The organism is Mycolicibacterium sp. P4_G11 (genome assembly GCF_056555145.1).
Genome location: NZ_JBFUJW010000001.1, coordinates 226,834 through 284,504, shown reverse-complemented (window position 1 = coordinate 284,504; position 57,671 = coordinate 226,834). Strand labels below are relative to the sequence as shown.

The following is a 57,671-nucleotide window of genomic DNA, read 5'->3' as shown; positions in this document are numbered from 1 at the left end:
CGAGTAGTTCATGCGGGCGATGCCACCCTCGTACATCAGGTCGACGATGAGCTTGAGCTCGTGCAGCACCTCGAAGTAGGCCATCTCCGGGGCGTAGCCGGCCTCGACCATGACCTCGAAACCGGCCTTGACCAGTTCCTCGGTGCCACCACAGAGAACGGCCTGCTCACCGAACAGGTCGGTCTCGGTCTCTTCCTTGAAGTCGGTCTTGATGACGCCGGCGCGGGTGCCACCGATGCCCTTGGCGTAGGACAGCGCGAGCGCCTGGCCCTCACCCTTGGGGTCCTGGTGGACGGCGATCAGCGCGGGCACACCCTTGCCGTCGACGAACTGGCGACGCACCAGGTGGCCGGGGCCCTTGGGGGCGACCATGCCGATGGTGACGTTGGCCGGGGGCTTGATCAGGCCGAAGTGGATGTTGAGGCCGTGGCCGAAGAACAGCGCGTCGCCGTCCTTGAGGTTGGGCTCGATGTCGTTGGTGAAGATCTCGGCCTGCGCGGTGTCCGGCGCCAGCAGCATGATGACGTCGGCCCAGGCGGCGACGTTGGCCGGGGTGTCGACCTCGAGGCCCTGCTCGGTGACCTTCTCGCGGGACTTCGAGCCTTCCTTCAGGCCGACCTTGACCTGCACACCCGAGTCGCGCAGCGAAAGCGAATGCGCGTGCCCCTGGCTGCCGTAGCCGATGACGGCGACCTTGCGACCCTGGATGATCGACAGGTCCGCATCGTCGTCGTAGAACATCTCAACTGCCACTTGCTCTTCCTTACCCTTGTATCTGTTGTTGAAGCTCTGTTATTCGAAGTTTTGCTCGGGGTCAGCGGTTACTTGGCCGCGCCGATGCCGCGCGGGCCGCGCGCCAACGAAACCACACCGGACTGCACCAGCTCGCGAATACCATACGGCTCCAGCACTCGCAGCAGTGCTTCGAGCTTCTCCTGGGTGCCGGTGGCCTCGACGGTCAGCGACTCGGTCGACACGTCGACGACCTTCGCCCGGAACAGGTTGACCGCCTCGATCACCTGACCACGGGTGCTGGCGTCGGCCCGCACCTTGATCAGCGCCAGCTCGCGGGAGACGGAGTTGTCCGGCTCCTGCTCGACGATCTTGATGACGTTGATCAGCTTGTTGAGCTGCTTGGTGATCTGCTCCAGCGGCAGCTGCTCCTCGACGCAGACCACGATGGTCATGCGGGACATGTTCTTCTGCTCGGTGGCACCAACCGCCAGCGACTGGATGTTGAAGCCACGCCGCGAGAACAGCGCCGCCACGCGGGCGAGCACACCGGGAGTGTCCTCGACGAGAACCGAGAGAGTGTGAGTAGTAGCCACTAGACCTGATCCTCGTTGTCGAACAGCGGACGGATATCGCGCGCCGCCATGATCTCGTCATTGCTGGTGCCGGCGGCGACCATCGGCCACACCTGGGCGTCGGCGCCGACGATGAAGTCGATGACGACGGGACGGTCGTTGATCTCGCGGGCCTGCCGGATGACGTCCTCGACGTCTTCGGCGCGCTCGCAGCGCAGGCCGACGCAACCGAGCGCCTCGGCCAGCATCACGAAGTCCGGGATGCGGTGCGAGTGCGTGGACAGGTTGGTCTGGCTGTAGCGCTCTTCGTAGAACAGCGTCTGCCACTGCCGCACCATGCCGAGGTTGCCGTTGTTGATCAGCGCAACCTTGATCGGCGCCCCTTCGAGGGCGCAGGTGGCCAGCTCCTGGTTGGTCATCTGGAAGCAGCCGTCACCGTCGATGGCCCACACCTCGGCCTCCGGGCGGGCGAACTTGGCGCCCATCGCGGCCGGGATGGAGAAGCCCATGGTGCCCAGACCGCCCGAGTTCAGCCAGGTCTTCGGGTTCTCGTACTTGATGAACTGCGCGGCCCACATCTGGTGCTGACCGACGCCCGCCACGTACAGCGCGTCCGGCCCGGCGATCTGGCCCAGCTTCTCGATGACGTACTCCGGCGAGAGGCTGCCGTCGCTCTGCGGGCCGTAGCTCAGCGGGAAGGTCTCCTTGATGCCACTCAGGTAGGTCCACCAGTCGGCCAGGTCCAGCGTGTCGGCGGACACGCCGTCGCGGCGCAGCGCCGCGAGCAGGTCGACGATGACGTTCTTGATGTCACCGACTATCGGCACGTCGGCGTTCCGGTTCTTGCCGATCTCGGCCGGGTCGATGTCCGCGTGGATCACCTTGGCCTCGGGCGCGAACGACGACAGCTGACCGGTGACCCGGTCGTCGAAGCGGGTGCCGAGAGCGATCAGCAGGTCGCTCTTCTGCAGCGCCGCCACGGCCGACACCGTGCCGTGCATGCCCGGCATGCCCATGTGCTGCGGGTGGCTGTCGGGGAACGCGCCACGTGCCATCAGGGTGGTGACGACGGGGATGCCGGTCAGTTCGGCGAGCTCCAGCAGCTCCGCGGACGCCTCGCCGCGGATGACGCCACCGCCGACGTACAGCACGGGCTTGTGCGAGGCGCCGATCAGCTTGGCGGCCTCGCGCACCTGGCGGCTGTGCGGCTTGGTGTTCGGCTTGTAGCCGGGCAGGTCGATGACCGGCGGCCAGCTGAACGTGCACTGCGCCTGCAGCACGTCCTTCGGGATGTCGACGAGGACGGCACCGGGCCGGCCGGAGGACGCGATGTGGAACGCCTCGGCGATCACCTTGGCGATGTCGTCACCGTTGCGGACCAGGAAGTTGTGCTTCGTGATCGGCATGGTGATGCCAGAGATGTCGGCTTCCTGGAACGCGTCGGTGCCGATCAGCCCGCGGCCGACCTGACCGGTGATGGCGACGACCGGGATGGAGTCCATCTGGGCGTCGGCCAGCGGCGTGACCAGGTTGGTGGCGCCGGGGCCCGAGGTGGCCATCATCACGCCGACCTTGCCGGTCGCATGCGCGTAGCCCGACGCGGCGTGGCCAGCGCCCTGCTCGTGCCGGACCAGCACGTGGCGGACCTTCTTCGAGTCGAACAGCGGGTCGTAGACCGGCAGCACGGCACCGCCGGGGATGCCGAAGATGGTGTCGACGTCGAGTTCCTCGAGCGATCGGACGACAGCCTGGGCACCGGTCATCTGCTGCGGGGCAACGATTTTCGAATGACCGTTGACCGCGCCGCTGGGGCCGTCGGGCTGTTGCGTCGACTCTGGCGGTCGCGTGGTGGGTGCGCTCACTCTTGTCCTCTTGATCGTGTTGCGGTTTTGGCGTTCTCGGGCAAACAAAAAACCCCCGTCAGCGTGGGTGGCTGTACGAGGGTTGCGCGTCGATGCTTGTAGTCGGCTTAGTCAGCCTGGTCACGCACCAACGCGCCCAGTTACTACAAGCAATCCCGAGTTCTGCATAAGCAAGGACGGTAGTCCCCACGGCGCGCGCAGGTCAAATCAGTTCAGTAGCCGGATACACCTGGCAACCCGCCGACCCACCGCCTGGGAAGATGGATGGCGTGAGCCGCCGAACCTCTTCGACCGCAGCCCGACCCGTCGTGATCAAGATCCCGGGGGTCGCCCATCTGGCGGTGGGGTTCTTCGCCGTCGGGCTGCTGGCCCTGGTGTTCGCCGGGCCGGCCTGGTGCGCGGCGCTGCTCGTCATCCCGATCCTGTTGTCGGCGATGGTGATTCGCTACCGCACGGTGGCCGACAAGTTGGGCGTCACCGCGCGGTCGCTGCTCGGCAGCCGAACGGTGACGTGGCAGGACATCAAGGGCCTGCGCTTCGACGGCTCCAAGTGGGCCAAGGCCGAATTGACCGACGGCACCGACTTGCGGCTGCCGGGTGTGACGTTCGCGTCACTGCCGGTGCTGACCGCGGCCAGCGGCGGCGTCGTGCCCAACCCGTACAACGAGTGAGCCGGCCCCGCTCAGTGCAGCGGGTTTGATCCGTTCAGCAGCATCCACACGCCGACGCCCACGCCGACACCGATCAGCAGGCACAGGAACGACCCGATGAAGGGGCGGCGGGCCCAGCCGCGTCCGGCGTCGAAGCCGTAGAGGCCCGGCCCGGTCAGGGTCAGCGCCGCGGCCAGCACGATCATGGTCACCAGGTACTCGTGCCCTTCGGGCAGGAAGTACGGGAAGTAGCCGTGCACGGGTTGTGCGGCCACCTCCACTGCCAGGGCGTTGACGAGGTAACCCAGGGCGACCGCGGCGGCGACCGGAGTGAACAGCCCCAGCACCAGCAGGACACCGGCCCCGATCTGCGCCCCGGTGGCGAGATAGGTCAGTATCCCGGCGTGCTGGAAGCCGGCGGCGGCCAGCGCGTGTTCGTAGCCGTTCAGCCCCTGACCGCCCCACCAGCCGAACGCCTTCTGCAGCCCGTGGACCACCAGCCAGGCACCCAGGCCGACGCGCAAGACCAAGAGCCCCAGGTCCTGGGTGCCGCGGCGCTTGGCCACCCGCACCCGGGCATCGGTCTCGGGATCGGGTTCGATCTCGGCAGGCTCGGCAGGCTGCTGCGAGCCCCGTTCGCGGGGCTGCACGTACGGCAGCGGCTCGGGTTCGTGCATGAGATCGAACGCCATCGAGGACGGCGACGAGGACGATGCGGATGTCACCTCCGTGACATCGTCGGGCGATGCGGTGTCGAACCGCGGAATGGCCGTGGTTGCCGCGGTCTCGCCGCTATCGCCGCGGTAGGTCGTGATGGGCAGGTCGTCTTCGGGATCGACCAGGCGTGCCGACGCGGGCGTGGCGGCCGACTCGTCGGGCCGTTGCCATGCACGCGACTCATGGGAAGTACTGGTCATAGTTGCCAGGGTAAGTGCAATTGCGCTGCTGACCGTGGATTTAAACGGTGGTTTGACCCGGTTGTTCACCGGATTTGCCCGGCCCGGCGCGCAGCCCCGACGTGGCGAGCACCGTCGAACAGTCCGTAACCTGGCGGGCATGACATTGCGGCGGTCGACGCGGACTGCGCTGACGAGGCCCGAACGCCGGCCTGAGCGTGTTGGTGCTGCACCCGCTCGACGGGTTCTGGCGTTGTGCGCCATCGCTTTGCTGGCACTGCAGGGCTGTGCCCGTTTCGATTCGGCCGCATCTGAGCCGTTCACCATCGAGCCCGAGCTCGGTGGGGCGCCGAGCTCGACGCCGCCGCCTCCGCCGCCGTTGCCACCGAACCCGTTCCCGAAGGCGTGCCCGGCACCGGCGGTGATGCAAGGCTGCCTGGAGAGCACCAGCGGCCTGATCATGGGCGGCGACAGCAAGTCGGCAATCGTCGCCGAACGCGTCACCGGCGCGGTCAAGAACATCGCCACGAACGCGGAACCCAAGGTCAAGATGGTGATCCCGGTCGACGCATCCGGCGACGGCGGCCTCATGGACATCGTGCTTTCGCCGAGCTACCAACAGGACCGGCTGATGTACGCGTACATCACCACGCCCACCGACAACCGGGTGGTCCGGATCGCCGACGGCGACGTCCCCAAGCCGATCCTGACTGGGATCCCCAAGGGCCCCACGGGCAACACCGGGGCGCTGATCTTCAGCAGTCCGACCACCCTCGTGGTGCTCACCGGAGACGCCGGCAACCCCGCCGCCGCGGCCGATCCGGCTTCGCTGGCGGGCAAGCTGCTGCGCATCGAGCAGCCGACAACCGTGGGACAGGCACCGCCGACCACCGCGCTGTCGGGCATGGGCTCCGGCGGCGGGCTGTGCATCGACGGGGCCAGCGGCTCGTTGTACGTCACCGACCGCACCCCCACCGGCGACCGGCTGCAGCGGATCACCAAGGACTCCAAGGTGTCCACGGTGTGGAGCTGGCCCGATCGTCCCGGTGTCGCCGGCTGCGTGGCGGTCGACAACACCGTCATGGTCAATCTGGTCAACACCAAGAAGACGGTGGCGGTCCGGCTGGCCAAGGAAACCGGCGCGGTCACGGGTGACCCCGAGGCCCTCCGCACGGACACCCACGGACACGTCTTCGCGCTGGAGCTCTCCCCCGACGGCAACATCTGGGGCGCCACGGTGAACAAGACGGCCGGCGACGTGGAGAAGTTCGACGACGTCGTGTTCCCGCTGTTCCCGCAGGGCGGATTCCCGCGTAGCACCGACGACAAGACGTAATTGACGCCCGACATGAGGGTCGCTCGATGATGCGCGCGTGCCCGGCCGACTTCGCTCGGCTGGCCGGCTACCTGGGCTTCTCCTGCGATGACGATTCCTGGGTCAAGCTGCGGAACCCCCTGGCCCTCACCCACTGGAGCATGCCGGTCGTCGAGCTGCTGATGCTGATCGGTGCGGGGCTGGCGCTGGCCTACGCGCTGCGGCGGGTCCGCCGCGACCCCACCGGGATCGCCATCTGGCTGGCATCGGTCGCCTACGCCCTGGTGACCGAACTACCCCGGCATCCACCGGACCTGTTCGCCGGCACCCGGCTCGGGGTCATGTTGGTGCACAACGTGTTCAGCGTCGACTTCGTCGACGGACGGCTGCCGCTGTACATCGTGGCGCTGTACCCGGCGACCATCACGCTGGCCTATGACATCGTCCGCGCCACCGGCGTGTTCGAACGGCGTGGCGCGCTGATCGGCGCCATCTGCGTCGGATTCGTGCACGGCTGCGTCTACGGCATCTTCGACCATCTCGGGCCGCAGCTGCGCTGGTGGGTCTGGAACACCGCGAACCCGCTGAACCACCCGACGCTCGGCTGCGTGCCGGTGAGCAGTTGGGTCAGCCTGGCAGTGGTCGGGCCCGCGTCGATCGCGTTCCTGGTGCACGTGCTGATCGGGCGCCGGGTGGAGGCGGGCACACAGCCGGCCCGGCTGTCACTGGCCTGGCGCATACCGGTCATCAGCGTGCTGGCACCGGTCATCATGGGGCTGCTCAGCCTGCCGACGTTGCTCTCCGCGCGGCACAGCGCAATGCAGTACGCGGTGCTCGGCGTCGAGGTCGCGGTGTTCACCTTCGTGGCGATCCCGATCCTGGTGCAGGACTGGCGGATCACGCGCCGCGTCGGAACACAGCACCCCAGTCAGTACGTCCGGGTGTTCGGGGTGCTGTACCTGCTCACCTTCACGGTGCTCTGGCTGGCCGCACTGCCGGACTTCGCCGGTGCCATCGACGGCGTCACCGGTGCCGGTACGCCGACCGGCAATCTGCCCTGCGCCGCGGTGTGTTTCGTGATCGCGGGCTACTGCGTCGCGGGCGTGTCGTCACTGCGTCCGACGACGGCGCCCGCGCCGCAGCAGCAGGTGCTGCACTAACTGCAGGCCGCGATGACGAGTTCGCGCACGCGCGCCGCGTCAGCCTGACCCTTGGTCGCCTTCATCACCGCGCCGACGATCGCGCCGGCGGCCTGAACCTTGCCGCCGCGGATCTTGTCGGCGATGTCGGGCTGGGCGGCCAGGGCCTCGTCGATCGCGGCCTGGATGAGCGAATCGTCGCGCACCACAACAAGACCGCGGTCGTTCATGACCTGCTCGGGCTCGCCCTCACCGGCCAGCACGCCCTCGACGACCTGCCGGGCCAGCTTGTTGGACAGCTTGCCGTCGTCGACCAGCTTGACCACCGCGGCGACCTGGGCCGGGGTGATGGCCAACTCGTCGAGGGTCACTTCACTCTCGTTGGCCTTCTGCGTCAGGAAGTTGCCCCACCAGGCGCGGGCCGCCTCGCTGGACGCGCCGTGCTCGACGGTCGCCGCCACCAGCTCGATCGCGCCGGCGTTGACGAGGTCACGCATCACCTCGTCGGAAATGCCCCAGTCGTCCTGAATCCGCTTGCGCACCAACCACGGAAGCTCGGGGATGGTGCCGCGCAGCCGCTCCACCAACTCATCCGACGGGGCGATCGGCTCCAGGTCCGGCTCCGGGAAGTAGCGGTAGTCCTCGGCGGTTTCCTTGCTCCGGCCGGACGTGGTGTGGCCGTCCTCGTGGAAGTGCCGGGTCTCCTGCGTGATGGTGCCGCCGGCCTGCAGCACAGCAGCCTGCCGGCGCATCTCGTAGCGGACCGCCACCTCGACGCTCTTGAGCGAGTTGACGTTCTTGGTCTCGGTGCGGGTGCCGAACTCCGCGGCACCCTTGAGCTTGAGCGAGACGTTGGAGTCACAGCGCATCGAACCCTGGTCCATGCGCACGTCGGAAACGCCCAAGCCGCGCAACAGATCCCGCAGCGCCGTCACGTAGGCACGGGCGATCTCCGGAGCACGTTCACCGGCGCCCTCGATGGGCTTGCTGACGATCTCCACCAGCGGCACACCGGCCCGGTTGAAGTCGGCCAGCGAGGTGGTGGCGCCGGAGATCCGGCCGGTGTCGCTGCCCAGGTGGGTCAGCTTGCCGGTGTCCTCCTCCATGTGGGCACGCTCGATATCGACGCGCCAGATGCTGCCGTCCTCCAGCGGAACGTCGAGGTAGCCGTTCACGGCGATGGGCTCGTCGTATTGGCTGATCTGGTAGTTCTTCGGCTGATCCGGGTAGAAGTAGTTCTTCCGCGCGAACCGGCCCCACGGCGTGATGTCGCAGTTCAGTGCCAACCCGATCCGGATCGCGGACTCGACCGCGGACTCGTTGACCACCGGCAGCGCTCCGGGCAGGCCCAGGCACACCGGGCACACCAGCGTGTTCGGCTCGGCACCGAACCGGTTCGCACAGCCACAGAACATCTTGGTCTCGGTGGACAGTTCGACATGGACTTCCATGCCCATGACGGGCTCGTACGTCGCGAGGACGTCGTCGTAGTCGAGAAGGTCTGCGTCAGCCATGCCTTGATCGTAGTGTCGGCCTCATGAGCACCGGTCAACCGCTGCCCCCACCGCCGACGAATCGGAAGTTCGCCGCGCTCGTGGTCGGCGCGATAGTGGCGGCGGCCATCGTGATCACCGGTGGTGTCGTCGCAATCCGTCGGGTCCTGGACCCCGGTATCACCAACCTCGAGACTTCGATGGCGGTCGGGCGGCGCGACTTTCCCGATTGGCCGACGGCCACGCTCGACGGACCCAAGCAGAACGCTGCCACCCGGACCACAACCGACGACGTGTCACCGCAATTCTGTGTGCCCTTGGCCGGCGCACCGAGCAGACAGTCGGTTCAGGTGCAGCTGAAGAAGGACACCCACCATGCCCTGGCAGTGTGGCTGAGACTGCCGTACGAGTGGCCGAACTACCGCGAGGCCGCCCGCACCTGCACGCGATACACGCTGAACGACCTGCTCGTGATCGACGTCCACCATCAGGCGAATCCCAAGGGCCTGCCCGCCTGGCCGGTGACCGTCCGCGAGACCGTTTCCGACCGCATCGGCCTGGTGACACCGTTCTTGAGCGTCAAGGTGCTCGGGCAGTATCGCGGGGTGTCGGTCACCGCCATCTGCCTCATGACGACCACCGACCAGCCGCAGACCTGCGACCAGCCGCTGGTCTCGTTGTTCAACGCGCAGGTGCACAAGCTCGCCGCGGTGTGACCCTCGTTCACCGGCCATTTCCCCGGCCCGGTTAACCTCCGCGGATGCTCGCACGCATCGGCGCCCTGCTGACCACCTTCGCCCTGACTGCGGTGCCCATCGCCTCGGCCGCTCCCGACACTTTCGACCTGCAGGCGCACCGCGGCGGACGGGGCGAGACCACAGAGGAATCGCTGCGCGCGTTCACCAAGGCCATCGAGCTCGGTGTCACCACGTTGGAGCTCGACATCGTCCTTTCCAAGGACGGTGCGCCCATGGTGTGGCACGACCCGACCATCCAGCCCGACAAATGCACCGACACCGGCCCCGCCGTCCCCGGTGACCCGCAGTACCCGTACGTCGGCAAGCTCGTGCACGACCTCACCCGTGCCCAGCTGCGCACCCTGAACTGCGGCAAGCTGCTCAGCGGATTCCCGGCCGCCGAAGTGGTGACCGGAAACAAGATCGCCACGCTCGACGAGGTCTTCGCGCTCGCCGACGCTCATCACGCCGGCGTGCGGTACAACATCGAGACCAAGATCGAAGCCGACAAGCCCGAAACATCAGCGGCACCACAACAATTCGTCGACGTCATCCTCGGCACCGTCCGGGCCGCGGGCAAGCTCGACAAGGTCGAGATCCAGAGTTTCGACTGGCGCACGCTGCCCCTGGTCCGCCAGCAGGAACCCGGCATCCCACTGGTGGCGCTGTGGGATGAGACGACGTGGGTGCCGAACTCGGCGTGGACGGCAGACGTGAATCCGGCGGTGATCGGTGACCCGATCGCCGGGGCGGCGTCGGTCGGGGCGAACATCCTGTCCCCCGGCTACTCGGTCCCCTACGGGCTGACACCGAAGGACCCGGGGTTCGCGCTGATCGCCGACCGGGCATTCATCGACCGCGCACATGCCCTTGGCCTCAAGGTGATTCCGTGGACGATCAACGACGCCGACACCATGCGCGCGCAGATCGCCGCCGGCGCCGACGGCATCATCACCGACTACCCGGCCCGGCTCCGCGCGGTGGAGTCCGCACTCGGGATGCCGCTACCGGCGGCCTACCGCTAGCCGAAGAATTCGGCGGCGTCGTCGTACCGGGTCTGCGGCACCAGCTTGAGCTGACGCACCGCATCCGCGAGCGGCACCCGGCCGATCTCCTGGCCCCGCAACGACACCATCATCCCGTACTCACCCGAGTGCGCGGCGTCGGCGGCGTTGACGCCGAACCGAGTGGCCAGCACCCGGTCGTGGGCCGTCGGGGTACCGCCGCGCTGCACGTGGCCCAGCACGGTGGTCCGGACTTCCTTCCGGATCCGCTTCTCGATCTCGATGGCCAGCTGCTGCGCGACACCCGTGAACTTCACATGCCCGAACTCGTCAATTCCGCCGTCGCGCAACTGCATTGAGCCCTCTGACGGCCGCGCCCCTTCGGCGACCACGCAGATGAAGTGCGAATCACCGCGCACGAAGCGCTGTCTCACCAGCCGGCACACCTCTTCGATATCGAACGGCTGCTCGGGAATCAGCGTCATGTGCGCACCGGAGGCCATCCCCGCGCCCAGCGCGATCCAGCCCGCGTGCCGGCCCATCACCTCCACCAGCATCACCCGCTGATGCGACTCGGCGGTGCTGTGCAGCCGGTCGATGGCCTCGGTGGCGATCATCAGCGCGGTGTCGTGGCCGAAAGTGACGTCGGTGCAATCGATGTCGTTGTCGATGGTCTTGGGCACACCCACGACGGGGACGTTTTCCTCGGCCAGCCAGTGCGCTGCCGTCAAGGTGCCCTCGCCGCCGATCGGGATCAGCACATCGATGCCGTTGTCCTCGAGCGTCTGCTTGATCTGATCGAGCCCGGCCCGGAGTTTGTCGGGGTTGACGCGCGCGGTGCCCAGGATGGTGCCGCCCTTGGCCAGCAGCCTGTCGTTGCGATCGTCATTCTTGAGCTGCTCGCGACGATTCTCGAGCAGGCCGCGCCAGCCGTCCCGGAACCCGACGACCGTCGAGCCGTACCGGACATCACAGGTACGGACCACCGCCCGGATCACCGCGTTCAAGCCAGGACAGTCACCACCACCGGTCAGCACGCCTATCCGCATGCCCCCATACTGCCCGCTCGCGGGTTTTGGTTCGCGTCGAATGTGCAGTCAGCTCGCCGGATCGCAGATCCGGCGAGCTGTGTGCATGCTCGTGGCTAGACGGCGGTGGGCAGTGCGCCGCGGGCGGCTTCGTAGGCCGCACCGACGCGGTACAGCCGGTCGTCGGCCAGGGCCGGCGCCATGATCTGCAGACCCACCGGCAGGTTGTCGTCCGGCGACAGGCCCGACGGCACCGACATGCCGCAGTGCCCGGCCAGGTTCAGCGGCAACGTGCACAGGTCGAACAGGTACATCGCCAGCGGATCGTCGACCTTCTCCCCCAGCCCGAACGCGGTGGTCGGGGTGGTCGGGGTGACCAGTACGTCGACCTTCTCGTACGCCTGGTCCAGATCACGGGCAATCAGGGTGCGCACCCGCTGGGCCTGGTTGTAGTAGGCGTCGTAGTAGCCCGAGGACAGGGCGTAGGTGCCGATCATGATGCGGCGCTTGACTTCCGGACCGAAGCCGGCGGCGCGGGTCAGCGCCATCACCTCTTCGGCGCTGTGGGTGCCGTCGTCGCCGACCCGCAGGCCGTAGCGCATCGCGTCGAAGCGCGCGAGGTTCGAGGACACCTCGGACGGCAGGATCAGGTAATAGGCCGCCAGCGAGTAGTCGAAGTGCGGGCAGTCGACCTCGGTGATCTCGGCGCCGAGGTCGGTCAGCTGGTCCACCGCGGTGTTGAACGACGACAGCACGCCGGGCTGGTAGCCCTCGCCGCTGTGCAGCTGCTTGACCACACCGATCCGGACGCCCTTCAGGTCACCGGCGGCACCGGCCCTGGCTGCCCCGACCACGTCGGGCACCGGAGCGTCGACCGAGGTGGAATCGCGCGGGTCGTGGCCCGCGATCACCTGGTGCAGCAGCGCGGTGTCGAGCACCGTGCGGGCACACGGTCCGCCCTGGTCCAGCGACGACGCACAGGCGATCAGGCCGTACCGCGAGACCGTGCCGTACGTGGGCTTGACGCCGACGGTCGACGTCAGCGCGGCCGGCTGACGGATCGAGCCACCGGTGTCGGTGCCGATGGCCAGCGGCGCCTGGAATGCCGCCAGCGCCGCGGCACTACCGCCGCCGGAACCGCCCGGCACGCGGTTGACGTCCCAGGGGTTGCGGGTCGGGCCGTAGGCCGAGTTCTCGGTGGACGACCCCATGGCGAATTCGTCCATGTTGGTCTTGCCGAGGATCGGGATGCCGGCCGCGCGCAGCCTGGCGGTGACGGTCGCGTCGTACGGCGACCGCCAGCCCTCCAGAATCTTCGAGCCGGCCGTGGTCGGCGCGTCGGTGGTGGTGAAAACGTCCTTGAGCGCCAACGGAACTCCGGCGAGTGGCGAGGCCAGCGGCTCGCCCGCCGCCACCTGCTTGTCGACCGCGGCGGCCGCGGCCAGCGCTTCCTCGGCGCCCACGTGCAGGAAGGCGTGATAGGTCTCGTCGGTGGCGGCGATCTGGTCCAGGTGAGCCCGGGTGACCTCGGTGGCCGACACGTCGCCGGCGGCGATCTTCTCGCCGAGCGTGGCCGCGTCAAAACGGATCAGGTCGCTCACTCTGCTTCTCCCAAAATGCGCGGCACGGCGAACCGGCCGTCCTCGGCCCGCGGGGCCTCCGCCAGCGCCTGGTCCTGCGAGAGGCTCGCTGCCTCGACGTCGGGCCGGGTGATGTTGACTTCTTTGAGGGGATTGCCGGTCGCCTCGATACCCGTGACGTCGACGGCCTGAATCTTGCCGACGTGCGCCAGGATGGCATCGAGCTGGCCTGCGAAACTGTCCAGCTCACCATCGGTCAGGGCGAGCCGGGCCAGATTCGCCAGATGGGCGACATCGTCCCGGGAAATCTTCGACACGTCTGAACACCCTAGTGGGGGCCGGACGACGATCAAGCGGCGAGGCACGAGCCGCGTTGAGGAGTGCGGCAAATCGTCCCGAGCCGTGACACGCACCGCACCCGCACGTCCTGCCGTCGCCATGACGCTGTGCCACAGTTGTGGCGTGTCCTCCTATCTGATGCGGGTCCAGCTCGAAGACCGCCCCGGTAGCCTCGGCTCGCTGGCGGTGGCTCTCGGCACGGTGGGCGCCGACATCCTGTCGCTCGACGTCGTCGAACGCGGCCCGGGCTACGCCGTCGACGACCTGGTGGTCGAGCTGCCGCTCGGGTCCATGCCCGACACCCTGATCACCGCGGCAGAGGCCCTCAAGGGCGTGTACGTGGACAGCATCCGGCCCCACACCGGGCTGCTCGAGGCCCATCGCGAACTGGAACTGATCGACCACGTGGCCGCCGCCAAGGGCAAGGCCGCCCGCCTCCAGGTGCTGGCCGACGAGGCACCGCGCGTGCTGCGCGTCGGATGGTGCGTCGTGGTGACCGGCGGCGCCGAACCTCGCCGCATCGCCGGCAGCCCGGGTGCGCCCGAGACGCTCGCCGACTCGGCACCGTGGTTGCCGCTGGAACACGCCGCCGCCCTCGACGCCACGGGCGACTGGGTGCCGCAGTTCTGGCGGGACATCGACACCACTCTGGCCGCGGCGCCGCTGGGTGACCCGTACACCGCGATCATGCTCGGCCGCCCGGGCGGACCGGCCTTCCGCCCGTCGGAGGTCGCGCGGCTCGGATATCTCGCGGGCATCGTCGCGACCATCGTGCGCTAGGTATCCCCGGCCACACGACCTGCGCGAATACAGCTGCGCTCCAGCTCAAACTGCTAGCGTGAGCCCACATCTCGCTGGAGGGCACACGTGAGCACATTTCTGATCGTCATCGGCGTGCTGCTGATGATCGCGGCGATCATCGTCGTGGTGCTCGCTTTCACCCGGGCGAAGAAGCCGGGAACCTCCGGCGCCCGCCAGGACCCGCTGAAGTCCGGCGAGATGCCGGTGTTCGGGCCGAAACAGTTGGGGCCCGGCGCGATCGTCAGCTACGGCGGCGTCGACTACGTGGTGCGCGGCTCGGTGACCTATCGCGAAGGCCCGTTCATCTGGTGGGAGCATCTGCTGGAAGGCGGTCAGGGAGAACCGATCTGGTTCAGCGTCGAAGAGGACGAGGGACGGCTGGAACTCGCGTTCTGGACCAAGCGACCCGACCTGGCTCTGCAGCCCATCGGCCCTCTGACCATCGAGGGCGTGCAGTACGACGAGGTCGAGACCGGCGACGCGCACTACACCTCCGAGGGCACCACCGGCCTGCCCGCACAAGGCCAGATGAACTACGTCGACTACGCCAGCGCCGGCCGTGCCGCCCTGCTCAGTTTTGAGCAGTGGTCGCCGAATTCTCCGTGGGAGGTGTCGACCGGCAAGGTCATGTCGCCCGGTGAGCTCACGGTGTACCCCGCTCCGCCCGCGGGTTCGTAGCCGCCATGACCCGGGGCAAGATGCTGATCCTCGCCGGGGTGCTCGCCGTCGCGTCGGTGATCTGTCTGGCGATCGGGATCAGCACCGCGCGCACCATCAACTCCTACGTCAAAGACCACTATCAGAACGTCGGCTACAACACCTACCGGTGCAACGGGTCGCCGAGCGCCGTTGCCGACGACCTTGCCCGGGCGCACCCGCCACAGGCGCGAGGGACAGATCGCGGCAACTACTACCTGCGCTACAACGACTCCATCGTGATCGTCGGTGCGGGCTCGGGACAGTCCTGCTCCATCCGGATGGAGAGCCTCAACTCGGGGTACAACCACGGCAGCTACGTCTTTCTGGGTCCGGGTTTCAGCCCGGGTTCACCGTCGCACAGTTCCGGCGGCAGCTCGGGCGGGCCGGGCGGTGTCAAATGACCAAACCAATTCCGAGGAGACTCCGATGAACCTGGCCGCCATCGACTTCGGCACCGTCCATACCGACGCACTCATCCAGAACGTGGTCAGCTCAGTGCTGTACTTCGTGGTCGGCGTGCTGGTGCTGGCCGCCGGCTTCGTCATGGTCGACGTGCTGACGCCCGGCAATCTGCGCCGCCAGGTCTTCGTCGAGCGGCGGCCCAACGCGGTGGCCGTCACCGCCGCCATGGACGTCTCACTGGCAGCCATCATCATCACCGCCATCCACTCGAGCTCCGACCGTCTCGGGCAGGGCCTGATCGACACGTTGATCTACGGGCTGATCGGCGTCGCCCTGCAGGGTCTGGCCCTGGTGGCCGTGGAGTTGTTGGCGCCCGGCCACTTCCGCAATGACATCCACTCCGAGGACTTCCACCCCGCCGCGGTCGCGGTGGCCGTGGTCCTGCTCGCCGTCGGCGGTATCAACGCCGCCGCCCTCACCTGATGGTGACAGAGGCCATCGGGGCGGCCCCGACGGCCCCCGAGCCGGTCATCGGAACCCGTTGGCGCGCCCTGCTTCTGGCGGCCGTGGCGGCGTGCGCCGCGTGCGGCATCGTCTATGAGCTTGCGTTGCTGACCCTTTCGACGAGCCTCAACGGCGGCGGCGTGGTGTCGACGTCGCTGATCGTCGCGGGCTACGTGGCGGCCCTTGGCGTCGGCGGCCTGCTGGTCAAAGCACTGCTGGGACGCGCGGCCATCAGCTTCATCGCGGTGGAGACGGCGCTGGGTGTCGTGGGCGGCCTGTCGGCGACGGTGCTGTACGTGACGTTCGCCTACCTCGGTGACTCCGACTGGGTGCTGGGTGTCGCGACGGCGCTGATCGGCGGACTGGTCGGCGCCGAGGTGCCGCTGCTGATGACGCTGCTACAACGGGGCCGGGTGGCAGGGGCCACCGATGCCGGGCGGGTGCTGGCCAACCTCAATGCCGCCGACTACCTGGGCGCCCTGCTGGGCGGCCTGGCGTGGCCGTTCCTGGTCTTGCCGTACCTGGGCATGATTCGCGGCGCGGCTGCCACGGGGATGATCAACCTGGCTGCCGCAGCGGTGGTTTCGGTGTTCCTGCTGCGCCGCATCCTGACCCGGCGGGAATTCATCGGTGCACTGGGCGCCCTCGTGCTGGCGTTTTCGGTGCTGGCCACGCTGATGGCGTCCGCCGACGGCATCGAGACCACGTCCCGGCAGCGGTTGTACGCCGATCCAATTGTGGCCTACCAGCATTCGGCGTACCAGGAAATCGTGGTGACGCGGCGCGGTGACGATACCCGGCTGTATCTCGATGGCGGACTGCAATTCTCGACGCGCGACGAGTATCGGTACACCGAGTCGCTGGTGTACCCGGCGCTGGGTGCGGGTGCGCGCTCGGTGCTGGTGATCGGCGGCGGCGACGGGCTGGCGGCGCGGGAATTGTTGCGCCAGAAAGGTATCGACCGGATCGTCCAGGTCGAGCTGGATCCGGCGGTGGTGGCGGTGGCGCGCACCAAGCTGCGCGACGCCAACGCCGGCGCACTCGACGATCCGCGGCTCCAGCTGATTCTCGACGACGCCATGACCTGGTTGCGGCTCCCACACCCGGACGTGGTGCCGCCGGGCGGATTCGACGCGGTCATCGTCGACCTACCCGACCCCGACAACCCGGTGCTCGGCCGGCTGTACTCCACGGAGTTCTACAGCCTGATCGCCCGGGCGCTGGCGCCGCAGGGATTGCTGGTGGTGCAGTCCGGCAGCCCCTACTCCACGCCGATCGCGTTCTGGCGCACGGTATCCACCATCGCCTCCGCGGGGCTGGCCGTGCGGCCGTACCACGTGGAGGTGCCGACGTTCGGCGACTGGGGCTTCACCCTGGCCCGCCGCGGCCCGGTGCCACCGATGCCGGCGCTACCGAAAGACGCTCCCCCGCTTCGGTTTCTGAATCAGCAGGTGCTCGACGCCGCCACCGTCTTCGCGCCCGACACCGCGCCGCAGCACCTGCCGCCGTCGACGTTGGAGCATCCGCTGATCGTCGACGACATGCGCCGCGGGTACCGCTGATCTTCCGCCGCCTCAACCCCACCGACCAGTAGGGCCAAGTACGAGCCCGCTACGCGTCCCCCGAGGCTTCCCCCTCGGGGGATGCCTCAGTTTCCGGACCGACTTCCAACAGGCGCCGGAAGCCGTCCTCGTCGAGGATGGGCACCCCGAGCTCAACGGCCTTGTCGTACTTGGAACCTGGTGCGTCACCGGCCACCACATAGGCGGTCTTCTTCGACACCGAGCCGGCCGCCTTGCCGCCGCGGACCAGGATCGCCTCCTTGGCCTCGTCGCGCGAGAAACCGGTCAGCGAACCGGTCACCACGATCGACAGACCCTCGAGGTTCCGCTCGATACCGGCGTCGCGCTCGTCGGCCATCCGGACGCCCGCGGCCCGCCACTTGTCGACGATGGCGCGGTGCCAGTCGACGGTGAACCAGTCGATCACCGCGGCGGCGATGGTCGGGCCGACGCCCTCGACCGCGGCCAGCTGTTCCTCTGACGCTTCGGTAATCGCTTGCAGATCACCGAATTCCGCGGCCAATGCCCGCGCCGCCGTCGGGCCGACGTGCCGGATGGACAGCGCCACCAGCACCCGCCACAGCGGCTGCTGCTTGGCCTTGCCGAGATTGGCCAGGAGCCGGGCGCCGTTGGCGGACAGCTCATTCTTCTGAGTGGTGAACAGGCTGGTGCGCAACAGCTGTTCCGCGGTGAGGTCGAAGACGTCGCCCTCATCGGTGATCACATCGGCGGCCAGCAGCGCGGTCGCCGCCTCGTAGCCGAGGCCCTCGATGTCGAAGGCACCGCGGCCGGCGACGTGGAACACCCGCTCGCGCAGCTGCGCCGGGCAGGACCGCGTGTTGGGGCAGCGGATGTCAGCGTCGCCCTCCTTCGACGGCGCCAAGGTGCTGCCGCACTCGGGACACGTTGCAGGCATGACGAATTCACGTTCGGTGCCGTCACGCAGGTCGACGACGGGGCCGAGCACCTCGGGGATGACGTCGCCGGCCTTGCGGATCACGACGGTGTCGCCGATCAGCACGCCCTTGCGCTTCACCTCGGTGGCGTTGTGCAGCGTCGCCAGCCCGACCGTCGACCCCGCGACGGTGACGGGCTCCATGTAGGCGAACGGCGTGACTCGGCCGGTGCGTCCGACGCTGACCCGGATGTCGAGCAGCTTGGTGGTGACTTCCTCGGGCGGGTACTTGTAGGCGATGGCCCAGCGCGGCGCCCGACTGGTGGCGCCGAGGCGCCGCTGCAGCGCCCGGTCGTCCAATTTGACCACCAGACCGTCGATTTCGTGGTCGACGTCGTGGCGATGCTCGCCCCAGTAGGCGACGCGATCGGCCACCGCGGCGATGCCCGTAACCCGGGTGGTGTGGTCGGACACCGGCAGACCCCAGGCCTGCAGCGCGCGATACGCGTCGTGCAGCGACGCCGGCTCGAAACCTTCGGTGTAGCCCAGTCCGTGGCAGATCATGTGCAACCGGCGGCGTGCGGTGACGGCCGGATTCTTCTGCCGCAACGACCCGGCGGCGCTGTTGCGCGGATTGGCGAACGGCGCCTTGCCTTCCTCGACGAGACTGGCGTTCAGTGCGGCGAAATCCTCGACCCGGAAGTACACCTCGCCGCGCACCTCCAGCACCGCGGGCACCGGGAATTCGTCGGTGCCGGTCAGCTGCTCGGGGACGTCGGTGATGGTGCGGGCGTTGAGCGTCACGTCCTCACCGGCGCGGCCGTCGCCGCGGGTGGCGCCCCGGACCAGCTTGCCGTCGCGGTACACCAGGGCCAGCGCGACCCCGTCGACCTTGAGCTCGCAGAGATATTCGAGGTCGCTGCCCAGTTCGTTGGTGAGCCGCGCCGCCCATGCCGTCAGCTCGTCGGTGTTGAACGCGTTGTCCAGCGACAGCATCCGCTCCAGATGCTGTGCCTCGCCGAACTCGGTGGCGAATCCGGCGCCGCCGACCAGCTGCGTCGGCGAATCCGGCGTCCGCAGTTCGGGGTACGTGTCCTCGAGCTGCTGCAACTGCCCCAGCAGCTTGTCGAACTCACCGTCGGAGACGATCGGCGCGTCCTTGACGTAGTAGCGGAACTGGTGACCGCGAACCTCTTCGGCCAGTTCCTGCCATTGCCGGCGCACGTCGGGATCGGGTGAGCTCACGGGGTAAGGCTAGCGAAGGGGTATGACGTCAGGCCGCGATGATCCCCGACGACGTCCCGCACGCCACGAGGACGGTGCAGGCGGCCACCGGACTCAGCGGCTGCGGATCCTCGGTACCGACCAGCGGCGGCAACGGCGGCATGAAGATCGGCACGAGGCTGGCCCCGGTGACCCCGGTGAGCCTGGCGACGATCTGCGCGACGACGTTCGTCGCCGCATACGACAGGTCGCCGACCAGCTGCACGGGCACGGTCATCGCCTGTGCCAGCGGGCTGATGATGAAGATGTGCTGCGTCGCGATCGACTCCAATTGCGCCGTCACCTGATCGAAAGCCTGGTTGAGGAAGTAGGGCACCGACGCGGCGACGGTCCGCACGCCGAGCGTCAGATCGGTACCGATGTTCGGGTACCCGTACTTGCCGATCACATCCAGCACCGTGGCACGCAGCGCCGCGTCGTCATCGATCGGCTTCACGGTGCTGCCGCCCAGGTTGGTGATCGAGACACCGTCGGATTTGGGGGCGGGCGTGCCGCCGAACAGCGTCACGACCGTCGGCGTGACGTCGACGATCTGGTACTTCAGGTTGACGCCGCCGGCGGTGAACAGGTCCGGGTTGTTGGCGATGACGAAAGTCGATGTCTCATTGGGTGATTGGAAGCCGTGTCCGAGGCCCTTGCTGTCCTGGTGGCCGTGGTCGGTGACGACGATGACGGTCCACTGCTCCCCGGTGGCCGCTTCCCAGTCGTTGACCGACTGCATGATCTCGCCGATGTTGCGGTCGACATTTCGCACCGCGTCGGCGTAGGCCGTGGAGGCTCCGCCGTAGTTGTGTCCGTTCTCGTCGACCCCGACGAAGTAGCTGAACACGAAGTTCGGCTTGTTCGGGTCGGCGGCGCCGATCGCGGCCTCGGTCGCGTCGCCGACGGCGTCGTCGGTGAGTGACCAGTTGGCGTCGCCCGCGATGTGGGAGATGTTGACGACGTGGTCGGCGCCGACCGAGCCCGACACGGCGATGGCCGAGATGACGTCCCAGTTCGCGATCGCGGTGGTCTGGATACCGGGGTTGAACGTCTCGAGTTGGTTGAACACCGTGGGCCACTTCTTGTAGACCGCCGGATTGAAGATGTTGTTGATGACACCGGTCTTCTCACCCCAGGCGCCGGTGAGGATGGCGGTCCAGGACGGATTGCTGATGGTGGTGTGGCCGACGATGCTGGCCGGCGCCGTGGTGCCGCCCTGCATCAGCTGGAAGAAATTGGCGTTGGCCGGGTCGGCCAGCACGCGGCTCAGATTGGTGCCGTCGACGCCGATCACCAGGACGTTGGGCGTGGTGTCGGCGAGCGCCGAAACCGACTGCGGTGCAACGGCACTGGCGGGTTTGACGGTATTGCGTTCCAACTCGTCGCGGACCGCGGCCAGGGCCACCAGCACCGACGTCGCACTGAGCGGCGACACCGGCGCCTGCAGCGACCGCAGGGCCTTGGTGAGTTTGGCGATGGGAGCGGTGGCTACCGCGGCCACCTTGACGGCGGGCTGTTCGCTCGTGGCCTGCGACGCGACGGCAGCGGTGACCGTCGGCGCCGCGACAGTCTTGGCCGGCTCGGCGGCCGTCACGTGCTCGGCTGGCTTGATGCGAGCGACGCGCGGTGGGCGCACCCGCGCCGTGGGCTTTGCCTGCTCGGCCGCTGCCGGCTTGTCGGCGGCGGTCGGCTTGTCGGAGGCGGTCGGCTTCTCGGAGGCAGTGGGCTGCTGAACCTTCTTCTCCGGCTTGGCGGCCTGGTCCTTGTTGGCGGGCTTCGACTTCGACTTGGCCGATTTCCGCTGCTTCTTCGCCGGGGCGTCCGACGATGCACCTGCCGACTGGCCCGACTGGGATGTCTGGGACGTCGTTCCCGCCCCTGCGGCGGTATCGGCCCAGGCGGGGCAGTCACTCCACCCCGCGAGCGCGGTACCGATCCCCAGTGCGACCGCCAGACCCCCGACCCGACCAACAAAGCTTCCAGCTGTCATCCGGAATGTATAACGCGCGACAATTACCGATCGCACAGGAATCGCCAACCTGATGCACAGTCAATTTGAAGGTTGGTCGTCCTCATGCCACCGCGCGGGCAGGTCAAGGGTTACCGTGGCAATGTGCCGCATCCGATCATGTTCGACGATGACGACCCCGGCCTGGCGGAGCTGCGAGCGGTGGCGCTGAGCTTCCCCGAAGCCTTCGAGAAGGTGTCTTGGGGTCGCCCGGTGTTCTGTGCACCCAAGATGTTCGCGATGTACGGCGGCAATTCGAAGGTGACCGGCGAGATGGTCGCCTACCCGCACTCCCTGTTGGTCAAGGTCGACGAGTCCGACCGCGCAGCGCTGGAACAGGATTCGCGCTTCTACTACCCCGCCTACATGGGACCGTCCGGTTGGCTCGGGCTCGATTTCACCGCGGCGAAAGTCGACTGGAACGAGGTCCGTGAGCTGCTGGACGCGTCATTCCGGCTGGTCGCGACGAAGCGGCTGGTCAAACTGCTCGACGCGCAATGAGATACGCCTGCGCGGTGGATTCGAGTCCGTCGTCCGGTTGCCGGACCAGTTCGACATAGACACGGAAACCGCTGTTCGACAAGAGATCTGCGACGACCGTCGATTGACGACGGATGAACGTCAAGTTCACCGGCTCACCGTCGAAGTCCGTCAGCACCCGCGGTTCGTCGCCGACCTGAAATGCCAGCAGCACCACGCCGCCAGGCGCCAGCACCCGGTGGAACTCGGCGAAGACGCGCGGCAGATGCGTGTCGGGCACATGGATGATCGAGTACCAGGCGCAGAGCCCGGCGACGCTGCCGTCCTCCGCATCGAGGTCGAGCATCGAGCCAACCCGAAACGCCAGGCCCGGGTTGTGCCGGCACGCCTGCTCGATCATGTTGGGAGACAGATCGATTCCGGTCACGTCCAAGCCGGCGGCCGCTAGTGCCGCGGTAGCCACCCCGGTGCCGCAGCCCACGTCGAGCACGGGGCCTCGCGGTACCAGTTCAGCGAAGGCGCCGATCATGGCCCGGTCCACCGGCCTGTCGTCGAGATGGTGCTGGAAGCGCGCGACGTAGTTCGCGGCCGCACGGTCGTAGCCGTCTCGGGTCGTGGCCAGAAAATCGGGCATCGGCCAACCGTACGCGGGCATGGTGACACGGTCGGCCTGATGCGTGACATCCGTAGCGCACCGACGTGTCGTGCCACCGGGCGCTATTGACACCGGGTTAGCTTGCGGGACTGTCACTTTCACCGCCTTCGTCGTCTCCGCTCTCGGTGGGATAGAGCTGGGGTTGGTAGATGGTGTTGGTTCTTGGTTGGCCGACGTCGAGCAGTGGTGGTGGGGTCCAGTGTGCGCGGCCGTTTCGCATTTCTGTGGTCCAGCCACCCTCGGTGGCCAGGCGGTTGTCGGGGCCGCAGGCCAGCGTGAGGTCGGTGATGTCGGTCCGGCCGCCGTGACGCCAGTCGGCGACCGCGTGGTGGGCTTGGCAGTCGGCGGCGGGCCGGGTGCACTCGGGACGGGTGCAGCCTTTGTCGCGGGCGAACAGGGCCAGACGTTGACCGGTGGTGGCGGTGCGCCGCGCCCGCCCCATGTGCAGCGGAACATCGGCATGGTTGTCGAACACCGTGAGGTAGCAGGATGCCCCTGCCTGGGCGGCCAGGTTCACCAGATCCGTGACCGGCAGGGAGCTGCCGGTGTGGGTCTGCGCGACCCCGGCGCGCTGCTCGAGTTGTTCGAGGGTGCAGGTCGCCACGACGGTGACTGGGAAGCCGTTGTGCTCACCCAAATCGGCGCTCAGGAGCAACCGGCCCATCGTGACCCAGGCATCGTGCTGGCGCTGGGCCAGGGTGCGGTGATCGTTGTCGATCTGCTCCTGCGACGGCGTCCCGGAAGTGCACGGCACCGGATCAGCGGGGTTGCACATGCCAGGGGCCGCGTACTTGACCATCAACGCTTCGTAGATCGCGCGTGCCTCGGGTGTGAGCCGGCCCCTCAGCTCACTGCCGCCATCGGCAGCCTGCCTCGATAGCACCAGGGCGCGGTCCCGATCCGGTTCCGGGTCGCGATCATCGGGTTCGGGACCGTCCTGATCGAGTTCGTAGAGCTTGCGTTTGACCACAGCACGCAACCCTTCCGGGGTGAGGTTGCGGGCGGCGGCCACCAGCGCCAGTTCAGATTCATCGAGGGCGGCCAGTGCCGCCCAGGTGGGCAGTTTGGCGAAGAACGATTCGATGACATCGACATGATCAGCATTGATCGCCCCCGCAGCCACGGCTGCAGCGACATACGGACGCAGCGGCGCCAACACCTCCCCGGTCAACGATCGCCGCGGGCCCAGAAGTTCGGCGTGCCGCACCCGGCGGCGAGCCTCCTCGCTACTGAGCCGGTCCCGGATGCGCAGGGCGTCGGACCAGTTTCTCGCCCCGATCTCCTGTGCGGTGGTTTGGGCCTGCAACGCGGCCACCACGGCATGATCAACCGCTTGGGCGGCGCACCGCATCTGCTCACGATGGGACTGCACCGCCAACAACTCCGGCACCGACAACGCCATGTAGTCCACCGCCGCAACCCGCGCCTGTGCCGTGTCCAGGCCGGCGTAAGCCTCCTCAACAGCAGTGGGGTTGTCGACGTCCATGTTCGAACACTAGTTCGAAGCACCGACAATTTTCTGCAGTTTGGGACACCTGTGCCGAAAGTGACCAGTGAGGTCAAACATGTTGTCCAGCAGGGAGTTCCACCCGCCGCGACGACTCCGGAGTTACTGCGCCGAACTCGTCAGTCCTCGTGGAATCCGGGCACCCACTTGTCGACGATCTCGGCGTAGTTGATGGTCGCGTCCAGCTGCGCGGCAATCCCGAGCAGACCACCGAGCACCCGGAACATCATCAGGTAGTTGGGCGGCAGGTTCAGCTGACGGCTGGTCTTGAACGTCGCGGCGAACTGCTCGCTGCGGATATCGGCAGCGGTGGCGGCGATGCCCTGCAGCCACCGGCGGCTGAAGTGGAAGCTCTTGTGCCGCAACGGTTCGATGTATGGCAGCAGGTAGGCGTTGATCTCCTCGTGAGAGACTGTGGCCCCGGCGGGGATGAAACCTTCCTCCCGTAGGTAGGTCGTCATCTCCTCCCACTTCTCGTCCCGCGCGAGCCGCAGGATGGGCCCGGTTGCCCGCGGCAGGCCGCCTTCGTGGACCGCGCAGGCGCCGAAGTCCATGACGCCGAACCGCCCGTCGTCGAGCAGCATGAAGTTGCCCGGATGAGTATCGACGTGCAGCAGGCCGCAGCGGTACGGGGCGCTGATGGTGACCTCGAGCAGCATGTGCGCGCACCGGTTGCGCTCGTCTTCGGTGCCGCTGGTGATGATCTCGGAGAGCTTGCGGCCCTCCATCCACTCGGTGATGACCACCTTCGGGGACGACGCGACAACCGCCGGCACGTAGAACTGCGGATCCCCGGCAAAAGCCTTGGCGAAGGCACGCTGATAGTCCGCTTCGATCCGGTAGTTCAGCTCTTCCTCGGTGCGCTCGATCAGTTCGTCGATGATGCTCTTGACGTCGGCGCCCGGAACCACCTGCTTGAACAGCGTGGTCAGCATCCGCAGGGTCTTGAGGTCGGCGCGCACCGCCTGGTCGGCGCCCGGGTACTGCACCTTCACCGCGACCCGACGGCCGTCGCCCCACACCGCGCTGTGCACCTGACCGATGCTCGCGGAGGCGACGGGCTCGTCATCGAAGGACTGGAATCGCTCGCGCCACTTCGTGCCCAGCTGGCTGTCGAGCACGCGATGCACCTTGTCCGCCGGCAGCGGCGGGGCGTCACTCTGCAGCTTGGTCAGCGCTTCGCGATACGGCTCGGCGAATGCCGGTGGGATCGCGGCCTCCATCACCGAAAGTGCCTGTCCGAGCTTCATCGCGGCGCCCTTGAGCTCCCCCAGCACCTGGAACAGCTGCTCAGCAGCCTTCTCGACCAACTCGGCGTTGACGTCGTCTTTCGACTTGCCGGCCATGCGCTTGCCGACGCCCAGTACGGCGCGGCCTGCGATGCCGGCAGGAAGGGTTGCCAGTTTGGCGGCACGTCCCGTGCGGCCACGGCGGATTTCAGCCATGGCGTTGATCTTGTCTTTCTTAGCCGATCTTGACAACAACCCTTACGAAACGGGCACCACAACCAGTTCGTGCGGCTGGTTGTTCATGGACACGCAGCCGTCGTCCGTGACGACGACGATGTCCTCGATCCGCGCGCCCCACTGCCCCGCGAAATAGACACCGGGCTCGACGCTGAACGCCATGCCCGGCTCCAGCGTCAACCCATTGCCCGCCACGATGTAGGGCTCTTCGTGGACCGACAGGCCGATGCCGTGGCCCGTGCGGTGGACAAACACCTCGGCAAGCCCTTCTGCGGCAAGCACGTCGCGGGCCGCCGCGTCGATCTGCTCGGCGGTCATCCCCGGCCGGACCGCGGCCACCGCCGCGGCCTGCGCGCGTTGCAGCACCGAATACTGTTGCGCCACCACGGGATCGGGTTCACCGATGCTGTAGGTCCTGGTGCAGTCCGAGTTGTAGCCGGGCTCGACCGGACCGCCGATATCGACGACGACGATGTCGCCGACCTGTAGTTCACGGTCGGAGCATTCGTGGTGCGGGTCCGCCCCGTTCGGCCCCGAGCCGACGATGATGAACGCCACCTCCGAATGGCCTTCGGCGACAATCGCTTCCGCGATGTCCGCGGACACGTCGGCCTCGGTGCGTCCCGGCACCAGGAACTCGGGCACCCGCGCGTGCACCCGGTCGATGGCCGCGCCGGCCTTCGCCAGAGCGTCGATCTCGCTGGGGTCCTTGACCATTCGTAACTGCCGCAGCACATCGGTGGCCAGCACCGGCACCGCACCGAGGACCGATGCCAGCGGCAGCAGGTGCAGCGCGGGCATGGCGTCGGTGACCGCGACGGCGCTGCCCGGCAGCGCGGCCGCCACCAGCGCGTAGGGGTCGTCGCCGTCGACCCAATCCTGAACCGCCAGGCCCAGTTCCAGGATCGCCGACTCCTTGAGCGAGGCCAGTTCCAGCCGCGGCACCACGACCGTCGGTGTCGAACCGTCCGCCGGCACCACGAGCGCCGTCAGCCGCTCGAAGGTCTGCGCCCGCGACCCCACCAGGTACCGGAGGTCGTACCCCGGGGTGATGACCAAACCGGCCAGGCCGGCGGCGTGGGCAGCAGCGGCGGCCGAGCGCAGACGCGCGGCATAGACGTCGGTGTTGAATCGGCCTGAACTCATGGCAATAGGCTAGTGCGATGCCGATCGACATCCCCGGAACCCAGCCGATCCTGCTCCTCGACGGCGCCAGCATGTGGTTCCGCTCGTTCTTCGGGGTGCCGTCCTCGATCACGGCGCCCGACGGCCGCCCCGTCAACGCGGTCCGCGGTTTCCTCGACAACATCGCGGCCCTGGTCACCCAGCACCGCCCCGGCCGCCTGGTGGTGTGCCTGGACCTGGATTGGCGGCCGCAGTGGCGGGTCGACCTGATCCCGTCCTACAAGGCACACCGGGTGGTCGAAGAGGTGCCGGGCGACGACCCCGACATCGAAGAGGTGCCCGACGACCTCACGCCCCAGGTCGCGATGATCATGGAACTGCTCGACGCGTTCGGCATCGCCACCGCGGGCGCACCGGGCTTCGAGGCCGACGACGTGCTCGGCACGCTGGCCACCCGGGAACGGACCGACCCGGCGATCGTGGTCAGCGGCGACCGCGACCTGCTGCAGCTCGCCAGCGATGACGCGCCAGGAATCAGGGTGTTCTATATCGGCCGCGGCCTGGCCAAGGCAGTGCTCTACGGGCCCGCCGAGGTCGCCGAGACCTACGGCGTCCCGCTGGATCGCGCCGGCGCCGCGTACGCCGAGCTGGCCCTGCTGCGCGGCGATGCGTCCGACGGACTGCCAGGGGTCGCCGGCATCGGCGAGAAGACGGCGTCCACTCTGCTGCAGACCTATGGCTCACTCACGGCGATCGAGGCCGCCGCCCAGGACTCAGCCTCCAAAATGGCTGCGGCACAACGCAAGAAACTGCTCGCCGCGACCGACTACATCGCCGCCGCACTGCCCGTCGTCCGGGTCGCGACCGATGCGCCGGTGTCCATGTCCACCGATTCGGATGCCCTGCCGCTGGTCGCCCGCGACCCACAGCGCGTGGCCGAGCTGGCCGGCACGTACGGCGTCACCAACTCGATCGCGCGGCTCCAGAAGGCCCTGGACAAGCTGTAGCTCGCGAGCAGACACAAAACTGCCCCTTTCCAAACGAAAAGGGGCAGTTTTGTGTCTGTTCGCGAGAGAACCGCTACTTCGGGCGGCCGACCTCGTAGGTGCCCTTGTCGTCCTTGAAGGTGACCTTGACGGTGCGCTTGGTGCCGTCGATGCTCACGTCGCAGTCGAAGGTCTGGCCGGACTTGACCTCAGGGTCGGTGCCGTTGTTGCACTTGACGTCCTTGACGTTCTTGGCGCCGTAACCGGTGGACTCGTCGGTCAGGATCTTCTGCACGCCGGACTGCGCGGCGTTGATGTCGAGCTTGGTGGTGACGAAGAAGCCGGGCCACAGGAATCCGAGCACGCCGACGACCGCGACGATGACGGCGGCCACGACGCCACCGATGAGCAGCAGTGCCTTGTTGGACTTCTTGCCCGCCGGCGCGCCGAACTGCTGGTCGAACTGCTGACCCGCGGCGCCCTCACCGAACTGCGGCTGACCGTACTGTCCCGGCTGGCCGTACTGTCCCGGCTGCCCGTACTGCGGTTGTCCGTACTGCGGCTGCCCGTAGGCACCGGCCTGCGGGTAGCCCTGCTGCGGGTAACCCGGGTATTGCTGCTGCGGATAGCCCGGCACCTGCTGCGCTCCTGGCTGCGCGGCACCAGGCTGACCCGCCGGGTACTGCTGCTGGTACTGCTCGGGGTTATAGGCCGGCTGCTGCCCCCACGCCGGGGCGGCAGTGGTCGGCTGCTCGGCGCTGGGCGCCGGCTGACCCCAAGCGGGCTGCTGACCTTGCCACTGCTGCGACGGGTCAGTTCCCTCTGGACCGCTCATCGTTTCTCCTCGGTGCTCTCCCCTACCCGGATGTCACTGACTCCGGGGTGCTGGTCAACCACACTACCGGTGCAACCGTTTGTGGATGACCTGCACAGTCTTCCGTGGCGCGCGTGTCTGGCCGTCAGCTGGCGAACGCCCGGCCTTACTCTCGCGGTATGACGGACCAAATCCGGCTCGGCAATGCCACCTTGACCCGCGTCGCGGAAACCCAGGTGCAGATCCCCACGTCACTGTGGCCGTCGACGCCGCCGGAGGCCTGGCACGCCGAGGCCGACCTGCTGGTCCCACGGTTCTGGAACCCCGAGACCGACCTGTTCCGCATCGCCATTCAAAGCTGGGTGCTGCAGGTCGACGGGCTGACCATCGTCATCGACACCGGCGCGGGCAACGACCGGCACCGGCCGCACATGCCGCCGCTCGATCACCTCAGCACACCGTTCCTCGACAACATGCGGGCGGCCGGAATCGACCCGGGCGGCGTCGACGTCGTCCTCAACACGCACCTGCACACCGACCACGTCGGCTGGAACACCCAACTGGTCGATGGCGCCTGGGCGCCGACGTTCCCGAACGCCCGCTACTTGATGCCCGAAGCGGATCACCGGTTCTTCGCGCCCGACAACCCCGATACCACCGACGAGATGCGAACGGTGTTCGAGGACAGCGTCATCCCCGTGGCCGACCAGACGGAGCTGTTCTCCGGCGACTACCAACTGAGCGATTCGGTGTGGCTGCGCCCCGCGCCCGGCCACACGCCCGGCTCGTCGGTGCTGTGGCTGGATGCCGGCAAGCCGGCCGTGTTCGTCGGCGACCTGACGCACTGCCCGATCCAGATTCCCCGGCCCGATGATCCGTGCGCCTACGACGTCAACGCGGCCGAGGCCACCGTCACCCGCAAGCGGGTGTTCACCGAGGCGGCGCGGCGGCGGGCGGCAGTGGTCCCGGCGCACTATGCGGGCCACGGCGGCGCGACCATCGTGGCGCGCGGTGACCGGTTCATGGTCGATGACTGGCTGGATCTGGGCCTGGCCTGACGGCCGGTCACATGGTGTCGATGGCCACCACGCCGCGGCGCACCGCCCCGATGGCCCGCTTGGCCGTCACCCGCAGCTGCGGCGACGGCGCGGCGAGCCGCACCTGGTCGAGCAGATCCAGCACCTGACGGCACCACCGCACGAAATCGCCTGCGGGCAAAGCATTTCCGTTGCCGTTGTCGGACATCAGCAGCGCCGCGGTCAGATCGCCGTACGTCGCCCAGCTGTACATGGCGGCCACGAAACCGCCGTCAGGTTCACGGCTGAACGGGAGCCGGTGCCGGCGCTCATCGCCGCGGATGTCGGTCCACAGCCGACGGGTCTTGGCCAGCGCGCGGCGCACCTCGTCGGTGGCCTGCTCGGCGCCCGGCGGCACCGTGGGGCCGTCACCACGTGACTCGAAGAGCACCGACGACAGCACCGCGGCCAGTTCGGCCGGATTCAGACCGTCCCACACGCCGCCGCGCAGACACTCGGCGACCAGTAGGTCGCTCTCGCTGTAGATCCGGGCCAGCAGCCGGCCGTCGTCGGTCACCGCCGGTTCGCCGTCGGCGCCTTCGATGAAGCCACGCTCGCTGAGCAGCGACACGATCCGGTCGAAGGTGCGAGCCAGCGAGTTGGTGGCCGCGGCGACCTTCTGCTGGGTCTGGTCGTTGTCGCGTTCGATGCGCAGATAGCGTTCGGCCGCACGCACTTTCGCCTCGCGGTCGGGCAGCTGATGCGCGGGGTGACGGCGCATCTGCTCCCGCAGACCGGCGAGCTCCGGGTCGATGTCCGGTGTCTCGTCAGCAGAACCGCGACTGCGGCGCACCGATGGCACGTCCAGGGCGTCGGCCGCCCTCAGCAGCGCCGATGCCAGGTCACGGCGCACCTTCGGCTGCCGGTGTTCCACCCGCTTGGGCAGGGACATGCTGCCCAGACGCTGCGACGTCCCGGCGTAGTCGGCAGCGGAAATCCTTCCCGCCCAACGATGTTCGGTCAGCACCAGCGGCCGCGGATCGTCCGCGTCGAAAGCCTCCTCCAGCACCACGGCCAGGCCACTGCGGCGGCCGAGGCCGATGGCGATGACGTCACCACGCTTCAGCGCGGCCAGCGCATCGTTGATGCCCTTGCGCCGAGTCAAGCGGCCGGCTCGAGACTGCGCCCGCTCACGTTCGGTGATGGTCGCCCGCAGCCGGGCGTACTCCAGCACGGAGTTCCAATCGACACCCTGCGCTGAATCCGAACTCTCGCGTTGCTCGGCTGCAATCTCGGCGAGCATCCGCTCACCGCGCTTGATACCGCGCACCAACCCGGTCACCGACCGGTCCGCCTGGTACTGCGCGAAGGATTGCTCGAGCAGTCGGTGCGCCGCCGCCGGCGTCATGTGCTGAACCAGGTTGATGGTCATGTTGTACGACGGCGCAAAGGAACTGCGCAGCGGGAACGTTCGGGTCGACGCCAGACCGGCGACCTGGGCGGGATCGGCCATCTCGTCGGTGGCATGCCACAACACGACGGCGTGGCCCTCGATGTCGATGCCGCGGCGCCCGGCGCGTCCGGTCAGCTGGGTGTACTCCCCCGGCGTCAACGGGGCGTGCTGCTCGCCGTTGTACTTGACCAGCCGTTCCAGCACGACGGTGCGGGCCGGCATATTGATGCCCAAAGCCAGTGTCTCCGTGGCGAAGACGGCTTTCACCAGACCGGCGGTGAACAGCTCCTCGACGGTGTGCCGGAACACCGGCAACAGTCCGGCGTGGTGGGCGGCCAGGCCGCGCAGCAGGCCTTCGCGCCATTCGTGATAGTCGAGCACCACCAGATCGGACTCGGCCAGATCGGCACACCGCCGGTCGATGATCTCGGCGATCCGGTCGCGTTCGGCCTTGTTGGTCAGGCGCACCGCGGAACGCAGGCACTGCTTGACCGCGGCATCGCACCCGGCGCGCGAGAACACGAACGTGATGGCCGGCAGCAGCCCGGCCTGGTCCAGCGTGCCGATGACGTCGGGCCGGCTCGGTGGCCGGTACATCGCGGGCCGGCCGCCGGAACGTCCGCGCCCGTCTCCGCTGCGTCCCCGGGGCTGCCAGTCCATGAGCCGGTCCGCCTCGCGACGATGCGCGATGTGCCGCAACAACTCCGGATCGACGCGGGCCCTACCCTTGCCGCCACCCTTGCCTCCGTCGGCGCCCTTGGACAGGTCGAACAGGTCGAAGAGCCGCTTGCCCACCAGCATGTGCTGCCACAGCGGCACCGGGCGGTGTTCGTCGACGACGACGGTCGTGTCACCGCGAACAGTCTGAATCCAGCCGCCGAACTCCTCGGCGTTACTCACCGTCGCCGACAGGCTGACCAGCCGGACCTCGTCGGGTAGGTGCAGGATCACTTCCTCCCACACCGCGCCACGCATGCGGTCGGCCAGGAAGTGCACCTCGTCCATCACCACATAGGCCAGGCCGTGCAGTGCGTGCGAATCGGCGTAGAGCATGTTGCGCAGCACTTCGGTGGTCATCACCACGATGTCGGCGTCACCGTTGATCGCCTGGTCGCCGGTGAGCAGGCCGATGCGTTCGGGTCCGTAGCGGGCCACCAGATCGTTGTGCTTCTGGTTGCTCAGCGCCTTGATCGGCGTGGTGTAGAAGCACTTCCGCCCGGCGGCCAACGCCAGATGCACCGCGAACTCGCCGACGACGGTCTTGCCGGCACCGGTCGGGGCACAGACCAGGACACCGCGACCGTTCTCGAGCGCGATGCAGGCGTTGGTCTGAAAGGGGTCAAGGGTGAACGACAGGCCCGCGGCGAAGTCGCGCAGCTGAGGACCCGGCTCGGCGTCAGGCGCCGGTGCGGATTCTGGCGGCACCGCCGCCTGCGACTCAGGTGGCGTCGTCATCGATGGTCAGCCGGGTCGGAGTAGGCACGGCAGAAGGCGCATCGATGGGTTCGACCGACCCGATCGGGGCGGCCTCGTCGTCGGGAACAGCCTCGGCCTCGCGCCGGGCCTTGCGCCGGTCGTGCCACCGGGCCACCTGGATCGACATTTCCAGCAGCACGGTCAACGCCAGTGACAGCGCCAGCATGGAAAACGGATCCGAGCCGGGTGTCACGAACGCGGCGAAGACGAACAGGCCGAAGATCAGCCCGCGGCGCCAGGCCTTGAGCTTCTCGTAGGTGAGCACCCCGACCATGTTCAGCATGATGATCAGCAGCGGGAACTCGAAGCTGATGCCGAACACGACCAGCAGGTTGATCAGGAAGCCGAAGTACTGGTCACCGGACAGTGCGGTGATCTGCACGTCGCTGCCGACGGTCAGCAGGAACGACAACGCCGTCGACAGCACCACGTAGGCCAGGACCGAGCCCGACACGAACAGCAGCGCACCGACGCCCACGAACAGCGACGCGAAGCGCCGTTCCTTCTTGTACAGGCCAGGGGTGATGAACGCCCAGATCTGGTACAGCCAGACGGGGCAGGCCAGGATGATGCCCGCCGCCATGCCGACCTTGAGCCGCAGCATGAACTGATCGAACGGCGCGGTGGCCAGCAGCCGGCACTCCCCGTCCGGGGCGATCGACGCGCGCGACGACGCCGGCAGGGAGCAGTACGGGCCGCGCAGCCAGTCACCGAGGCTGGGGAATCCGAAGAAGCCGTGCCCGTACCAGAGGAAGCCGACGACGGTCGTCAACAGGACCGCGATGACCGCGATCAGCAACCGTGTCCGCAGCTCCTCGAGGTGATCGACGAGCGACATGGTGCCGTCAGGATTGACCCGCGACCGTCGACGGCGCGGGTCAAGCTTTCGGAAGATTCCAGATGCTGGCACGTGAGTATGAGAGGAGCCGACCGCCGCGGGCGCTGGCCTGCGGCGGGATCACGGCAAAAGGTCAGGCCGGGTGCTTGTCCGCGGCATCCGGCGCTGCCTGCGGTGCAGGTGCCGGGTTCTCGACGCGTTCAGCAGTGATGGGACGCGGAGCCGCTGACTGCTCCGACGTGCTGTCCGACTGCATTTCCTTCAACTCGGACTTGAAGATGCGCATCGACTTGCCAAGCGAACGCGCGGCGTCCGGCAGCTTCTTCGCGCCGAAGAGCAGCACGAACACCGCGATGACGATCAACCAGTGCCACGGTTGCAAACCGCCCAATTTGGGTCACCTCCAGAAGTTGAGGCCGAGTCTACTCGCCAAGGCCGGGTTCATACGCCGCCAGCGCCGCCACCGCGGACTCGCGCACGCGGTCGGCGAGCGCCGGCGGGTCAAGGACTCGGACCGCCGAACCGAAACCGAGGACGAAACGGGCCATCCACTCGTCCGACGCGTAGGTCATGGTGGCTTCCCAGCTGCCGTCGGGAATCTCCCGCTGCGCTGCCAGCGGGTAGTAGTCGAACATCCACGACGCGGACACGTCGATCAGCAGTGTCGCCACGGGCAGCGTCGGATCCGCGGTGTCGGCGGAGAACAGCGACGTGTCGGGCCCGGCCTGCACGGCGGGCGCCGGCGGTGCGGCCGGTTCGTCCAGGGCGGTGGCGTCGACGATGCGGTCGAAGCGGAACAGCCGCACGCCCTCGGCGGTGCGGCACCACGCCTCCAGGTAGCTGTGGTCGCCGATCAGGGCCACCCGGATCGGGTCGACGGTGCGCTGCGAGACGGTGTCATGCGAAGCCGAGTGGTACTCGAGGGACAACGCCCGTTTGTCCCGGACCGCGGCCCGCACCACCGCGGTGGCCTTGTTCTCGGCATCGCCGGTGATATCGGGGGCCGGCACCGACGCCGCGATCGCTCCGGCAGTGCCGGCGGCGGCCTCGATCTTGGCGATCACGCTGCGCGCCACGTCGGGGTCGACGACACCGGGCACGTCGACGAGCGCCCGCAGCGCCATCAGCACACCGGTGGCCTCCGGGGAGGTGAGGCGCAGCGCCCGGTCCATCCCGGCCGAGAAGATCACCTCGATGGTGTCGCCTTCGAAGTCCAGGTCGATCAGGTCGCCGGGGAGCCCGCCGGGCAGGCCGCACATCCACAGCTGGTTGAGATCGGCCAGCAGTTGCTTGCGGGTCACGCCCAGCTCGGCGGCCGCCTCGTCGTGGCTGATCTGCGGGTTCGCCTGGAAATACGGAACCATGTTCAAGAGCCGCACCAAGCGGTTCGACACGTTACTCATGCGCCCTCCCCCGCCTGCGCCCGCAGCCGGCCGATCACATTGTCTCGCAATGATTCCGGCTCCAGCACCACGGCGTCGGCGCCGTAACCGGCGACCTCGCGGGCCAGCCGGTCGACCATGCCGATGTCGACGACGACCTCGTCGCCGCCGCGCCCATTGCGCGCGCTGGGTGTGGTGCTGACGGCCTGCCGGCGCAGTGCCGTCCCCCTGCCGTCGGCCACCCAGATCCGGGCCAGCTCACCGGCCGGCCATTCGGCGACCGCCCGGTGCACGATGTCGCGCAGGTTGACCCCGTCCGGCCGGGTGACGGCGCGGTCGGGTCCCACCGCACGCACGCCATCGCCGATGCGCGATACCCGGAAGGTGCGCGCCGCGTTGCGGTCCCGATCGTGCCCGACGACGTACCACCGGCCGCGGTAGGTGACCACGCCCCACGGCTCGAGGGTGCGGTCGATGTACGGCGCGCTCCGGTTCGGTCGATGCGCGAACTGCACAGCACGTCCGGAGTCGATGGCGGACAACAGAATTCCCAGCGCCTCCTCCGAGCCGCGCAGGCCCGGGGCGGCCCCGGTGGTGATCGCGACGCCGGCGTCGGACGCGTCGACGTCCACCCCCGCGGCCCGTAGCTTGAGCAGCGCGCTCTGGGTGGCGGTCACCATCTCCTGCGACTCCCAGAGCTGCGTGGCGATGGCGACGACGGCTGCCTCATCGCCGGTGAGCTCGACAGGCGGCAACTCGTACGCGGTGCGATTGATGCGGTAGCCGTCGTTGACGTCCATCATCGAGGCGCGGCCGGTCTCCAGCGGGATGCCGAGATCGCGCAGCTCGTTCTTGTCCCGTTCGAACATGCGGGAGAACGCTTCGTCGGTCGGCGGGTCCTGGTAGCCGGTGACGTTGGCCCGGATCTGCTCCGCGGACAGGTAACTACGGGTGGACAGGAGCGCAATGACGAGGTTCATCAACCGCTCTACCTTGGACGTCGCCACGTCCAACAGACTAAGTGGTTGCTGTGGGCTGCCCTGTTACCGGCGCGCCCGGCGCGACGGACGTGCCCGTCACATGCTGGCGATCAGCCGGTTCACCCGCTCGTCGACCGACCGGAACGGGTCCTTGCACAGCACGGTGCGCTGCGCCTGGTCGTTGAGCTTGAGGTGCACCCAGTCGACGGTGAAGTCGCGCCCGGCTTCCTGTGCGGCCGTGATGAATTCGCCGCGCAGCTTGGCCCGGGTGGTCTGCGGCGGCGTGTTGACTGCCGCGTCGATCTCCTCGTCGGTGGTGATCCGGGCGGCCAATCCCTTGCGCTGCAACAGGTCGAACACACCGCGACCACGCTTGATGTCGTGGTACGCCAGATCCAGCTGGGCGATCTTGGGGTCGGACAGCTCCATGCTGTAGCGATCCTGGTAGCGCTGGAACAGCTTCCGCTTGATCACCCAGTCGATCTCGGTGTCGACCTTGGCGAAGTCCTGGCTCTCGACGGCGTCGAGCTGCCGGCCCCACAGGTCGACGACCTGCTCGAGCTGCACGTTGGGCTCGCGGGTCTGCAGGTAATCGATGGCGCGCGAGTGGTATTCGCGCTGAATGTCCAGCGCCGAGGCCTGCCGCCCGCCCGCCAGCCGCACGGCGCGGCGCCCGGTCAGGTCGTGGCTGACCTCGCGGATGGCCCGAATCGGGTTGTCCAGCGAGAAGTCCCGGAACGGGACGCCTGCTTCGATCATCTCCAGCACCAGCGAGGCGCTGCCCACCTTGAGCATGGTGGTGGCCTCGCACATGTTGGAGTCGCCGACGATGACGTGCAGCCGGCGGTACTTCTCGGCGTCGGCGTGCGGCTCGTCGCGGGTGTTGATGATCGGGCGCGAGCGCGTCGTGGCGCTGGAGACGCCCTCCCAGATGTGCTCGGCCCGCTGGCTCAGACAGAAGGTCGCGGCCTTCGGGGTCTGCAGCACCTTGCCTGCGCCGCAGATCAGCTGGCGCGTGACCAGGAACGGCAGCAGCACGTCGGAGATCCGGGAGAACTCGCCGGCCCGCACGATCAGGTAGTTCTCGTGGCAACCGTAGGAGTTGCCGGCCGAATCGGTGTTGTTCTTGAACAGGTAGATGTCGCCGCCGATGCCCTCGTCGGCCAGCCGCTGCTCGGCGTCGACCAGCAGGTCTTCCAGCACGCGCTCACCGGCGCGGTCGTGGGTGACCAGCTGCGCCAGGTTGTCGCATTCGGCCGTCGCGTACTCGGGGTGGCTACCCACATCGAGGTACAGGCGCGCGCCGTTCCGGAGAAAGACGTTGGAACTGCGGCCCCAGGACACCACTCGCCGGAACAGATACCGCGCTACCTCGTCCGGGCTGAGCCGGCGGTGACCATGAAACGTGCAGGTCACGCCAAACTCGGTCTCGATTCCCATGATCCGTCGCCCCCCCCCCGGGGGGGGGGGGCACGGAGCCGGGTCAAGTCGGCACGATCAGAACGGGACGTCCAAGCTGCCCGCGGTCTGATTGGCCTCGTCGTGGTTGGAGAAGTGCTCGCCCAGCACGTACGACGAATGCGGATCGGTCCCGTTGGGCACCAGCGGGTCGGTGTTCGCACTGGCGATCGGTGCCAGCAGGAGCGCGCCGGCGATGCCGGCCGCGGCCAGTCCGGGAGCGATGAACTTGATCGGGTTCTTCATGATCGGCGCCTTCTGTCAGAGTGCTCGTCCGTTTTCGGACTGACTCAATCGTCGGCTCCGAGCAGGCAAAAGTCGCTACCGCAGGCACCCATTCCGTATTGCAGCCAGCCGGTAGATACACCTGGGGGTCAGCGCTGACGACAGCGAGCCCGCCGCGGTCCACGCTGACCACATGATGATCAATCGACGCACGATGCTCGGCGGAGCCGGCGCTGTCGGCGTGGCGGCGATCGCCGGCGCAGGTGCCGACCACGCGTTCTCATCCCCCTTGCCCCGCAACAACACCCAGGAGACAGCCGTGAACCCAGAAGCCGGCCGTTTCGGCAATCCACGCATCCCTGCCGAACTGAACACCGCGCAGCCACACATGTTCCACCTCGGCGCACTACAGAAGACGCAGTTCGACGGCGGAACGCTACGCCAAGCGTACGAAGGCAATTGGCCGATACTGATGGGACAGGAAGCCAGCGTCGTGATGGTGACGCTCGAGCCCGGTGGTATCCGCGAGCCACACTGGCATCCCAGCGCCTGGGAGATAAACGTCATCACGCGCGGCGTGGCGACCTGGACACTGCTCGACCCGCTCGGACATTCCGAACACTTCGAAGCCAACGTGGGCGATGTGGTGTTCGCCCCGCAAGGCTCGTTGCACTACTTCGAGAACAAGGGCACCCAAGAACTCGATCTGCTCATCGTCTTCAACGCGAGCACCGAAGAGGGCAAGGACGACATCGGGATCGGCGCGTCCATCAGCAAGCTGCCGCCCGATGTGCTCAGCGTGGTGTTCGGTGTGCCCGCGGACACTTTCACCAAGTTCAAGCAGATCGATCAGTCGCTCACCATCATCAAGCGACCGACCGCCTGACCCCGCTGAACAGTGCAGCTAGGCCAACGAAAGGAACAGCTTCTCCAGCTCGGCCTCGGTCATCGGTGCACGACCATCCTCGGCGTTCCCGGCCAGGCATTCGCGCAGGCCGGTGGCGACGATCTTGAACCCGGCGCGGTCCAGCGCCTTCGATACCGCCGCCAGTTGCGTGACGATGTCCTTGCACTCCCGACCCTGCTCGATCATCGAGATGACTCCGGCCAACTGCCCCTGCGCCCGACGCAACCGGGCCAGGACGGCGGCCATGGCCTCTTCATCACCGACCATGTCGCACCTACCTTTCGTTAGTTTTCCGGCCCGATCCGCTATACCCCACAGGGTATCAGCGGCCGGACGGCACGGCGGCGCGCTCCCACAGCGCCCGCCAGTCGTCTTCCTCGGCCTGCTTGTCGTGGTGCAGCAGTTCGGACGGCTCGGTCAGATGGATCACCGGATGGGGCGTCGCGAAGAAGTTGCCCTTGCCCTGAGCCGAGACGTGCCCACCGACGTCGATGTAGCAGTAGCCCTCACCCGACAGCGCGGCGCCGTCGTCGACCCGGCCGAGGTAGTGCAGGGCATTGCGGGCAGCGGCCTTTGCCCCGTTCTTGGCGAAGATCGCCGCCTTGGGCACCGTCCGACCGGACTCCGCGTTCACCGCGGCGGTGTCACCGATGGCGAAGATGCCCGGGTACCCGGTGGCCATATCGGTGTCGACGGCGATCCAGCCCATGCCGTCGAGCGTCACGGCCGGCTCGTGCGGCGGGACGAACACCAGCAGGTCGAACTCGGCACTGGCGCCGTCGGCGAAGTGGATCACCTTCTGCTCGGCGTCGATGCGCTCGACCGCATGCTCGCCGTGGAAAGCAATGTTGTTGGCGCCCAACATCTCCACCAGTTCCAGCCCGGCGTACGGCCCCGCCGACGGCATGGGCTGCTTTTCCGGGGTGTACACCGTGATGTCGGTCGACTCACGATGGCCGTTGTCACGCAACAGGTCCGCGGCCAGCAGCGCACCCTCGTAGGGCGCGACAGGACAGCGGTACGGCAACGACGTGACCAGGAAGACGAGCCTGCCACCGGAGAATCGCTCCAGCGCGGCGTGCGCGGCAGCCGCGGCATCAGCGCTGTAGTAGTGCACGGCCGATCCGGCGTCGACGGCGTCCCGCAGACCCGGAACCTTGTCGATGACATTGCGGGCACCGGTGGCGATGATCAGTGCATCGAAGGCGATGTCGGTGCCGTCGGCCAACTTGACCATGCGGGCCGAATGATCCACGTCGGCAACGGTTCCGGTGACGGTGTTGACGCCGCGCAGAGCGGAAACCGTGGGCTCGATGGGCACGGTGCCTTCCTCGCGCCAACCGCGCAGCACCCACGGCAGGGTGAAGCCGAGGAAGTGCGAGAAGTCCTCGTCGACGATGGTGACGTCGAGATCATCAAGAGCCACACCGGATTCGGCGAGTTCCTTGACGACGGACAGGCCACCGATACCGGCGCCGAGGATGACCAACTTGCTGTTTTTCATGCTGCTACCTCCAGAACTTCATGCGGGACGGTCGATCGGATTTCGGGTGCCCTTCGCACCACTGGTCGGCGGGCACCGCGGCCTTGACCGCATCCACGTGCATCCCGCAGCCCGACCAGGTGGTCTTGCCGCACACCGAACAACGCTTGGGTTGACACATCTTCGAACCTTTCAGTAGACGCGCGGACGCCCAACCTGGGTGAACACGCTGCACTCCTTGGTCATTCGATTCGATCGGGCACGCCGCCCGGGCTGTTCTCCATCGTTTATAGCATACCCCTAGGGGTATTGGTCAACGCCCTTGTGCGACATATCACCACGTCTTGAATACCCTAGGGGGTATGGTACGTTGGCGATGTTGGGCATACCCCACGGGGTATCTATGGAGCTGATCGCGATGCGGTCGACACGCTGCCCCATTCACGCGATAACCAGCACACCGGTGAAGGGAAACAACGATGCCAATCGTCCTGGCGAGAATCTGGGTGCCCACCGTGGCCGTGGTGGCCGTCGCGCTCGGCGCGGTGGCGGTCACCCAACTGCGTGGCGCCTTCGGCTCCGAGCCGGTCTTCACCGCAACCGGCAGTGGCGCCGAACCACTCGAGGCCACGCACATCAAGCACGTGGTCTATGAGGTTTTCGGCCCCAGCGACACCGCGGGCAGCGTCAACTTCCTCGATCAGAACGCCCAGCCGGTGCAGGCAAGCTTCACGAGCCTGCCGTGGACCGTCACGATCAGCACGACCGCGCCGGCCACGATCGCGAGCGTGGTGGCGCAAGGTGACGGCAACCGACTCGGGTGCCGCATCACCGTCGACGGCGAGACCCACCAGGAGCAGTCCTCGACCGGACGTCACGCCCAGACCTCATGTCTGGTGAAGAACGCATGAGCGGCCACAACAACAGCACCCCGCCGGCGTACATGCGGTTCATCCGCAGGTTCGCCTGGCCGATCATCATCGGCTGGCTACTGCTCACGGTCGGCCTGAATGTGCTTGTGCCGCAGATCGAATCGGTGGCTCGCGACCATGCGGTGACGATGTCGCCGCAGGATGCGCCGGCGTTGATCGCCGCCAAGAAGATCGGCGCGACGTACCGCGAATCGGATTCTGACAGCATCGCGATGATCGTCCTGGAGGGCGACGAGAAGCTCGGCGCCGAGGCCCACCGCTATTACGACGGCCTGGTACAGGCGCTGCAGGCGGACCCCCAGCACGTCCAGCACGTCCAGGACGTGTGGGGCGACCCGCTCACCGCGGCGGGTGTGCAGAGCCGCGACGGCAAGGCCGCGTATGTCCAACTGAATCTCGCCGGCGACCAGGGCAGCACGCTGGGTAACGCGTCGGTCGATCGCGTGCGCGACATCGTCGATCGCCAGGCGCCTCCCCCGGGCCTGAAGGTCTACGTCACCGGGCCGGCGCCGCTGACCACCGACATGAACGAAGCCGCCGACAAGAGCATGCTCGCGATGATGGGGGTGACGGGCGTCGTCATCATCATCATGCTGGCCCTGGCCTACCGTTCCGCCGCCACCGTGGTGCTCGTGCTGGTCATGGTCGGCTTCGAGATGGGCACCGCCAGGGGCCTGATCGCGCTGCTCGGCAACCACAACCTGCTGGACTTCTCGACGTTCGTGGTGGCCATGCTGTCTTCGCTGGCCATCGCCGCGGGAACCGACTACGCCATATTCCTGGTGGGTCGCTACCACGAGGCACGCCAGGCCGGGCAGGACCCGGAAGCGGCCTACTACACCATGTTTCGCGGCACGGCCCACATCATCCTGGGCTCGGGACTGACCATCGCCGGAGCCACGCTGTGCCTGCACCTGGCGCGGCTGTCGTACTTCAAGGCACTGGGCATTCCGTCCGCGCTCGGGCTGCTCGTGGTCGTCGCGGGCGCGATGACCGCCGCGCCGGCCGTGGTGGCGGTCGCCACCCGCCGCGGCCTGCTCGAACCGAAGCGGAAGGCCAAGACGAAGGGCTGGCGGCGCATCGGCACCGCCACGGTCCGGTGGCCGGCGCCGATCTTCGTGGCGTCTCTCCTGGTCGCCCTCGTCGGAATCATGTTCATGCCCACCATGAAACTGAGCTTCAACGATCGCTTCTACATCCCCGGTGACCTGCCGTCGAATGTCGGATACCAGGCCGCCGAACGCCATTTCAGCGCTGCCACAATGAATCCCGACATCCTGATGGTCGAGACCGATCACGACATGCGCAACAGCGCCGACATGATCATCCTGGACAAGCTGGCCAAGGACATCTTCAAGCTGCCGGGAATTGCCATGGTGCAGAGCATCACCCGGCCGTTCGGCGGCCCGACCGAGCACACGTCCATCCCCTTCCAGGTCAGTGCCCAATCGATTCCGATCCAGCAGAACCTGCAGATCATGAAGGACCGCATGGGCGACATCCTGAAGATGAGTGACGATCTCGGTGGTCTGATCGGACCGATGAAGCGGCTGCAGGCGCTGGTGGAACAGATGAGTGGCACCACTACGCACCTGGCGACGGACGTGCACCAGATGCACACGACGCTGAACGAACTCCGTGACCATCTGGCGGATTTCGACGATTTCGCCAGGCCGCTGCGCAACTACTTCTACTGGGAGCAGCACTGCACTGACATCCCGGTCTGCGCGGCAACCAGGTCGGTCTTCGACGCGATCGACAACGTGGACACGTTCAGTTCGGACATGGCCGCACTCGGCACCGACATGGACAGCACCGTGACGCTGCTGCCCCAGATGAAGGCGCAGTTCGCACCGATGATCACGACGGTGGAGTCCATGCGCGGCACCCTGCTCACGCTGCACAGCAGCTTCTCCGGACTGATCACCCAGATGTCCGCCATGACCGACACCGCCAGCGCCATGGGCCAGGCCTTCGACGCGTCCCGCAGCGGCGACTACTTCTACCTGCCGCCAGAAGCGTTCGACAATCCGGACTTTCAGCGCGGACTGAAGCTCTTCCTCTCGCCGGACGGCAAGGCCGCACGCTTCATCATCACCCACGCCGCCGACCCGGCGACCCCGGACGGCATCGACGCGGTCCTGCCGACGCTCGACGCGGCACATCAATCGGTGAAGGGATCGTCCCTCACCGACGCCAAGTTCTACCTCGCCGGTACCGCCGCGATCTATCGCGACATCCAGTCGGGCTCGCAGTACGACCTGTTGATCGTCGGGACCGCCGCGCTGACCCTGATCTTCGTCGTCATGCTGCTCATCACCCGGGCGCTGGTCGCGTCGCTGGTGATCGTCGGCACCGTGCTGCTGTCACTGGGCGCCGCGTTCGGGCTGTCAGTTCTGGTGTGGCAGGACCTGTTGGGTCTCGAATTGAACTGGATCGCACCCGTTTTCGGGCTGATCATCCTGCTGGCGGTCGGCTCCGACTACAACCTGCTGCTGGTGTCCCGGTTCCAGGAGGAAATCGGCGCGGGACTGAAAACCGGCATCATCCGCTCGATGGGTGAGACCGGAAGTGTCGTGACGACAGCCGGCTTGGTGTTCGCCTTCACCATGATGTCCATGGCAGCCAGCGATCTGAGCTCGATCGGTCAGGCCGGCACCACCATCGGGCTCGGATTGTTGTTCGACACGTTGATCGTCCGGTCGTTGATGACGCCGTCCATCGCGGCGCTGCTGGGCCGATGGTTCTGGTGGCCGCTGCGGCCCCAACGCAGGGCGGTGGCGCCAACCCAGCAGCACTCCCCCGCGCCGGTGGGCTGATCAGTCGCCCGGCGTCCGCGCCAAGATCGCGAGCAGCAGCTCTGCGCGGACCCGGGCGACCGCCAGATCGCAACCGAGCAGCGCCTCGGCGGTTTCGATGCGCTTGCGCATCGTGTGCCGGTGCACCCCGACCGCCGCGGCCGCGGATTCCCAGTGGCCGTTGGCTTCCAGGTATGCGCGCAGCGACGTGAGCAACCCCGTGCCGAATTCGGCGTCGTGGTCGAGGACGGGGGTCAGCACGGCCGCCCCGAGCGCAACCAGCACCTCCCGGCTCTCCCCGAACGCCAGCAGTGCGCTGCCGGCCAGCGCGGAGAATTCGAGCGGAGGCCGACCACACTCCGCGACGGATGCCGCCAGCCGGGCGTTGTCGACGGCCTCGGCCAGCTTGGCCAGCGGCTGAATCCCACTGAGCCCCATCCGGATGGTCCGGCGCAGCGCTGGATTGATGCCCGCCACCAGTGCGGCGGCAATCTCATCGGCCTCCGCTCCCGGCAACAGCACCGCCAGCCACTTGTCGGCGCAATGCACGAATGCCGACTGACCTGCCTGGTCCAGCCGACCCAGGATCGCCGCACTCACCTTCTTCAGCAGGTGCGCGGTGTCGGCTTCGGCGTTGGAGTCGGCGTCGGCCTGGACGGCCAGCACCCTGATCCGGCCCCGGTGGTCGGCGGCCTGAGCCAGTTGCGCCCAGGCCGGCTCCAGGTTGAATTCACCGGTGAGGATGAGGCCCAGCGCCTGCTCATTGAGTCGCTGCTGCGCCTCCTTCAATCGCACCGGTTTCTCGAAATCCAATGCGAGCAGTGAGTTTGCGTGGCCCAACAGCACCTGGTCGACCGGGCTCAACGCCGTTTCGCTGACCACGCCCAGCACGCCGTGCGAGCGGCCACCGACCCGGATGGACTGCTGGGCGACGGTGACGCCTTCGGCGAGCACCGCGACGGCCGACGCGGCACCGGGCTCGATGGCATCGCGCACCAGGTTGACGGTGGTGACGTTGAGATTGCGCGGGTGGGACGCGATCACCGTGCCGGCCGGATCCAGCACCACGACACTGGCCCGCAGCGCACGGCCCAGTTCGGCGGCGACCTCCTGCGGGCCGCCGCTCACGACCGCTCGCGTGATCCGCGGCTGTGCCCGCGACGCCCGCAGCACCGCGTCGTACTGCAGCGCCGCGATCCGCGAACTGACCCGCTGTACGACCGCCGCGAAAGGTGTCCGCAACGGAATCTCCAGCAGCGGCAGACCCAGCTCCTCGGCGGCTGACACCAGCTCGTCGGGCACCTCGTTGAAGGTCAGCCCGATACCGAATCCGACGCCGGCAACGCCACTTTCGTGGAGGAGTTGGAGATAGCGGCGCCGGTCGGCAGAGCCCGGCGGCAGACCGATGCCGGTGGTCAGCACCAGCTCGCCACCGGACAGCCACTTGGCCGGGTCAGCCAATTCGGTGGTCAGCACCAAGCTGATCTCGCTGCCGACACCGCCGGCGCCCCCGCGCAACCGGATCCGCAGATCAGCTTGGTCCAGCACCCATCGCACCGGAACCGTCACCGGCATGAATGTACAGAATGTCGAAAAACTCCGCCGAAAATCCCCTGATTGTCCGATGCTGAGGGGTGTGTCCTGGCGCACACTTGGGCAGCCAGTTGTCTGACCAACTTCACACGAGGACGGCGCGATGTCGATCGAAACACTGCAGAACTACATTGACGGGCAATTTGTGGCGTCGTCATCGTCGGAAACAATCGACCTGATCAGCCCGGTCGACGAATCCGTCGTGGGACGTTCGCCGGTCTCCAACCGTGCCGACGTAGATGCAGCGGTCACTGCCGCCGAACGCGCCTTCCAGACCTGGGGACGCAGCACTCCCGGTGACCGCCAGGCCGCACTGCTCAAGCTCGCCGACGCCATCGAGGCGCACGCCGACGAGATCGTCGAGGCCCAGTGCCGCAACACCGGCCAGCCCAAGGCCATCGTGCGCGCCGAAGAAGCCATCGCCGGCGCGAACCAGCTCCGTTTCTTCGCAGGCGCCGCCCGCATGGTGCACGGCCTGTCCGCCGGCGAGTACCTGGAGGGCTACACCTCGTACGTCCGCCGCGAACCGATCGGTGTCGTCGGCCAGGTGGCGCCCTGGAACTTCCCCTTCCTGATGGCCATCTGGAAGATCGGTCCCGCGCTGGCGACGGGCAACACCGTCGTCCTCAAGCCCAGCGACACCACCCCGGAGAGCACCCTGGTGCTGGCGCGGCTGAGCCAGGGCATCCTGCCCGACGGCGTATTGAACGTCATCCTGGGCACCGGTGAGACCGGCGCGGCACTGGTGGAACACCCTGTGCCCGGCCTGGTTTCGATCACCGGCTCGGTGCGGGCGGGCATCGCCGTCGCGGAGTCTGCGGCCAAGCAGCTCAAGCGCAGCCACCTGGAACTGGGCGGCAAGGCACCGGTGGTGGTCTTCCCCGACGTCGACATCGCCAAGGCTGCGGCCGGCATCGCCGAGGGCGGCTGTTTCAACGCCGGCCAGGACTGCACCGCGGCGACCCGCGTGATCGTGCACGAGTCCATCCACGACGAGTTCGTCGCCGCGCTCGCGGCGGCCGCGCAGAACCTGCGTCCCGGCCTGCCCGACGACCCCGACGCGTTCTACGGGCCCATGAACAACATCAACCACTTCAACACCGTGATCAAGAAGCTCGAGAGCCTGCCGCCGCACGCCACCGTCGTCACCGGCGGAAAGCAGTGGGGCGACAAGGGTTTCTACATCGAGCCGACGATCATCAGCGGCGTCCACCAGGACGACGCGATCGTCCAGGAAGAAACCTTCGCCCCCGTCATTACCGTCCAGCCGTTCTCGACCGACGAAGAGGCCATCGAACTCGCCAACGGCGTGCGTTTCGCGCTGGCGTCCAGCGTGTGGACCAAGGATCACGCGACCGCCGAGAAGTTCACCCGCGCACTCGATTTCGGGTGTGTGTGGATCAACTGCCACATCATGCTGACCGCCGAGATGCCGCACGGTGGTTTCAAGCAGTCCGGCTACGGCAAGGACCTGTCGATCTACGGCGTGGAGGACTACACCCGGATCAAGCACGTCATGAGTGCCCACGACTGATCCGTCCGCCTCTTTCGTTCCCCCGCCGACTCGTACCCCACCCTGCCGACAGGAGCCGCACCGATGCCCGACACCTTCCATCCTCTCGACCCACTGACCGCAGCCGAATTCGCCAAGGTCGCCGAAATTCTCGCCGCCGCGCACGGCGTCGGGGACGGCTGGCGGTACACCTCCATCGAGATGATCGAACCGGCCAAAGCTGAGGTGGCCGCATTCGACGCCACCGGCGCAGCCCCGGACCGTCGCGCGCTGGCGACGGTGCTCGACACCTCGAACAACCACACCTTCAAGAGCGTGGTGTCGTTGACCGCCGGGTCGGTGCTGTCGTGGGACCACATCCCCGGCGTGCAGCCGAACTTCACCGTCGACGAGTGGGAAGAGGCCGACGAGGTGCTGCGCAAGCACCCGGAAGTCATTGCGGCGCTGGCCAAGCGCGGCATCACGGACATGGACCTGGTGTTCATGGACACCTGGACCTACGGCGAGGTGGTGATGCCGGACAAGTACAAGGACCGCCGCCTGGGCTGGACCGACACCTGGGTGCGGGCCGCCGACGGCGCCAACCCCTACGCCGGCCCGGTCAACGGATTCCACTGTGTCATCGACATGAACACCATGGAACTGCTGGAGATCGAGGACACCTTCACCGTCGACCGGCCGGAGATGATGGGTGAGTATGTGCCGCAGCACATTCCCGAGCGCATCCGCAAGGCGAGCACCCGGGAACCGTTGCAGCCCCTGAACATCACTCAGCCCGAGGGCGTTTCGTTCACGCTCGAGGGCAATCTGCTGAAGTGGCAGAACTGGTCGCTGCGTGTCGGATTCAACTACCGCGAGGGCATGACGCTGCACGCGGTGAGCTACAACGACAACGGCAACGTGCGGTCGGTGGCCAACCGGATGTCGTTCGCCGAGATGATGGTCCCCTACCGCGATCACTGCGTCGACCATTACCGCCGAACGGCTTTCGACATCGGCGAGTGGGGCATCGGCTTCATGACCACCTCGCTGGAGCTGGGTTGTGACTGTCTCGGCGAGATCCGGTACCTGGACGCCGTCCTGCACAACAGCAAGGGCGAGCCGTACACGATCAAGAACGCCATCTGTATCCACGAAGAAGACAACGCCGTGCTGTGGAAGCACGTCGACCACCACGCCGGCGCCGAAGTGCGCCGCATGCGCCGGCTCACGGTGTCGTTCCACGTCACCGTCGCCAACTACGAGTACCTCACCTACTGGCGCTTCTACCAGGACGGCAACATCGAATGTGAGGTCCGCGCAACGGGAATCATGGTGGTGAGCAACTTCCCGGAGGGCCAGGCCCACCCGCACGGCACGCTGGTCGACAACCGCACCTACGCGCCCTACCACCAGCACTTCCTGGTCGCCCGACTCGACCTCGACGTCGACGGCACCGAGAACACGGTGTACGCCAGCGAGACCGAGATCGAACCGATGGGGCCGGACAACCCGTACGGACTGTCGCTGCGGCAGCGCAACACCCCGCTGCGCACCGAGGCCGAGGGCAAGCAGGACATGAACTTCCAGACCCAGCGGGCGTGGAAGGTCGTCAACGACAACGTCCGCAACGGCATCGGCACCGCGCCGGCCTACAAGCTGGTGCCCGGCGGCGCGTTCCCGGCCATGTTCGATCCGAACTCGCCGATCCTGGCGCGTTGCCGGGCCATCGAGCACACCGTCTGGGTCACCCCCAACTCACCCGATGAGCGTTGGCCCGCAGGCGAATTCGTCACGCAGAGCAAGGAAGACACCGGCCTGCCGATGTGGACCGAGGCGAACCGCTCGATCGAGAACACCGACGTGGTGCTGTGGTACGTGTTCGGCATCCACCACATCACGCGGCCGGAGGACTGGCCGATCATGCCGGCGGACACCGTCAGCTTCTGGCTCAAGCCCGTCGGCTTCTTCGACCGCAACCCCTCGATCGATGTGGCACCGACGCCGCCCAAGGCCTGCCACATGTCCTCCGACTGCGAAGAAGGTTAGGCCGTGAGCAATCCACGAATCGCCGTCGCGTATCTCGCCACCCCGGGCGGTGACGACGCCGTCGCCGTCGGCGAGCAGATCGCCCGCACCCTCGGCGCACAGCTCGACCTGTGCATGGTGCTGCCCAGCGACCGGTCGCCACTGGCCACCACACCCGGCGGCATCCTGCAGCGCGAAGCCGAAAGCTGGCTCGCCGCAGCCGCGGCCGGAGTCCAGAACGACCTCACGGTGACCACACACCTGAGCTTCGACGAATCCAGCACCGCGGGCCTGATCGCGGCGGCGGAAGCCGTGGGCGCCGAGGCCCTGGTGGTCGGCGGCGCCGGCGGCGGGATCGCCGGCTCCCTGTCCCTGGGCTCGGTGGTCAACGATCTGGTTCACGCGTCGCCGATTCCGGTGGTCATCGCACCCCGCGGCGCCCGCCTGAAGCGCAACGATCGGATTCGCGAAGTCACCTGTGCCGTCGGCACCCGACAGGGAGCCAAGCTGCTCTTGGATGCCGCGCTGCGACTCTGCCGGGACACCGAGACACCGCTGCGCCTGGTCTCGCTGGTCGCCGTCGACGACGCCGACGATCTGGAGCTGGCACAGCAGCACGCACAGAAGGCCCTCGACCAAGCGAAAGCCTTCCTGCCGGAGGGTATTCCGGTGAGCTCACGCGTGGCCACCGGCGCCGGCGTCGAGGACGCTGTCAACAAACTCGGCTGGCACGACGGCGACGTCATCATGGTCGGGTCCAGTCGGCTCGCGCAGCCCCGCCGACTCTTCCTGGGATCCACGGCGGCAAAAATGCTGCGCGTCCTGCAGGTCCCCATGATCGTGGTACCGAAAGATGAAGGGGCTGATAATGACTGAAAGACTGGCCGACACCGACCTGGCCCGCGTCGAGCGGGAGGAAGGTCTGGTCGCCAAGGGCCTCGCTGAAGGCAGGATCGGCACCATCACCGGAGCGATTCTCGGTATCTCCACCGTGGCGCCCGGCTATACCCTCACGGCCAGCATCGGGCTGATCGTCGCGGCGGTCGGCCTGAAGATGCCGGCCATCCTCATCGCCGGTTTCATCCCGATGTTCCTGACCGCCTACGCCTACCGCGAGCTGAACTCGCGGGCACCTGACTGCGGCGCCTCGTTCACCTGGTCCACCAAGGCTTTTGGCCCCTATGTCGGCTGGATGTGTGGCTGGGGCATGGTGATCGCAACCATCATCGTGCTGTCCAACCTCGCCTCGATCGGCGTCCAGTTCGGCTACGAGTTCCTGGGCAAGGTGCTCCACAACGAAAAGCTCGCCACGCTCTCAGCCGACAACGTCTGGATCAACATCGGATCCACCGTCGCACTGCTGGCCATCGCCACCTACATCTCCTGCCGCGGCATCACCACCAGCGAGAAGGTGCAGTATGTGCTGGTCGGCTTCCAGATGATCGTGCTGGTCACGTTCTCGATCATCGCGATTGTGCGATCGAGTGGGACCGAAGGGCACCTGAACTTCGACATCGATTGGTTCGACCCGTTCACCGGACTCACGATGAGCGCCTTCGTGATCGGCCTGATCGGCTCCATCTTCGCGTTCTGGGGCTGGGATACCTGCCTGACCCTGGGCGAGGAATGCAAGGACCCCACCAAGGTGCCCGGTCGCGCCGGATTGCTCTGCGTCCTGTCGATTCTGCTGACCTACCTCCTGGTGGCGGTCGCCGTGATGATGTACGCCGGTATCGGCGACACCGGCCTGGGCCTGGGCAACAAGGACAACGCGGCGAACGTCTTCGGCGCGCTGGCCTATCCGGTGCTGGGTGAGTGGGGCGGGCCGCTGCTGCTGCTGGCGGTATTCGCCTCGTCGATCGCCAGCCTGCAGACCACCGTGTTGCCCGCCGCCCGCACCATGCTGGCGATGGGCACCTACGGCGCCTTCCCCAAGCGGTTCGCCAGCGTCAGCCCCCGGACGCTGTCGCCGGTGTACAGCACCGTCGTCGCCGGCGTCGTCACCGCCGCCTTCTACACCGTCGTGACGCTGCTGTCCGAGCGCACGCTGCTGGATACCATTGCCGCCCTTGGCATCATGATCTGCTGGTACTACGGCATCACGGCATTCGCGTGCGTCTGGTTCTTCCGCAAGGAGCTGTTCCTCAACGCGCACAACGTCATCTACAAGCTGGTGTTCCCGCTACTCGGTGGCATCATGCTGCTCTCGGTGTTCGTAAAATCGGTGCTGGTCAGCATGGATCCGACGGCCAGCGGCAGCGGCGCGGAGATCGGCGGCATCGGCCTGGTGTTCTATCTGGGCTTCGGCATCCTGATCTTCGGAGCCGTCCTGATGCTCGCCATGCGCGCCACCCAGCCGGCGTTCTTCCGCGGCGAAACCCTGACGATGGACACTCCCCCGCTGCCCTGAGCGGGGGTCGACTCGCCCCGTCATGCTTCGGCATGGCGGGGCGTGTTTCGTTGTGAGCGGCAATTGCCTTGTGCCCATTGACTCGGAAACCTGGGCGCGAAAGACCGAGTAGCCATGTGCCTGGTTACCGAGTCAACGCGACAGCCGGCCGGCAAGTACCTCGCTTCAATCGCGCGGCCCTGTCGGCATACTGACTGAAGCGAGGTACCAGTTCCGGCAGCCACACGTCCCTGGCTTCAACAATCACCGGCAGATCGCCGCGCCGATTGAGCTCAGGGATTTCTCCACCTCGCTCTGTCGAGCCGGCGCCCCACCAATCGATGGCAGCCACACATGGCTGATGGCAAGTCCCGTTGTGGAACTTGCCATCAGCAGGATGCGCTCGTTCTTGCGCGGTCAGGCGTCGTAGTCGACCGACACCGTCGGGCTGGTCGGGTGCGACTGGCAGGTGAGGATGTAGCCGGCGTCGAGGTCACTGCGCCCGAGGGCGAAGTTCTGATCCATTTCGACTGTGCCACTGAGCAATTTGGCCCGGCAGGTACCGCACGCGCCGCCCATGCATGAGTAGGGCGCGCTACTGCCGGTTTGCAGTGCACCTTCCAGGATCGTGTCGCCGCCGTCGACGTCGACGGTCTGTTGCTTGCCGGACAGCCGGAAGGTGACGGTGGCCGCCTGGTAGTCGCGAGCCGGCACATCAGTGCGATCGAAGCCGGTGAACAACTCCAGATGGATCTGCTCGGGGTCCACGCCACGCTCGATGAGCGTCTCGCGCGCACCGGTGGACATCGCGGCTGGACCGCACAGGAACCACTCGTCCACGGTGTCGGGGTGCAGGTCCGTCGTGAGCCAGCGGGTCAGGCGTTCCGCATCGATGCGACCGGACAGTTCCGGGATGTGCAGCGGCTCGCTCGACAGCACGTGGCGGATTTCGAGGCGGTCGGCGTAGCGGGATTCGAGGCGGTCGAGTTCGGCGCGGAACATCGTCGACTCGGTGGTGCGGTTGCCGTAGATGAGGGTGAACCGACTCTCGGTTTCGAGCTCCATGACGGTCGCCAGGATCGACAGCACCGGCGTGATGCCGCTACCGGCCACCAGGCCCACATAGTGCTTGCGGTGCAACGGATGCAGCGCCGAACTGAAGCTGCCGGCCGGGGTCATCACTTCGAGGACGTCGCCGGCCTTGAGCTGATTGGCGACAAAGCCCGAGAACGTGCCTCCCGGAATGTGTTTCACCGCGATCCGCAGCTGTGCCCGGGTGGCCGGCGCACAGATCGAGTAGCTGCGACGCACCCCTTCACCACCCAGGTCGGTGCGTACCGAGACGTGCTGACCCGGCTCGAAGCGGAACTGATCCTGCAGCGCCTCGGGAACGGCGAAGGTCACCAGCGTGCTGTCGGCGGTGATCGGGTCGACCGCGGCGACCGGAATCCGGTGGAACACCGCGTGCGGAGAGCTGGAGCGTTCCGGCATCCGCACCGGCAACGCTCGTCCGAGGTTTCCGTTCAGCTGCTTCCACTGCCGGAACTCGTCGGAGTTGAGCTCCTGCCCGAACACCGTGGAAATCGCGGCGCCCCGGTCCAGGTACGCCTCCTCGTTGCGGCGCCAGGTCTTGGTGTACCGGTAGAACGGCACCGACGGATGCAGGTGGTGCACCAGGTGGTAGTTCTGCGACAGCATCAGCGGGGTGTAGAGCCACTCCATGCCGACGCGGGTTCGGGTCGCCCGGTAGCGGTCACTGCGCTGGGTGTCCTCCAGGCCGTGGTGCGGCATCCAGTCGAACCACCACGCCAAGACCACCACCGCGATCCGCTGCGGGATGATGAAGACGACGGCCAGCGTCCAGAAGTGCCCCGACATGATCGCGACGATCAGCCCGGTCACCGAAATGGTCACGCACGCCAGGGTTTCGGCGATCTCGGCCTTGGGGCGGCTACGGATCTTGCCGATCAGGTAGTTGCCGTACCAAATGTCGAGCACCGCCCACCGGAACGGCAGCTGCCACGCCGGCCCATGGGAGGCGAAGGTATCGGGATCGTTCTCGTCATCGTTCGAATGCCGGTGGTGCTCAATATGAATGAAGCCGAACGAGGGAAACGAGATCAACGGCTGGACGAAAGGCACCGCCAACCGTCCGATCAGCCCGTTGACCCAGCGCGTCGAACTGATGGCGTAGTGGACCGCGTCGTGGACGACGGTGAACATCGTGAACGTCACCACCGCATTGACCACGATCGGAACCCACGTCGGGACCGCGCCGGAAATGTAGCCGACGGTCGACGCCACGAAGGCGACTGCTCCCGCGAGAAACAGCGCCACCGTCGGCCAGGCCAATTTGGGTACCTGTTCGCCCGGATCCGGCAACGCCTGACGCGCACCGGCTTGGCTGTCAGCCCGATCAACCACTTCGACTGGCGACATTCGACACTCCGTCTTTCCGGCAACCAACGTCGGTTGCGTCTGGAGAAAACGCTACGGAGGCGGCCTTCGCGATTGAATGTTCCAACGGGACGATGATTTGGTATTTTCGGACAGTGGGAATGACCCCGGTCTGGGCGGTGCCGCGGGGCACCGAAGGCGTCCGCATCATGGTGCAGGGCGCTATTGCTCATGGCATGACCGCGGCCGAGTGCCTTACTGGCAGCGGACTGACCGAAGCCGGCCTGGACGACGAGAACGCCGAAATCTGGGCCCACCAGGAATTCGACGTCATCCGCAATCTCCTTGCGGGACTTGGCGATAGGCCAGGTGTCGGAATCGAGGTGGGACTGCACTCCACACTGGGCCGGGCCGGCTTGCTCGGCTTCCTGATCCTGGCCAGCCCCACCCTGAGGAAGGGCGTTGAGCTGATCCTGCCCTACCTGGCGCTGTCCCCCACCCACCTGCGATTCTCGGTCGAGACCGACGACGAGTACGGGTACCTCGTGGGCGATGACAGCGAATTGCCCACAGACGTGCGGTCATTCATCGTCGAACGGGACCTGGCCGGATTCGTCGCCGCGACGCAGGGCGCCCATCTGGCACTGACCCCCACGCGGGCGGAGACGACGCTCGACGCCGATCGGGCCGCGAAGCTCGCCGAGCTGTGGCAGCTTCCCACGTCTGACGTACGTTCCGGTCAGTCCACGAACCGCCTCGCCGTCCGCCATGAGGTGCTCGACATGCCGTCGCCGCTCGCCGATGCGAACACAGCACGCAAGATCGAGCAGCAATGTCGGGAATTGCTCGAACGCAGGCTGTCTCGCGTCGGGGTCGCAGGTCAGGTCCGCAGCCGGCTGCTGCACAACCCCGGCGAACTGCCGGCGATGCAGACCGTCGCCGACGAATTGCACGTCGATCCACGCACCCTGCGCCGTCGGCTCGCCGCCGAAGGCACGTCCTATCGCGCGTTGCTCGACGAGGTCCGCTGGCACCTGGCCGTCGAGCTGCTCCAGCAGGATCTGTCGGTGGAGGAGATTTCCCGACGCCTGGGATACGCCGAAACAGCCAACTTCACCCACGCTTTCAAGCGCTGGGAAGGCACCGCGCCGAGCTACTTCCGCAGACCGCGGTCGTAGCTCGGCGTCATACCCGCGTCACAGCAGCTCGGCGGACACCGCGTCGAACGCACGTAGCGTGGAGAACAGCATGTGCGCGTGCTGCGGCAGCGGCCAGCTCGACAGCTTGGCGGCCACCACCCCGGCCGGGCGGTTGACGTAGATCATCTGACCGTGGATACCCAGGCACAGCAGCACGTCGTTGCCGGGGTACGGGAACCAGACCTGGTTGCGGTACATGCCGCCGGGCATCCGGTTGTCGCCCGGACTGTAGGCGAACGCTTCGCGCGAATCCGGCCCTCCCACAAGGGTATCGGCGATCCAGGCGGCGGGTAGGACCTGCTCGCCCCACAGCGAGACACCGTCGCTCAGGTACAGCGAGCCGAAGCGGACCAGATCGGTCAGGCTGGCGCTGATGCCGCCGTCGAACATGCCACTGCCCATCGAGTCGATGCCGATGTTCGCGTCGTGAGCGGCGCCAATACGGCTCCACACCAACTGCGACATGAGCTCCGGCATCCGGGTGCCGGCCGCGGCCTCGCACACCCAGCCCAGCACATCGGTTTCGCAGGAACGGTATTCGAACGGTCCACCGTGCGGCACCTTCTGCCGCAGCGTGAGCAGGAAGTCGTACATGGTGGCCGGGACGTCCGGATACGTCCTCGGTGACCAGCCGATCGCCTGTTCCAGCACCCGCACCTCAGCGGCCGGGTCCAGGTAGTCCTCGGAGAACGCGATGCCCGAGCGCATGTCCAGCAGGTGCCGGACCGTCGCCCCGTAATAGCCGGAGTTGGCCAGCGCCGGAACGTAATCGGATGCGAGGGCGTCGACGTTGAGCGCTCCGGAACCGACCAGCGCACCGGCAACCGCGGCGATCAGCGTCTTGCTCACCGACATCAGCAGGTGCGCCGTGTCGGGCTGCATCCCGCCGTAGTACTGCTCGGCCAGCACCCGGCCGCGATGGGTGACGATCCAGCCGTCGGTGGCGGTCGACGCCATGACCTGCCCGACCGTCGATGGCGTGCCGTCGGGCAGCGTCACCGCAACAGCACCGACATCGGAGTGAGCCGGCGGCAGCGTTGCGACCGGTCCCGCACCACGGGAAATGGTTGCGGTGGGCAGTAATTCAGCGACGTGCTGGAACGACCAGTGCAGGTGCGGGGCGGACTGCCAGTTCGCCAGTGATATCGCGGACGGCGTGCGGCCCGGGTCTGCACCAAGCACGGCCGCTCCTGTCGCACGACGCCGAGTGAGCCGGCGCGATGGCCTCATCATAGTGACTTCACGCTCCCGCCCACGACAGCCGGCGACGCGGACTGCGCCAACGGAACCCCGCGGTACAGCGCCCGGATCGAGTCGATCAGGTGGCGAGCACGGATCGTCAGCGCGGTGCCGCCCTGCGCGGCATCCCACTGCAACCTGCCCTTGGTCACCAGCACGCCCAGATCGGCACCCTTCCACCGGTAGTCGCCGGCCGGGTAGATCCGCAGGAAGAAGGCCTCGGACTCGTCCTGCAACTGATGCCAGTCCAGGGCGGCCCGACGGAACACCAACGCGCCGTTGGCATCAAGTGCGTAGTGCCCGGTCGCCGGCGTGCCGACCAACTGCTCGACCGTATCGCTGGTCTCCTTGATCACCATCTGGCTCCAGACGTCGGCCGACGCCAATTGCTCCCAGCGCTCGTTGATCTCGTCGACGTCGAGGTCGAATTCGACGTCCAGGTACTCCAACAGGTGGAACAGGAACAGCGGCACGTCGGCGTAGGCACCGGCCGTCACGTTGGTGATCGACGTCGCCCCGCTGATCCGGGGATTGAGCTCACCCAGATACACCTCGCCGTCATCGGTGTCGACCAGGACGTCGACCTCGAAGTAGCCGCGATAGCCCTCGGCCGCCAGACGATCACCGAGCCGGCGCACCAATTGGGTTGCCGTGGCACGGCGTTCGGGCGTCAGCACGTCGGAGTACATCTCGTTGCCACACCAACCGCCGCGGTACGGGGTCAGCTCGGCGTAGCCGGTGAGCTCGCTCATGAACGGGCCGACGACGGTGCCGCACCGGGTCAGCACCGCCTCGACGGCGACCGGCCGGTTGTTGATGCGGCGCATCACCTTGATGTCCTCACCCACGATGTGCTGGGCGTGCTTGCGCCAGTCGGCTTCCGACGAGATGAAGAACGTGGTCTTGCCGGAGTCACCGTAGGGCGTCTGGACGACGAGTTCATTGCCCAGTGCGGCCTTTTCGGCCGCCGCGGTGAGCTGCTCGTAGTCGTCCACGTTGGTCAGCACGTTGGGCACGCTCGGCGCGCCGGCCTCGTTGCCCAGCCGGGTGGTGACGAGCTTGGAGTCCAGGTGCTCGCGCAGCGCGGCCGGCGGCAGGATCAGGTCGTAGCCGAGTTCGGCACAGATGGCCTCGGTCTCGGCGTCGAAGAACACCATGGCCACCTTGGGCCGCACCCCCGGCGCCAGGCCACGCTGCATGTGCGCCCGCACCTCGGGATTGCGCAGCAGCCAGTTGTTGATCGCCTCGCCGCTCTCGAACTCGCGGTACGGCTTGTGCTGGGGGGTGAACACATGCGGGTGGGAACCGTCCCAGCCGTCGTAGTAGGTGACGAACGAGAACCGGCGCACCCACCGGTCCAGGCCCAGCAGGTTGAACGGGGTGGCGCCGACGAAGTAGATGGGCACGTCGTTGGTGCGGAAGAAGTGCCGGACCTCCGACATGTTCCGCAGGTGCCGCGAGCGGTGCGGCTGTGCGGTGGTCGACGGCGACGACGCGAACGCGGCGTCCGTGCCCACACTGACCTCGGGCGCCGGTGTCGGCACGACGGGGGCCGGCTTGGCGGCCCGGGTGGCCGCCCGCTTCACCGGCGCTTTGGCCGGGGTCTTGACGGGCGCCTTGGCCGGAGCCTTGATCGGGGTCTTGACTGGCACCTTCGCCGATGTCGTGGCCTTCGCGGCGCGGCTGCCGCGGGCTGTGGTGCGGCGAGTTGGTTCGGTCACGGTTCACCCCTGGTCGAGTCGGTTTGGCGGTGTTCACAGTGTGGTTTCGGAGGCGCCGCCACACACACGACAAAATGGCGCGTGAGCCGACCTTCAAATCGACATCATGGACATAGTCATTCGCACTCGAACGGAACAGAATCGG

The 57,671-nt window shown here is 67.3% G+C and carries 50 protein-coding genes (1 of these 50 running past the window's edge); 21 read left to right on the top strand and 29 right to left on the bottom strand.

The window, feature by feature from the left end; all coding sequences use genetic code 11:
• From ilvC to AC1U2B_RS01350, 3 genes are all read right to left on the bottom strand, one after another.
• Window positions 1–741, bottom strand: the 5' portion of a protein-coding gene (gene ilvC, locus AC1U2B_RS01360) for a ketol-acid reductoisomerase (protein WP_260941556.1). It extends 261 nt beyond the left edge of the window; the window shows 741 of its 1,002 coding nt (coding positions 1–741); the start codon lies at window positions 739–741; its stop codon lies off the left edge, out of view.
• Window positions 742–821: 80 nt separating this feature from the next.
• Complete coding sequence (gene ilvN / locus AC1U2B_RS01355; RefSeq protein ID WP_260941389.1) at window positions 822–1,328, bottom strand: acetolactate synthase small subunit; 507 nt, start codon at window positions 1,326–1,328, stop codon at window positions 822–824.
• A complete protein-coding gene (locus AC1U2B_RS01350; RefSeq protein ID WP_480215392.1) occupies window positions 1,328–3,169 on the bottom strand; it encodes an acetolactate synthase large subunit in 1,842 nt (613 codons plus the stop codon). Before AC1U2B_RS01350 ends, ilvN begins: the two co-directional genes overlap by 1 nt.
• Before the next feature lie 260 nt (window positions 3,170–3,429).
• On the opposite strand from AC1U2B_RS01350, the gene AC1U2B_RS01345 reads away from it, so the two are divergent.
• On the top strand, window positions 3,430–3,840 hold the full coding sequence (locus AC1U2B_RS01345) for a PH domain-containing protein (RefSeq protein WP_081936603.1): 411 nt from the start codon (window positions 3,430–3,432) through the stop codon (window positions 3,838–3,840).
• An 11-nt stretch (window positions 3,841–3,851) separates the two neighbouring features.
• Here the strand turns inward: AC1U2B_RS01345 and AC1U2B_RS01340 are convergent, their stop codons facing one another.
• Entirely contained in the window at window positions 3,852–4,736 is an 885-nt protein-coding gene (locus AC1U2B_RS01340; protein WP_480215391.1) for a DoxX family protein, read from the bottom strand.
• A gap of 139 nt (window positions 4,737–4,875) precedes the next feature.
• Here AC1U2B_RS01340 and AC1U2B_RS01335 point away from each other — a divergent pair, with 139 nt between their 5' ends.
• Window positions 4,876–6,051, top strand: coding sequence for a PQQ-dependent sugar dehydrogenase (locus AC1U2B_RS01335; protein WP_480215390.1), 1,176 nt, complete (start codon window positions 4,876–4,878; stop codon window positions 6,049–6,051).
• 26 nt (window positions 6,052–6,077) lie between these two features.
• Complete coding sequence (locus AC1U2B_RS01330; protein WP_480215389.1) at window positions 6,078–7,190, top strand: hypothetical protein; 1,113 nt, start codon at window positions 6,078–6,080, stop codon at window positions 7,188–7,190.
• On the opposite strand, the gene gatB is transcribed toward AC1U2B_RS01330, so the two are convergent.
• Complete coding sequence (gene gatB, locus AC1U2B_RS01325; RefSeq protein WP_260973129.1) at window positions 7,187–8,683, bottom strand: Asp-tRNA(Asn)/Glu-tRNA(Gln) amidotransferase subunit GatB; 1,497 nt, start codon at window positions 8,681–8,683, stop codon at window positions 7,187–7,189. The two genes, AC1U2B_RS01330 and gatB, sit on opposite strands and share 4 nt — an antisense overlap.
• 23 nt (window positions 8,684–8,706) lie before the next feature.
• Between gatB and AC1U2B_RS01320 the strand changes: the two genes are divergently transcribed.
• Window positions 8,707–9,378: a hypothetical protein gene (locus tag AC1U2B_RS01320; protein WP_480215388.1), complete on the top strand. Its 672-nt coding sequence runs from the start codon at window positions 8,707–8,709 to the stop codon at window positions 9,376–9,378.
• Between the two features lie 44 nt (window positions 9,379–9,422).
• Window positions 9,423–10,424, top strand: a complete 1,002-nt coding sequence (locus AC1U2B_RS01315) for a glycerophosphodiester phosphodiesterase family protein (RefSeq protein ID WP_480215387.1) — start codon at window positions 9,423–9,425, stop codon at window positions 10,422–10,424.
• Here AC1U2B_RS01315 and AC1U2B_RS01310 read toward each other — a convergent pair.
• The 3 genes from AC1U2B_RS01310 to gatC form a co-directional block, all read right to left on the bottom strand.
• Complete coding sequence (locus AC1U2B_RS01310; protein WP_043393248.1) at window positions 10,421–11,452, bottom strand: ATP-dependent 6-phosphofructokinase; 1,032 nt, start codon at window positions 11,450–11,452, stop codon at window positions 10,421–10,423. The two genes, AC1U2B_RS01315 and AC1U2B_RS01310, sit on opposite strands and share 4 nt — an antisense overlap.
• Window positions 11,453–11,547: 95 nt before the next feature.
• Entirely contained in the window at window positions 11,548–13,032 is a 1,485-nt protein-coding gene (gene gatA / locus AC1U2B_RS01305) for an Asp-tRNA(Asn)/Glu-tRNA(Gln) amidotransferase subunit GatA (protein WP_480215386.1), read from the bottom strand.
• Window positions 13,029–13,328, bottom strand: coding sequence for an Asp-tRNA(Asn)/Glu-tRNA(Gln) amidotransferase subunit GatC (gene gatC, locus AC1U2B_RS01300; RefSeq protein WP_043393243.1), 300 nt, complete (start codon window positions 13,326–13,328; stop codon window positions 13,029–13,031). Before gatC ends, gatA begins: the two co-directional genes overlap by 4 nt.
• Before the next feature lie 145 nt (window positions 13,329–13,473).
• On the opposite strand from gatC, the gene AC1U2B_RS01295 reads away from it, so the two are divergent.
• The 5 genes from AC1U2B_RS01295 to AC1U2B_RS01275 all read left to right on the top strand — a co-directional run bounded on the left by AC1U2B_RS01295 (window position 13,474) and on the right by AC1U2B_RS01275 (window position 17,318).
• A complete protein-coding gene (locus tag AC1U2B_RS01295; protein ID WP_110789118.1) occupies window positions 13,474–14,130 on the top strand; it encodes an ACT domain-containing protein in 657 nt (218 codons plus the stop codon).
• A gap of 87 nt (window positions 14,131–14,217) precedes the next feature.
• Window positions 14,218–14,829, top strand: coding sequence for a DUF4178 domain-containing protein (locus AC1U2B_RS01290; protein ID WP_480215385.1), 612 nt, complete (start codon window positions 14,218–14,220; stop codon window positions 14,827–14,829).
• A 5-nt stretch (window positions 14,830–14,834) separates the two neighbouring features.
• On the top strand, window positions 14,835–15,251 hold the full coding sequence (locus AC1U2B_RS01285; protein WP_418002445.1) for a DUF4247 domain-containing protein: 417 nt from the start codon (window positions 14,835–14,837) through the stop codon (window positions 15,249–15,251).
• A 25-nt stretch (window positions 15,252–15,276) separates the two neighbouring features.
• Window positions 15,277–15,735, top strand: coding sequence for a DUF350 domain-containing protein (locus AC1U2B_RS01280; protein ID WP_071286028.1), 459 nt, complete (start codon window positions 15,277–15,279; stop codon window positions 15,733–15,735).
• Window positions 15,735–17,318, top strand: coding sequence for a polyamine aminopropyltransferase (locus AC1U2B_RS01275; protein ID WP_480215384.1), 1,584 nt, complete (start codon window positions 15,735–15,737; stop codon window positions 17,316–17,318). The genes AC1U2B_RS01280 and AC1U2B_RS01275 overlap by 1 nt, the downstream gene beginning before the upstream one ends.
• Window positions 17,319–17,367: 49 nt before the next feature.
• Here AC1U2B_RS01275 and ligA read toward each other — a convergent pair whose 3' ends face one another.
• Both ligA and AC1U2B_RS01265 read right to left on the bottom strand, forming a co-directional pair.
• Window positions 17,368–19,458, bottom strand: a complete 2,091-nt coding sequence (ligA, locus tag AC1U2B_RS01270) for an NAD-dependent DNA ligase LigA (RefSeq protein WP_480215383.1) — start codon at window positions 19,456–19,458, stop codon at window positions 17,368–17,370.
• Window positions 19,459–19,486: 28 nt separating this feature from the next.
• Window positions 19,487–21,469, bottom strand: coding sequence for an alkaline phosphatase family protein (locus tag AC1U2B_RS01265; protein WP_480215382.1), 1,983 nt, complete (start codon window positions 21,467–21,469; stop codon window positions 19,487–19,489).
• 123 nt (window positions 21,470–21,592) lie between these two features.
• Between AC1U2B_RS01265 and AC1U2B_RS01260 the strand changes: the two genes are divergently transcribed.
• The gene (locus tag AC1U2B_RS01260) at window positions 21,593–21,988 is read left to right on the top strand and encodes an MmcQ/YjbR family DNA-binding protein (protein ID WP_480215733.1); all 396 of its coding nucleotides are present in this window, start codon (window positions 21,593–21,595) and stop codon (window positions 21,986–21,988) included.
• On the opposite strand, the gene AC1U2B_RS01255 is transcribed toward AC1U2B_RS01260, so the two are convergent.
• The 4 genes from AC1U2B_RS01255 to AC1U2B_RS01240 form a co-directional block, all read right to left on the bottom strand.
• Window positions 21,966–22,601: a class I SAM-dependent methyltransferase gene (locus tag AC1U2B_RS01255; RefSeq protein WP_480215381.1), complete on the bottom strand. Its 636-nt coding sequence runs from the start codon at window positions 22,599–22,601 to the stop codon at window positions 21,966–21,968. The two genes, AC1U2B_RS01260 and AC1U2B_RS01255, sit on opposite strands and share 23 nt — an antisense overlap.
• Before the next feature lie 97 nt (window positions 22,602–22,698).
• Window positions 22,699–24,108, bottom strand: a complete 1,410-nt coding sequence (locus AC1U2B_RS01250; RefSeq protein ID WP_480215380.1) for an HNH endonuclease signature motif containing protein — start codon at window positions 24,106–24,108, stop codon at window positions 22,699–22,701.
• 140 nt (window positions 24,109–24,248) lie between these two features.
• Window positions 24,249–25,574, bottom strand: coding sequence for an ABC1 kinase family protein (locus tag AC1U2B_RS01245; RefSeq protein WP_480215379.1), 1,326 nt, complete (start codon window positions 25,572–25,574; stop codon window positions 24,249–24,251).
• 42 nt (window positions 25,575–25,616) lie between these two features.
• A complete protein-coding gene (locus tag AC1U2B_RS01240) occupies window positions 25,617–26,741 on the bottom strand; it encodes a M24 family metallopeptidase (RefSeq protein ID WP_071286033.1) in 1,125 nt (374 codons plus the stop codon).
• Window positions 26,742–26,758: 17 nt separating this feature from the next.
• Between AC1U2B_RS01240 and AC1U2B_RS01235 the strand changes: the two genes are divergently transcribed.
• On the top strand, window positions 26,759–27,727 hold the full coding sequence (locus AC1U2B_RS01235) for a 5'-3' exonuclease (protein WP_480215378.1): 969 nt from the start codon (window positions 26,759–26,761) through the stop codon (window positions 27,725–27,727).
• Window positions 27,728–27,800: 73 nt separating this feature from the next.
• Here AC1U2B_RS01235 and AC1U2B_RS01230 read toward each other — a convergent pair whose 3' ends face one another.
• Entirely contained in the window at window positions 27,801–28,541 is a 741-nt protein-coding gene (locus AC1U2B_RS01230) for a DUF4333 domain-containing protein (RefSeq protein WP_480215377.1), read from the bottom strand.
• 158 nt (window positions 28,542–28,699) lie between these two features.
• On the opposite strand from AC1U2B_RS01230, the gene AC1U2B_RS01225 reads away from it, so the two are divergent.
• Complete coding sequence (locus tag AC1U2B_RS01225; RefSeq protein WP_480215376.1) at window positions 28,700–29,578, top strand: MBL fold metallo-hydrolase; 879 nt, start codon at window positions 28,700–28,702, stop codon at window positions 29,576–29,578.
• 7 nt (window positions 29,579–29,585) lie between these two features.
• On the opposite strand, the gene AC1U2B_RS01220 is transcribed toward AC1U2B_RS01225, so the two are convergent.
• From AC1U2B_RS01220 to AC1U2B_RS01190, 7 genes are all read right to left on the bottom strand, one after another.
• Window positions 29,586–32,444, bottom strand: coding sequence for a DEAD/DEAH box helicase (locus AC1U2B_RS01220; RefSeq protein ID WP_480215375.1), 2,859 nt, complete (start codon window positions 32,442–32,444; stop codon window positions 29,586–29,588).
• Entirely contained in the window at window positions 32,428–33,375 is a 948-nt protein-coding gene (gene tatC, locus AC1U2B_RS01215) for a twin-arginine translocase subunit TatC (RefSeq protein ID WP_043393216.1), read from the bottom strand. The genes AC1U2B_RS01220 and tatC overlap by 17 nt, the downstream gene beginning before the upstream one ends.
• A gap of 61 nt (window positions 33,376–33,436) precedes the next feature.
• Entirely contained in the window at window positions 33,437–33,694 is a 258-nt protein-coding gene (gene tatA, locus AC1U2B_RS01210) for a Sec-independent protein translocase subunit TatA (protein ID WP_043393213.1), read from the bottom strand.
• Between the two features lie 31 nt (window positions 33,695–33,725).
• Window positions 33,726–34,706 (bottom strand): helix-turn-helix transcriptional regulator, encoded by a 981-nt coding sequence (locus AC1U2B_RS01205; protein ID WP_480215374.1) that lies wholly within the window; start codon window positions 34,704–34,706, stop codon window positions 33,726–33,728.
• Window positions 34,703–35,692 carry a helix-turn-helix transcriptional regulator gene (locus AC1U2B_RS01200; protein WP_043986644.1) on the bottom strand — a complete coding sequence of 330 codons (990 nt, stop codon included), beginning with the start codon at window positions 35,690–35,692 and terminating at the stop codon, window positions 34,703–34,705. The genes AC1U2B_RS01205 and AC1U2B_RS01200 overlap by 4 nt, the downstream gene beginning before the upstream one ends.
• Window positions 35,693–35,761: 69 nt before the next feature.
• Window positions 35,762–37,105, bottom strand: a complete 1,344-nt coding sequence (gene pafA / locus AC1U2B_RS01195; RefSeq protein ID WP_043393204.1) for a Pup--protein ligase — start codon at window positions 37,103–37,105, stop codon at window positions 35,762–35,764.
• Between the two features lie 57 nt (window positions 37,106–37,162).
• Window positions 37,163–37,369: a hypothetical protein gene (locus AC1U2B_RS01190; RefSeq protein ID WP_043393199.1), complete on the bottom strand. Its 207-nt coding sequence runs from the start codon at window positions 37,367–37,369 to the stop codon at window positions 37,163–37,165.
• A 172-nt stretch (window positions 37,370–37,541) separates the two neighbouring features.
• On the opposite strand from AC1U2B_RS01190, the gene AC1U2B_RS01185 reads away from it, so the two are divergent.
• Window positions 37,542–38,234, top strand: coding sequence for a cupin domain-containing protein (locus AC1U2B_RS01185; RefSeq protein ID WP_043393196.1), 693 nt, complete (start codon window positions 37,542–37,544; stop codon window positions 38,232–38,234).
• 18 nt (window positions 38,235–38,252) lie between these two features.
• Here AC1U2B_RS01185 and AC1U2B_RS01180 read toward each other — a convergent pair whose 3' ends face one another.
• Genes AC1U2B_RS01180 through AC1U2B_RS01170 form a run of 3 tightly spaced genes read right to left on the bottom strand, consistent with a single transcriptional unit; the run spans window position 38,253 to window position 39,919 of the window.
• Window positions 38,253–38,522: a metal-sensitive transcriptional regulator gene (locus AC1U2B_RS01180; RefSeq protein ID WP_043393193.1), complete on the bottom strand. Its 270-nt coding sequence runs from the start codon at window positions 38,520–38,522 to the stop codon at window positions 38,253–38,255.
• A 55-nt stretch (window positions 38,523–38,577) separates the two neighbouring features.
• Complete coding sequence (locus AC1U2B_RS01175) at window positions 38,578–39,759, bottom strand: NAD(P)/FAD-dependent oxidoreductase (RefSeq protein ID WP_480215373.1); 1,182 nt, start codon at window positions 39,757–39,759, stop codon at window positions 38,578–38,580.
• A gap of 4 nt (window positions 39,760–39,763) precedes the next feature.
• Window positions 39,764–39,919 carry a DUF8730 family Cys-rich protein gene (locus AC1U2B_RS01170; protein WP_197063754.1) on the bottom strand — a complete coding sequence of 52 codons (156 nt, stop codon included), beginning with the start codon at window positions 39,917–39,919 and terminating at the stop codon, window positions 39,764–39,766.
• Window positions 39,920–40,217: 298 nt separating this feature from the next.
• On the opposite strand from AC1U2B_RS01170, the gene AC1U2B_RS01165 reads away from it, so the two are divergent.
• The gene (locus AC1U2B_RS01165; protein WP_480215372.1) at window positions 40,218–40,649 is read left to right on the top strand and encodes an MmpS family transport accessory protein; all 432 of its coding nucleotides are present in this window, start codon (window positions 40,218–40,220) and stop codon (window positions 40,647–40,649) included.
• On the top strand, window positions 40,646–43,489 hold the full coding sequence (locus AC1U2B_RS01160) for an MMPL/RND family transporter (RefSeq protein ID WP_480215371.1): 2,844 nt from the start codon (window positions 40,646–40,648) through the stop codon (window positions 43,487–43,489). Before AC1U2B_RS01165 ends, AC1U2B_RS01160 begins: the two co-directional genes overlap by 4 nt.
• Here the strand turns inward: AC1U2B_RS01160 and AC1U2B_RS01155 are convergent, their stop codons facing one another.
• Complete coding sequence (locus AC1U2B_RS01155) at window positions 43,490–45,025, bottom strand: PucR family transcriptional regulator (RefSeq protein WP_480215732.1); 1,536 nt, start codon at window positions 45,023–45,025, stop codon at window positions 43,490–43,492.
• Between the two features lie 139 nt (window positions 45,026–45,164).
• Between AC1U2B_RS01155 and AC1U2B_RS01150 the strand changes: the two genes are divergently transcribed.
• From AC1U2B_RS01150 to AC1U2B_RS01135, 4 genes are all read left to right on the top strand, one after another.
• Complete coding sequence (locus AC1U2B_RS01150) at window positions 45,165–46,595, top strand: gamma-aminobutyraldehyde dehydrogenase (protein WP_480215370.1); 1,431 nt, start codon at window positions 45,165–45,167, stop codon at window positions 46,593–46,595.
• A 63-nt stretch (window positions 46,596–46,658) separates the two neighbouring features.
• Window positions 46,659–48,602, top strand: coding sequence for a primary-amine oxidase (locus tag AC1U2B_RS01145; protein ID WP_480215369.1), 1,944 nt, complete (start codon window positions 46,659–46,661; stop codon window positions 48,600–48,602).
• 3 nt (window positions 48,603–48,605) lie between these two features.
• Window positions 48,606–49,457 (top strand): universal stress protein, encoded by an 852-nt coding sequence (locus AC1U2B_RS01140; protein WP_480215368.1) that lies wholly within the window; start codon window positions 48,606–48,608, stop codon window positions 49,455–49,457.
• Window positions 49,450–50,991 carry an APC family permease gene (locus tag AC1U2B_RS01135; protein WP_480215367.1) on the top strand — a complete coding sequence of 514 codons (1,542 nt, stop codon included), beginning with the start codon at window positions 49,450–49,452 and terminating at the stop codon, window positions 50,989–50,991. Before AC1U2B_RS01140 ends, AC1U2B_RS01135 begins: the two co-directional genes overlap by 8 nt.
• A 396-nt stretch (window positions 50,992–51,387) precedes the next feature.
• Here the strand turns inward: AC1U2B_RS01135 and AC1U2B_RS01130 are convergent, their stop codons facing one another.
• A complete protein-coding gene (locus AC1U2B_RS01130) occupies window positions 51,388–53,409 on the bottom strand; it encodes a fatty acid desaturase (RefSeq protein ID WP_480215366.1) in 2,022 nt (673 codons plus the stop codon).
• Window positions 53,410–53,528: 119 nt separating this feature from the next.
• Here AC1U2B_RS01130 and AC1U2B_RS01125 point away from each other — a divergent pair, with 119 nt between their 5' ends.
• Window positions 53,529–54,545: an AraC family transcriptional regulator gene (locus AC1U2B_RS01125; RefSeq protein ID WP_480215731.1), complete on the top strand. Its 1,017-nt coding sequence runs from the start codon at window positions 53,529–53,531 to the stop codon at window positions 54,543–54,545.
• A gap of 18 nt (window positions 54,546–54,563) precedes the next feature.
• On the opposite strand, the gene AC1U2B_RS01120 is transcribed toward AC1U2B_RS01125, so the two are convergent.
• Together AC1U2B_RS01120 and AC1U2B_RS01115 are read right to left on the bottom strand one after the other, a co-directional pair.
• Window positions 54,564–55,748, bottom strand: coding sequence for a serine hydrolase domain-containing protein (locus AC1U2B_RS01120; RefSeq protein ID WP_480215365.1), 1,185 nt, complete (start codon window positions 55,746–55,748; stop codon window positions 54,564–54,566).
• Between the two features lie 47 nt (window positions 55,749–55,795).
• Window positions 55,796–57,526 carry a biotin carboxylase gene (locus tag AC1U2B_RS01115; protein ID WP_480215364.1) on the bottom strand — a complete coding sequence of 577 codons (1,731 nt, stop codon included), beginning with the start codon at window positions 57,524–57,526 and terminating at the stop codon, window positions 55,796–55,798.
• Window positions 57,527–57,671 lie beyond the last annotated feature (145 nt).

Bases quoted from the DNA above. Each gene is read 5' to 3' on its own strand.
- AC1U2B_RS01345 (WP_081936603.1), top strand. From the start codon at position 3,430: ATGGATGGCGTGAGCCGCCGAACCTCTTCGACCGCAGCCCGACCCGTC.
- AC1U2B_RS01340 (WP_480215391.1), bottom strand. From the start codon at position 4,736: ATGACCAGTACTTCCCATGAGTCGCGTGCATGGCAACGGCCCGACGAG.
- AC1U2B_RS01335 (WP_480215390.1), top strand. From the start codon at position 4,876: ATGACATTGCGGCGGTCGACGCGGACTGCGCTGACGAGGCCCGAACGC.
- AC1U2B_RS01330 (WP_480215389.1), top strand. From the start codon at position 6,078: ATGATGCGCGCGTGCCCGGCCGACTTCGCTCGGCTGGCCGGCTACCTG.
- gatB (WP_260973129.1), bottom strand. From the start codon at position 8,683: ATGGCTGACGCAGACCTTCTCGACTACGACGACGTCCTCGCGACGTAC.
- AC1U2B_RS01320 (WP_480215388.1), top strand. From the start codon at position 8,707: ATGAGCACCGGTCAACCGCTGCCCCCACCGCCGACGAATCGGAAGTTC.
- AC1U2B_RS01315 (WP_480215387.1), top strand. From the start codon at position 9,423: ATGCTCGCACGCATCGGCGCCCTGCTGACCACCTTCGCCCTGACTGCG.
- AC1U2B_RS01310 (WP_043393248.1), bottom strand. From the start codon at position 11,452: ATGCGGATAGGCGTGCTGACCGGTGGTGGTGACTGTCCTGGCTTGAAC.
- AC1U2B_RS01285 (WP_418002445.1), top strand. From the start codon at position 14,835: ATGACCCGGGGCAAGATGCTGATCCTCGCCGGGGTGCTCGCCGTCGCG.
- AC1U2B_RS01280 (WP_071286028.1), top strand. From the start codon at position 15,277: ATGAACCTGGCCGCCATCGACTTCGGCACCGTCCATACCGACGCACTC.
- AC1U2B_RS01275 (WP_480215384.1), top strand. From the start codon at position 15,735: ATGGTGACAGAGGCCATCGGGGCGGCCCCGACGGCCCCCGAGCCGGTC.
- AC1U2B_RS01265 (WP_480215382.1), bottom strand. From the start codon at position 21,469: ATGACAGCTGGAAGCTTTGTTGGTCGGGTCGGGGGTCTGGCGGTCGCA.
- AC1U2B_RS01255 (WP_480215381.1), bottom strand. From the start codon at position 22,601: ATGCCCGATTTTCTGGCCACGACCCGAGACGGCTACGACCGTGCGGCC.
- AC1U2B_RS01250 (WP_480215380.1), bottom strand. From the start codon at position 24,108: ATGGACGTCGACAACCCCACTGCTGTTGAGGAGGCTTACGCCGGCCTG.
- AC1U2B_RS01245 (WP_480215379.1), bottom strand. From the start codon at position 25,574: ATGGCTGAAATCCGCCGTGGCCGCACGGGACGTGCCGCCAAACTGGCA.
- AC1U2B_RS01240 (WP_071286033.1), bottom strand. From the start codon at position 26,741: ATGAGTTCAGGCCGATTCAACACCGACGTCTATGCCGCGCGTCTGCGC.
- AC1U2B_RS01235 (WP_480215378.1), top strand. From the start codon at position 26,759: ATGCCGATCGACATCCCCGGAACCCAGCCGATCCTGCTCCTCGACGGC.
- AC1U2B_RS01230 (WP_480215377.1), bottom strand. From the start codon at position 28,541: ATGAGCGGTCCAGAGGGAACTGACCCGTCGCAGCAGTGGCAAGGTCAG.
- AC1U2B_RS01225 (WP_480215376.1), top strand. From the start codon at position 28,700: ATGACGGACCAAATCCGGCTCGGCAATGCCACCTTGACCCGCGTCGCG.
- AC1U2B_RS01220 (WP_480215375.1), bottom strand. From the start codon at position 32,444: ATGACGACGCCACCTGAGTCGCAGGCGGCGGTGCCGCCAGAATCCGCA.
- AC1U2B_RS01205 (WP_480215374.1), bottom strand. From the start codon at position 34,706: ATGAGTAACGTGTCGAACCGCTTGGTGCGGCTCTTGAACATGGTTCCG.
- pafA (WP_043393204.1), bottom strand. From the start codon at position 37,105: ATGGGAATCGAGACCGAGTTTGGCGTGACCTGCACGTTTCATGGTCAC.
- AC1U2B_RS01190 (WP_043393199.1), bottom strand. From the start codon at position 37,369: ATGAAGAACCCGATCAAGTTCATCGCTCCCGGACTGGCCGCGGCCGGC.
- AC1U2B_RS01185 (WP_043393196.1), top strand. From the start codon at position 37,542: ATGATGATCAATCGACGCACGATGCTCGGCGGAGCCGGCGCTGTCGGC.
- AC1U2B_RS01180 (WP_043393193.1), bottom strand. From the start codon at position 38,522: ATGGTCGGTGATGAAGAGGCCATGGCCGCCGTCCTGGCCCGGTTGCGT.
- AC1U2B_RS01175 (WP_480215373.1), bottom strand. From the start codon at position 39,759: ATGAAAAACAGCAAGTTGGTCATCCTCGGCGCCGGTATCGGTGGCCTG.
- AC1U2B_RS01170 (WP_197063754.1), bottom strand. From the start codon at position 39,919: ATGTGTCAACCCAAGCGTTGTTCGGTGTGCGGCAAGACCACCTGGTCG.
- AC1U2B_RS01165 (WP_480215372.1), top strand. From the start codon at position 40,218: ATGCCAATCGTCCTGGCGAGAATCTGGGTGCCCACCGTGGCCGTGGTG.
- AC1U2B_RS01160 (WP_480215371.1), top strand. From the start codon at position 40,646: ATGAGCGGCCACAACAACAGCACCCCGCCGGCGTACATGCGGTTCATC.
- AC1U2B_RS01150 (WP_480215370.1), top strand. From the start codon at position 45,165: ATGTCGATCGAAACACTGCAGAACTACATTGACGGGCAATTTGTGGCG.
- AC1U2B_RS01145 (WP_480215369.1), top strand. From the start codon at position 46,659: ATGCCCGACACCTTCCATCCTCTCGACCCACTGACCGCAGCCGAATTC.
- AC1U2B_RS01135 (WP_480215367.1), top strand. From the start codon at position 49,450: ATGACTGAAAGACTGGCCGACACCGACCTGGCCCGCGTCGAGCGGGAG.
- AC1U2B_RS01130 (WP_480215366.1), bottom strand. From the start codon at position 53,409: ATGTCGCCAGTCGAAGTGGTTGATCGGGCTGACAGCCAAGCCGGTGCG.
- AC1U2B_RS01125 (WP_480215731.1), top strand. From the start codon at position 53,529: ATGACCCCGGTCTGGGCGGTGCCGCGGGGCACCGAAGGCGTCCGCATC.